General features: G+C 64.5%; 49 protein-coding genes and 3 tRNA genes (1 of these 52 only partly in view). 30 read left to right on the forward strand and 22 right to left on the reverse strand.

Annotated features, from left to right (window positions below):
- A partial coding sequence (locus ACZO3G_RS01985) for a hypothetical protein (protein WP_486846745.1) occupies positions 1–2,082 on the forward strand: 2,082 nt, incomplete at its 5' end.
- A 62-nt stretch (positions 2,083–2,144) separates the two neighbouring features.
- Positions 2,145–3,191 carry an FAD:protein FMN transferase gene (locus tag ACZO3G_RS01990; protein WP_276870770.1) on the forward strand — a complete coding sequence of 349 codons (1,047 nt, stop codon included), beginning with the start codon at positions 2,145–2,147 and terminating at the stop codon, positions 3,189–3,191.
- 129 nt (positions 3,192–3,320) lie between these two features.
- Here the strand turns inward: ACZO3G_RS01990 and kdpC are convergent, their stop codons facing one another.
- Genes kdpC through kdpA form a run of 3 tightly spaced genes read right to left on the reverse strand, consistent with a single transcriptional unit; the run spans position 3,321 to position 7,769 of the window.
- Positions 3,321–3,926 (reverse strand): potassium-transporting ATPase subunit KdpC, encoded by a 606-nt coding sequence (kdpC, locus tag ACZO3G_RS01995; RefSeq protein WP_276870768.1) that lies wholly within the window; start codon positions 3,924–3,926, stop codon positions 3,321–3,323.
- 17 nt (positions 3,927–3,943) lie between these two features.
- Complete coding sequence (gene kdpB, locus ACZO3G_RS02000; RefSeq protein WP_276870766.1) at positions 3,944–6,013, reverse strand: potassium-transporting ATPase subunit KdpB; 2,070 nt, start codon at positions 6,011–6,013, stop codon at positions 3,944–3,946.
- Positions 6,014–6,026: 13 nt separating this feature from the next.
- The gene (kdpA, locus tag ACZO3G_RS02005; RefSeq protein WP_276870764.1) at positions 6,027–7,769 is read right to left on the reverse strand and encodes a potassium-transporting ATPase subunit KdpA; all 1,743 of its coding nucleotides are present in this window, start codon (positions 7,767–7,769) and stop codon (positions 6,027–6,029) included.
- Positions 7,770–8,084: 315 nt separating this feature from the next.
- Between kdpA and ACZO3G_RS02010 the strand changes: the two genes are divergently transcribed.
- From ACZO3G_RS02010 to bioD, 9 genes are all read left to right on the forward strand, one after another.
- Positions 8,085–10,784, forward strand: coding sequence for a sensor histidine kinase (locus tag ACZO3G_RS02010; RefSeq protein WP_276870761.1), 2,700 nt, complete (start codon positions 8,085–8,087; stop codon positions 10,782–10,784).
- On the forward strand, positions 10,777–11,499 hold the full coding sequence (locus tag ACZO3G_RS02015) for a response regulator (protein ID WP_101551978.1): 723 nt from the start codon (positions 10,777–10,779) through the stop codon (positions 11,497–11,499). Before ACZO3G_RS02010 ends, ACZO3G_RS02015 begins: the two co-directional genes overlap by 8 nt.
- Positions 11,500–11,644: 145 nt before the next feature.
- Positions 11,645–11,815, forward strand: a complete 171-nt coding sequence (locus ACZO3G_RS02020) for a hypothetical protein (protein ID WP_276870752.1) — start codon at positions 11,645–11,647, stop codon at positions 11,813–11,815.
- Positions 11,816–12,054: 239 nt separating this feature from the next.
- Positions 12,055–12,600, forward strand: coding sequence for a hypothetical protein (locus ACZO3G_RS02025; RefSeq protein WP_276870750.1), 546 nt, complete (start codon positions 12,055–12,057; stop codon positions 12,598–12,600).
- A gap of 185 nt (positions 12,601–12,785) precedes the next feature.
- Entirely contained in the window at positions 12,786–14,228 is a 1,443-nt protein-coding gene (gene glgA, locus ACZO3G_RS02030; RefSeq protein ID WP_276870749.1) for a glycogen synthase GlgA, read from the forward strand.
- 144 nt (positions 14,229–14,372) lie between these two features.
- Entirely contained in the window at positions 14,373–15,344 is a 972-nt protein-coding gene (locus ACZO3G_RS02035; protein WP_276870748.1) for a biotin--[acetyl-CoA-carboxylase] ligase, read from the forward strand.
- Positions 15,341–15,904 (forward strand): biotin transporter BioY, encoded by a 564-nt coding sequence (locus tag ACZO3G_RS02040; RefSeq protein WP_121586448.1) that lies wholly within the window; start codon positions 15,341–15,343, stop codon positions 15,902–15,904. Before ACZO3G_RS02035 ends, ACZO3G_RS02040 begins: the two co-directional genes overlap by 4 nt.
- Positions 15,901–16,863 (forward strand): biotin synthase BioB, encoded by a 963-nt coding sequence (gene bioB / locus ACZO3G_RS02045; protein ID WP_277138459.1) that lies wholly within the window; start codon positions 15,901–15,903, stop codon positions 16,861–16,863. Before ACZO3G_RS02040 ends, bioB begins: the two co-directional genes overlap by 4 nt.
- Positions 16,860–17,510, forward strand: a complete 651-nt coding sequence (bioD, locus tag ACZO3G_RS02050; RefSeq protein WP_276870744.1) for a dethiobiotin synthase — start codon at positions 16,860–16,862, stop codon at positions 17,508–17,510. Before bioB ends, bioD begins: the two co-directional genes overlap by 4 nt.
- Before the next feature lie 104 nt (positions 17,511–17,614).
- Here the strand turns inward: bioD and ACZO3G_RS02055 are convergent, their stop codons facing one another.
- The 10 genes from ACZO3G_RS02055 to ACZO3G_RS02100 form a co-directional block, all read right to left on the reverse strand.
- On the reverse strand, positions 17,615–19,270 hold the full coding sequence (locus tag ACZO3G_RS02055; RefSeq protein ID WP_276870742.1) for a thiamine pyrophosphate-binding protein: 1,656 nt from the start codon (positions 19,268–19,270) through the stop codon (positions 17,615–17,617).
- A gap of 169 nt (positions 19,271–19,439) precedes the next feature.
- On the reverse strand, positions 19,440–20,879 hold the full coding sequence (locus ACZO3G_RS02060) for a xylulokinase (protein ID WP_276870739.1): 1,440 nt from the start codon (positions 20,877–20,879) through the stop codon (positions 19,440–19,442).
- Between the two features lie 11 nt (positions 20,880–20,890).
- Positions 20,891–21,616 (reverse strand): GntR family transcriptional regulator, encoded by a 726-nt coding sequence (locus ACZO3G_RS02065; protein ID WP_172439262.1) that lies wholly within the window; start codon positions 21,614–21,616, stop codon positions 20,891–20,893.
- 170 nt (positions 21,617–21,786) lie between these two features.
- Positions 21,787–22,605: a hypothetical protein gene (locus ACZO3G_RS02070; RefSeq protein ID WP_276870719.1), complete on the reverse strand. Its 819-nt coding sequence runs from the start codon at positions 22,603–22,605 to the stop codon at positions 21,787–21,789.
- Positions 22,602–23,501: a CoA transferase subunit A gene (locus tag ACZO3G_RS02075; protein ID WP_172439261.1), complete on the reverse strand. Its 900-nt coding sequence runs from the start codon at positions 23,499–23,501 to the stop codon at positions 22,602–22,604. The genes ACZO3G_RS02070 and ACZO3G_RS02075 overlap by 4 nt, the downstream gene beginning before the upstream one ends.
- A 5-nt stretch (positions 23,502–23,506) precedes the next feature.
- Positions 23,507–24,673 carry a CaiB/BaiF CoA transferase family protein gene (locus tag ACZO3G_RS02080; RefSeq protein ID WP_101551935.1) on the reverse strand — a complete coding sequence of 389 codons (1,167 nt, stop codon included), beginning with the start codon at positions 24,671–24,673 and terminating at the stop codon, positions 23,507–23,509.
- A gap of 35 nt (positions 24,674–24,708) precedes the next feature.
- On the reverse strand, positions 24,709–26,001 hold the full coding sequence (locus tag ACZO3G_RS02085; protein ID WP_207654191.1) for a TRAP transporter large permease: 1,293 nt from the start codon (positions 25,999–26,001) through the stop codon (positions 24,709–24,711).
- The gene (locus ACZO3G_RS02090) at positions 26,001–26,501 is read right to left on the reverse strand and encodes a TRAP transporter small permease (protein ID WP_172439260.1); all 501 of its coding nucleotides are present in this window, start codon (positions 26,499–26,501) and stop codon (positions 26,001–26,003) included. Before ACZO3G_RS02090 ends, ACZO3G_RS02085 begins: the two co-directional genes overlap by 1 nt.
- 89 nt (positions 26,502–26,590) lie before the next feature.
- Positions 26,591–27,634, reverse strand: coding sequence for a TRAP transporter substrate-binding protein (locus ACZO3G_RS02095; protein WP_276870710.1), 1,044 nt, complete (start codon positions 27,632–27,634; stop codon positions 26,591–26,593).
- Positions 27,635–27,878: 244 nt separating this feature from the next.
- On the reverse strand, positions 27,879–28,625 hold the full coding sequence (locus ACZO3G_RS02100) for a type II secretion system protein (RefSeq protein WP_276870708.1): 747 nt from the start codon (positions 28,623–28,625) through the stop codon (positions 27,879–27,881).
- A gap of 88 nt (positions 28,626–28,713) precedes the next feature.
- Between ACZO3G_RS02100 and ACZO3G_RS02105 the strand changes: the two genes are divergently transcribed.
- The 3 genes from ACZO3G_RS02105 (at position 28,714) to ACZO3G_RS02115 (ending at position 30,277) form a co-directional block, all read left to right on the forward strand.
- Complete coding sequence (locus tag ACZO3G_RS02105; RefSeq protein ID WP_276870706.1) at positions 28,714–29,145, forward strand: hypothetical protein; 432 nt, start codon at positions 28,714–28,716, stop codon at positions 29,143–29,145.
- Between the two features lie 189 nt (positions 29,146–29,334).
- A complete protein-coding gene (locus tag ACZO3G_RS02110; RefSeq protein WP_101551924.1) occupies positions 29,335–29,628 on the forward strand; it encodes a phage holin in 294 nt (97 codons plus the stop codon).
- Between the two features lie 4 nt (positions 29,629–29,632).
- Positions 29,633–30,277, forward strand: coding sequence for an N-acetylmuramoyl-L-alanine amidase family protein (locus ACZO3G_RS02115; RefSeq protein WP_288283944.1), 645 nt, complete (start codon positions 29,633–29,635; stop codon positions 30,275–30,277).
- Positions 30,278–30,347: 70 nt separating this feature from the next.
- Here the strand turns inward: ACZO3G_RS02115 and ACZO3G_RS02120 are convergent.
- Both ACZO3G_RS02120 and ACZO3G_RS02125 read right to left on the reverse strand, forming a co-directional pair.
- A tRNA-Ala gene (locus ACZO3G_RS02120) sits at positions 30,348–30,423 on the reverse strand.
- 7 nt (positions 30,424–30,430) lie between these two features.
- A tRNA-Lys gene (locus ACZO3G_RS02125) sits at positions 30,431–30,506 on the reverse strand.
- 180 nt (positions 30,507–30,686) lie between these two features.
- On the opposite strand from ACZO3G_RS02125, the gene recG reads away from it, so the two are divergent.
- On the forward strand, positions 30,687–32,726 hold the full coding sequence (gene recG, locus ACZO3G_RS02130) for an ATP-dependent DNA helicase RecG (protein WP_353939272.1): 2,040 nt from the start codon (positions 30,687–30,689) through the stop codon (positions 32,724–32,726).
- Between the two features lie 80 nt (positions 32,727–32,806).
- Here recG and ACZO3G_RS02135 read toward each other — a convergent pair whose 3' ends face one another.
- The 4 genes from ACZO3G_RS02135 to ACZO3G_RS02150 form a co-directional block, all read right to left on the reverse strand.
- Positions 32,807–34,048: an acetate/propionate family kinase gene (locus ACZO3G_RS02135; RefSeq protein ID WP_276872399.1), complete on the reverse strand. Its 1,242-nt coding sequence runs from the start codon at positions 34,046–34,048 to the stop codon at positions 32,807–32,809.
- Between the two features lie 15 nt (positions 34,049–34,063).
- Positions 34,064–34,906 (reverse strand): coenzyme F420-0:L-glutamate ligase, encoded by an 843-nt coding sequence (locus tag ACZO3G_RS02140; protein ID WP_101551921.1) that lies wholly within the window; start codon positions 34,904–34,906, stop codon positions 34,064–34,066.
- Positions 34,907–35,000: 94 nt separating this feature from the next.
- Positions 35,001–35,957, reverse strand: coding sequence for a hypothetical protein (locus ACZO3G_RS02145; RefSeq protein WP_101551919.1), 957 nt, complete (start codon positions 35,955–35,957; stop codon positions 35,001–35,003).
- A 14-nt stretch (positions 35,958–35,971) separates the two neighbouring features.
- Positions 35,972–36,838, reverse strand: coding sequence for a DMT family transporter (locus ACZO3G_RS02150; RefSeq protein ID WP_276872401.1), 867 nt, complete (start codon positions 36,836–36,838; stop codon positions 35,972–35,974).
- A 150-nt stretch (positions 36,839–36,988) separates the two neighbouring features.
- On the opposite strand from ACZO3G_RS02150, the gene ACZO3G_RS02155 reads away from it, so the two are divergent.
- Genes ACZO3G_RS02155 through ACZO3G_RS02165 form a run of 3 tightly spaced genes read left to right on the forward strand, consistent with a single transcriptional unit; the run spans position 36,989 to position 41,133 of the window.
- Positions 36,989–38,398: an MBOAT family O-acyltransferase gene (locus tag ACZO3G_RS02155; protein WP_121586422.1), complete on the forward strand. Its 1,410-nt coding sequence runs from the start codon at positions 36,989–36,991 to the stop codon at positions 38,396–38,398.
- Between the two features lie 29 nt (positions 38,399–38,427).
- On the forward strand, positions 38,428–40,041 hold the full coding sequence (locus ACZO3G_RS02160) for a DHHW family protein (protein ID WP_276872403.1): 1,614 nt from the start codon (positions 38,428–38,430) through the stop codon (positions 40,039–40,041).
- Positions 40,042–40,056: 15 nt separating this feature from the next.
- Positions 40,057–41,133 (forward strand): hypothetical protein, encoded by a 1,077-nt coding sequence (locus ACZO3G_RS02165; protein ID WP_276872404.1) that lies wholly within the window; start codon positions 40,057–40,059, stop codon positions 41,131–41,133.
- Between the two features lie 250 nt (positions 41,134–41,383).
- Here ACZO3G_RS02165 and ACZO3G_RS02170 read toward each other — a convergent pair whose 3' ends face one another.
- On the reverse strand, positions 41,384–43,636 hold the full coding sequence (locus tag ACZO3G_RS02170; RefSeq protein WP_101551910.1) for a transglycosylase domain-containing protein: 2,253 nt from the start codon (positions 43,634–43,636) through the stop codon (positions 41,384–41,386).
- A 232-nt stretch (positions 43,637–43,868) separates the two neighbouring features.
- Between ACZO3G_RS02170 and ACZO3G_RS02175 the strand changes: the two genes are divergently transcribed.
- Positions 43,869–44,207, forward strand: a complete 339-nt coding sequence (locus tag ACZO3G_RS02175; protein ID WP_101551907.1) for a hypothetical protein — start codon at positions 43,869–43,871, stop codon at positions 44,205–44,207.
- Between the two features lie 488 nt (positions 44,208–44,695).
- On the opposite strand, the gene ACZO3G_RS02180 is transcribed toward ACZO3G_RS02175, so the two are convergent.
- The gene (locus tag ACZO3G_RS02180) at positions 44,696–45,466 is read right to left on the reverse strand and encodes a type III pantothenate kinase (protein ID WP_276872406.1); all 771 of its coding nucleotides are present in this window, start codon (positions 45,464–45,466) and stop codon (positions 44,696–44,698) included.
- Positions 45,467–45,650: 184 nt separating this feature from the next.
- Between ACZO3G_RS02180 and ACZO3G_RS02185 the strand changes: the two genes are divergently transcribed.
- The 9 genes from ACZO3G_RS02185 to ACZO3G_RS02225 all read left to right on the forward strand — a co-directional run bounded on the left by ACZO3G_RS02185 (position 45,651) and on the right by ACZO3G_RS02225 (position 54,642).
- Positions 45,651–45,726, forward strand: a tRNA-Thr gene (locus ACZO3G_RS02185).
- A gap of 416 nt (positions 45,727–46,142) precedes the next feature.
- Complete coding sequence (locus ACZO3G_RS02190) at positions 46,143–46,991, forward strand: class II fructose-bisphosphate aldolase (protein ID WP_276872408.1); 849 nt, start codon at positions 46,143–46,145, stop codon at positions 46,989–46,991.
- 42 nt (positions 46,992–47,033) lie between these two features.
- Positions 47,034–47,753 (forward strand): GntR family transcriptional regulator, encoded by a 720-nt coding sequence (locus ACZO3G_RS02195; RefSeq protein ID WP_276872409.1) that lies wholly within the window; start codon positions 47,034–47,036, stop codon positions 47,751–47,753.
- A gap of 21 nt (positions 47,754–47,774) precedes the next feature.
- The gene (locus tag ACZO3G_RS02200; protein WP_276872410.1) at positions 47,775–48,755 is read left to right on the forward strand and encodes an N-acetylglucosamine kinase; all 981 of its coding nucleotides are present in this window, start codon (positions 47,775–47,777) and stop codon (positions 48,753–48,755) included.
- Positions 48,755–49,795, forward strand: coding sequence for an SIS domain-containing protein (locus tag ACZO3G_RS02205; protein WP_158595588.1), 1,041 nt, complete (start codon positions 48,755–48,757; stop codon positions 49,793–49,795). The genes ACZO3G_RS02200 and ACZO3G_RS02205 overlap by 1 nt, the downstream gene beginning before the upstream one ends.
- Positions 49,796–49,837: 42 nt before the next feature.
- The gene (locus ACZO3G_RS02210) at positions 49,838–50,995 is read left to right on the forward strand and encodes a hypothetical protein (protein ID WP_276872413.1); all 1,158 of its coding nucleotides are present in this window, start codon (positions 49,838–49,840) and stop codon (positions 50,993–50,995) included.
- A 2-nt stretch (positions 50,996–50,997) separates the two neighbouring features.
- Positions 50,998–52,500: a sugar ABC transporter ATP-binding protein gene (locus tag ACZO3G_RS02215; protein ID WP_101551895.1), complete on the forward strand. Its 1,503-nt coding sequence runs from the start codon at positions 50,998–51,000 to the stop codon at positions 52,498–52,500.
- Positions 52,497–53,462, forward strand: a complete 966-nt coding sequence (locus tag ACZO3G_RS02220; protein ID WP_207654190.1) for an ABC transporter permease — start codon at positions 52,497–52,499, stop codon at positions 53,460–53,462. Before ACZO3G_RS02215 ends, ACZO3G_RS02220 begins: the two co-directional genes overlap by 4 nt.
- Positions 53,463–53,535: 73 nt before the next feature.
- A complete protein-coding gene (locus ACZO3G_RS02225; RefSeq protein ID WP_276874757.1) occupies positions 53,536–54,642 on the forward strand; it encodes a substrate-binding domain-containing protein in 1,107 nt (368 codons plus the stop codon).
- A 74-nt stretch (positions 54,643–54,716) separates the two neighbouring features.
- Here the strand turns inward: ACZO3G_RS02225 and ACZO3G_RS02230 are convergent, their stop codons facing one another.
- Positions 54,717–55,364 (reverse strand): D-sedoheptulose-7-phosphate isomerase, encoded by a 648-nt coding sequence (locus ACZO3G_RS02230; protein WP_276874760.1) that lies wholly within the window; start codon positions 55,362–55,364, stop codon positions 54,717–54,719.
- Between the two features lie 278 nt (positions 55,365–55,642).
- Between ACZO3G_RS02230 and ACZO3G_RS02235 the strand changes: the two genes are divergently transcribed.
- Positions 55,643–56,716: a sugar ABC transporter substrate-binding protein gene (locus ACZO3G_RS02235; protein WP_276874764.1), complete on the forward strand. Its 1,074-nt coding sequence runs from the start codon at positions 55,643–55,645 to the stop codon at positions 56,714–56,716.
- Between the two features lie 124 nt (positions 56,717–56,840).
- Positions 56,841–57,147, forward strand: partial view of an ABC transporter permease gene (locus ACZO3G_RS02240; RefSeq protein ID WP_172439257.1) — the start only. 698 nt of this gene lie beyond the right edge of the window; only the first 307 of its 1,005 coding nucleotides appear in the window; the start codon lies at positions 56,841–56,843; the stop codon falls past the right edge of the window.

Raw genomic sequence — 57,147 nt, forward strand, 5'->3', positions numbered from 1 at the left:
AAGGCCTCGGGGATCGGGCTTGAGTGGTACCAGCAGGCGGAGAACTACGCGCAGTACGCGCTGGGCAAGACCCCGGCGGAGCTTTCCGGTCTGGCGGTGAACGACCACGGCTCCCCGACGGACGCGGAGCTGGCCGCCTCGGTGACGATCGGCATCGGCGACTTCAACACGATCCTCCAGAAGGCCGCCGAAAACGCGGGCGCCGCCTCCCTGAGCGAGGGCGGCCTTATGACCGGGCTGGCGGTGATCAACTCGGTGGGCAGTTCGAAGGACGCGGGCGATGAGGACGGCCTCGCACAGGCGGACTCGAACGTCGTGGCGGTGCTCGTCGACGCGGACGGCCGTATCGTCGACTGCAAGATTGACGGGGTGCAGGCGAAGATCCCCTTCTCGAAGGAGGGGAAGCTGCTCGTCGGAACGGACACGATGTTCCGGACCAAGCAGGAGCTTAAGGAAGAGTACGGCATGAAGAAGGCCTCCGGCATCGGCAGGGAGTGGAACGAGCAGGCGGACGCGCTGGCCGCCTATGTGACGGGCAAGACGCTGGATGAGATCAGGGGCATCGCGGTGACGGAGGACGGGCACGCGGGCGACGCGGAGCTCGCGTCGTCGGTGACGATGTCGGTCGGCGGCTGGCTCGAGACAGTGGAGAAGGCGGTCGCGAACGCGAAGCCGATGGGCGCGAAGGCGGGCGACAGGCTCGGGCTGGGGATCGAGACGAACATGTCGAAATCCACCGACGCGGGGGACGAGGACGGCCTGGCGCAGGCCTACTCGATGTACACGGCGGCGACGTTTGGGCCGGACGGCCGGATTACGAGCTGCATCCTCGACGGCTCGCAGAGCAACGTGAACTTCGACAAAGCGGGCAAGATCACGACCGACCTGACGGCCGCGCCGCAGACGAAGAACGAGCTCAAGGAGGCCTACGGCATGAAGAAGGCCTCGGGGATCGGGCTTGAGTGGTACCAGCAGGCGGAGAACTACGCGCAGTACGCGCTGGGCAAGACCCCGGCGGAGCTTTCCGGTCTGGCGGTGAACGACCACGGCTCCCCGACGGACGCGGAGCTGGCCGCCTCGGTGACGATCGGCATCGGCGACTTCAACACGATCCTCCAGAAGGCCGCCGAAAACGCGGGCGCCGCCTCCCTGAGCGAGGGCGGCCTTATGACCGGGCTGGCGGTGATCAACTCGGTGGGCAGTTCGAAGGACGCGGGCGATGAGGACGGCCTCGCACAGGCGGACTCGAACGTCGTGGCGGTGCTCGTCGACGCGGACGGCCGTATCGTCGACTGCAAGATTGACGGGGTGCAGGCGAAGATCCCCTTCTCGAAGGAGGGGAAGCTGCTCGTCGGAACGGACACGATGTTCCGGACCAAGCAGGAGCTTAAGGAAGAGTACGGCATGAAGAAGGCCTCCGGAATCGGCAGGGAGTGGAACGAGCAGGCGGACGCGCTGGCCGCCTACGTGACGGGCAAGACGCTGGATGAGATCAGGGGCATCGCGGTGACGGAGGACGGGCACGCGGGCGACGCGGAGCTTGCGTCGTCGGTGACGATGTCGGTCGGCGGCTGGCTCGAGACGGTGGAGAAGGCGGTCGCGAACGCGAAGCCGATGGGCGCGAAGGCGGGCGACAAGCTCGGGCTGGGGATCGAGACGAACATGTCCAAGTCCGCCGACGCGGGGGACGAGGACGGCCTGGCGCAGGCCTACTCGATGTACACGGCGGCGACCTTCGGGCCGGACGGCCGGATCACGAGCTGCATCCTCGACGGCTCGCAGAGCAACGTGAACTTCGACAAAGCGGGCAAGATCACGACCGACCTGACGGTCGCGCCGCAGACGAAGAACGAGCTCAAGGAGGCCTACGGCATGAAAAAGGCCTCGGGGATCGGGCTTGAGTGGTACCAGCAGGCGGAGAACTACGCGCAGTACGCGCTGGGCAAGACCCCGGCGGAGCTTTCCGGTCTGGCGGTGAACGACCACGGCTCCCCGACGGACGCGGAGCTGGCCGCCTCGGTGACGATCGGCATCGGCGACTTTAACACGATCCTCCAGAAGGCCGCGGAAAACGCGGGCTGAACGGAATAAAATGAAAAGGAAGGGACGGGAACCGTCCCTTCCTTTTTCGGGAGTGCAAACGGATGAGGAAATGGACGGCATGCCTGCTCGCGCTGCTGCTGGCGGCGCTGCCCGCCTGCGGGCGGCCGGAGGCGGAGACGCCGCGGTATGAGGCGACCTTTTTGACCCTCTTCGATACGGTGACGACGATCGTCGGCTATACCGACGACAAGGCGGCGTTTACCGAGGAGGCGCAGTTCGTTCACGACGAGCTGGAACGCTACCACCGGCTCTACGACATCTATAACGACTACGAGGGCGTCCACAACATCAAGACGATCAACGACCGCGCGGGCGTCGCGCCGGTCGTGGTGGAGCGCCCGGTGATCGACCTGCTGCTTGAGGCGAAGGAGCTCTACGCCTTCACGGGCGGGAAGGTGAACGTCGCGTTCGGGAGCGTTCTGTCCATCTGGCACGACTACCGGGAACGGGGGATCGACGACCCGCTTTCCGCCAAGCTGCCGCCGATGGAAAAGCTGCGGGAGGCGGCGGCGCACACCGATATCGACAAGGTCGTGATCGACGAGGCGGCCTCGACCGTCTATCTCGCGGACCCGGAGATGCGCCTCGACGTGGGGGCGGTCGCCAAGGGATACGCGGTCGAGCGGGCCTGTCGGGCGGCGGAGGAAAAGGGGATCGAAAGCCTGCTCGTGAGCGTGGGCGGCAACGTGCGCGCGATCGGGAGCATGGACGGGCGCGGATCCCCCTGGAAGGTGGGAGTGCAGAACCCCGGCATGGGGGAGGGCGGCCCGCAGTTCCTCTGCACGGTGGGGCTTCGGGATCGCTCGCTTGTGACGAGCGGCAGCTACCAGCGGTATTACACGGTGGACGGAAAGACCTACCACCACATCATCGACCCGGAGACGCTCATGCCCGCCGCTTATTATACGGCGGTGAGCGTGTTGACGCCCGACTCGGGGGCGGCGGACGCGCTGTCGACGGCGCTCTACAATATGCCCTATGAGGAGGGACTGGCGCTCGTGGAGGGGATGGAGGACACCGAGGCGCTGTGGGTGATGCCCGACGGGTCGCTGCGTGAGAGCGGCGGCTTCGCGGAAGCGGTTCTTTAAATGGGTTGCCGGCTTTTTAATAGCGGCGAAAAGCCCAATCCCTCAGGCGCTTTTCGGGTCCTTTTTACAAGCGAAAAGGAACATGATAAGGCCCGCCGCAGTTGCGGCGGGCCTTATCATTTGAGAATCTTACTTTAAAATCCCGTCGAGGGCGAGGTTCACCTCGAGCACGTTGACGGTAGGCTCCCCGAATACGCCGAGCAGCCGCCCGCCGGTGTATTCCGCGATCACCGCGCGCACCTCATCGGCGGTGACGCCGCGCGCCCGCGCGACCCGCTCCACCTGATATTCGGCCGCGGCGGGGGAGATGTGCGGGTCAAGCCCCGAGCCGGAACCGGTCACGAGGTCCACCGGGATGGGTTCGTCCGCGCGCTCGGGATGGGCGGCGCGGATTTTTTCGACCCGCTCGGCGATCATCCGCCCGTATTCCGCGCTCGCGGGACTTTTGTTGGAGGGGCCCGCGTATAAGAGCGGGCTGCCGTCATCATCGTGGAAGGCGCCGGTGTTGAGGACCATCACGCGGCCCCAGAGATACTCGTCGCCGGTAAATTCCTGCGCGAGCAGGGTGCTGCCGTACTTTTTCCCGTCGATCTCGATGATGCTGCCGTTCGCCTGCTTGGGGAAGGCGAGCTGACAGATCCCGGTGACGGCGAGCGGGTAGACGACGCCGCAGAGAATGGTGAGCGCCACGCAGACCACAAGCGCCTTGACCGTATATTCTTTCAGGGTTTTCATGTGATAACCGCCTTTCTTTAGAGCACGAGCCCGAAGAGGACGAGCAGCATGTCGATCAGTTTGATGGCGATAAACGGGGCGATGATACCGCCGAGGCCGTAGACGACGAGGTTGCGGGAGAGCAGCTTCGCGGCAGGCACCTCCCGGTAGCGGACGCCCCGGAGGGCCAGCGGGATGAGTGCCACGATGATGAGCGCGTTGTAGATGATCGCCGAAAGGATGGCGCTTTCGGCGCTGTGCAGGCCCATGATGTTGAGGGCGGAAAGCCCGGGGTAGAGCCCCATGAAGAGGGCGGGCAGGATGGCGAAGTACTTGGCCACGTCGTTGGCGATCGAGAAGGTGGTCAGGCTGCCGCGGGTCATGAGGAGCTGCTTGCCGATGCGCACGATGTCGATCAGCTTGGTCGGCGACGAGTCGAGGTCGACCATGTTGCCCGCCTCCTTGGCCGCCTGCGTGCCGGTGTTCATCGCGACGGCCACGTCCGCCTGCGCGAGCGCGGGCGCGTCGTTGGTGCCGTCGCCCGTCATTGCGACGAGGTGTCCTTTGGCCTGCAGGTCCCGGATCATCTGCAGCTTGCCCTCCGGGGTGGCCTCGGCAAGAAAGTCGTCCACCCCGGCCTCCGCCGCGATGGCGGAGGCGGTGAGGGGGTTGTCGCCGGTGATCATGACGGTGCGGATGCCCATTTTGCGCAGGTCGGCGAACTTCTCCCTGACCCCCTGCTTGATGATGTCCTTGAGGTGGATGACGCCGAGCACCCGCCCGTTTTTGGCGACGACGAGGGGGGTGCCGCCCTGGCGGGCGATCTGCTCAACGGCCTCCTCGCACTGTTTGGAGTAGGCGCCGCCCTGCCCGGCGACGTAGGCCCTGACCGCCTCGGCCGCGCCCTTGCGGATTTCGTTGCCGGCGTAGTCCACGCCGCTCATCCGGGTCTTGGCGGTGAAGGGGATGAAGCTGGCGTGCAGGCCGCCGAGGTTCCGCCCGCGCAGGCCGAACTGCTCCTTGGCGAGCACAACGACGCTGCGCCCCTCGGGAGTCTCGTCGGCGAGCGAGGAGAGCTGCGCCGCGTCGGCCAGCTCGTGGATGTCGGTGCCGTCGACGGGGATCAACTCGTACGCCTGCCGGTTGCCGAGGGTGATGGTGCCCGTCTTGTCGAGCAGCAGGGTATCCACGTCGCCCGCCGCCTCGATCGAGCGGCCGCTCATCGCGAGGACGTTGGCCTGGTTGAGGCGGCTCATGCCCGCGATGCCGATTGCGGAGAGCAGCGCGCCGATCGTGGTGGGCGCGAGGCAGACGAGCAGGGCGGCCAGCGCGGTCACCGAGGTGGGATTGACCATCCCGGCCTGGCCGGCGGAGAAGGCGGAAAAGGGATAGAGGGAGACGGTGACGAGCAGGAAGATGATCGTCAAAGCGACGAGCAGGATCTGCAGCGCGATCTCGTTGGGGGTCTTCTTGCGGGAGGCGCCCTCGACCATCGCGATCATCTTGTCCAGAAAGCTCTCGCCCGCCTCGCTTGTGACGCGGATGACGAGCTGGTCGGAGGTGACGGTGGTGCCGCCGGTGACCGCGCTGCGGTCGCCGCCCGATTCGCGGATGACCGGCGCGGATTCGCCGGTGATCGCGCTTTCGTCGACCGACGCCGCGCCGTCGATCACCTCGCCGTCGGCGGGGATCTGTTCGCCCACGCCGACGAGGACGAGGTCGCCCTTCCGGAGGCAGGCGCTCTTGACGCGGGTGATCTCGTCCCGGCGGTCGGGGGAGGGGATTTTGTTGGCGGTCACGTCCTGTCTGGCGGCGCGCAGCGCGTCGGCCTGCGCCTTGCCGCGCCCTTCGGCGATCGCCTCGGCGAAGTCGGCGAAGAGGACGGTGAACCAGAGGATGACCGCCACGGCGAGGATAAAGCCGGGGCGCGCGTCCGCAACCCCGAAGAGGGAGCAGACATAGAGGGCGGTGGTCAGGACCGCCGAGACATAGACGAGGAACATGACCGGGTTGCGCAGCTGGGTCTTGGGGGCCAGCTTGACGAAGGAGTCCTTCACCGCCCGGAGCATCAGCTCCTTTGTGACAAAGGCCGTCTTTTTTTGATTCATGAGGTTCACTCCTTTAAGCAATCATCTGGAAGAACTCCGCGATGGGCCCGAGCGCGAGCGCCGGGAAGAAGCTCAGCGCGCCGACGAGCAGGACCACGAAGATCAACAGCCCGATGAAGAGGGCGTTGTGGGTGGGCAGGGTCCCGGCGCTCTCCGCGACCTTCTTTTTGCCCGCGAGGGAGCCCGCGATCGCGAGCGTCGCGATGAGCGGCACGAACCGCACAAAGAGCATCACGAGGCCGATCGAGACGTTCAGGAAGGGGGTGTTCGCATTGAAGCCCGCGAAGGCGGAGCCGTTGTTTCCGCCGGCCGACGAGTAGGCGTAGAGGATTTCGGAGAAGCCGTGCGCGCCGGCGTTGTTGAGGGAAGCGGCGGTGGCGGGCAGCGCGGCGGCGAGCCCGGTGCCGATCAGGATGGCGACGGGGGTGGCCAGACAGACGAGCACCGCCATCTTCATCTCGCGCGGCTCGATCTTTTTGCCGAGGTATTCGGGCGTGCGCCCGACCATCAGCCCGGCGATGAAGACGGTGAGAATGGCAAAGCCGACCATGCCGTAGAGACCGCAGCCGACGCCGCCGAAGACGACCTCGCCGAGCTCCATCTGGAGCATCTCCACCATGCCGCCGAAGGGGGTGTAGCTGTCGTGCATCGAGTTGACCGAGCCGTTGGAGGCCGCGGTCGTGAAGACGCCCCACGTCGTGGAGGCCGCGATGCCAAAGCGGGACTCCTTGCCCTCCATGTTGCCTCCCGCCTGCGCGCCGGACGCGGAGACGTCCACCGCGCCCTCCTGCGCGAGCTGCGGCGTGGCGCCCGCCTCCGAGGCCGCTGCGATGCCGAGGAAGGCCACCAGCAGGATGAGCATCGCCAAAAAGAGCGCGCGTCCCTGGCGTTTGTCCCGGACGCCGTACCCGAAGGTGAAGCAGCAGGCCACCGGGATGAGCAGCAGGGAGATCATCTCGAAGAGGTTGGAAAGCGCGTTCGGGTTTTCAAAGGGGTGCGCCGAGTTGACCCCGAAGAAGCCGCCGCCGTTGGTCCCCAGCTGTTTGATCGCGATCTGGCTGGCGGCTGGGCCGAGCGGGACGACCTGCCGGGTAACGGCGGCGCCGTCCTCCAACACGACCGGCTGGAGCAGATCGACGGTGTCATAGGGCGCGAACGTCTGCACGACGCCCTGGGAGGCGATGACGAGCGCGACCACGATGGACAGCGGGATGAGGATGTAGAGGGTCACCCGCACAAGGTCGGCCCAGAAGCTGCCGAGCCCGGTGGATTTCACCCGCGTGAACCCCCGGATGAGTGCGAACATCACAGCGATTCCCGTCGCGGCCGAGACGAAGTTCTGCACTGTCAGCCCGAGCGTCTGCGTGAGGTAGGAGAGGGTGCTCTCCCCCGAGTAGGACTGCCAGTTGGTATTGGTCACGAAGGAGGCCGCCGTGTTGAAGGAGAGATGCCACGAGCAGCCGGGCAGTCCTTCGGGGTTGAGGGGAAGAACGCCCTGGAAGAGATTGAGAAGGAGCAGGAAGAGAAATCCGAAGGCGCTGAACATTACGGCGGCCAGCGCGTACTGCTTCCAGGTCATCTCCTGGGCCGGGTCGACGCGCATGAGTTTGCAGAGCCCCTTTTCGACCGGCCGCAGCAGGGGGGAGAGGAAGGTCCTTTCGCCGGTCATGACGTGGTACATATATTTGCCCAGCGGGACGGCCAGCAGAACCAGGATCAAAAGATAAAGGACATATTGCAGGATGTGGTTGGTCATTTTTCATCACCTCTGAACAGAATATAAACCAGATAAGCGAGCATCAGGACCGATGCGGCGCCGATGGCGGCGATTACGGCACTCATTGCGTTGGTCACCTCTTTCTTTCGTGTTGGGGTGTTTTGCTCAACGCTCTATTTATAGCACGGACGCCGTAAACGCGGCGTTAGGCTTTGGGGGGCCGGCGTTAAGGTTCCGTAAACGGAAGGGCCCTTAATGGAATCTTAACGGAATCTTTACATCGGGCGCGGATATCGTAATGTTCTTCTAACGATCTTTGTGGTAAACTGGGGAAGGAAACGGAGGTGCGCGGAAATGGACGAACAGCGCCTCGACCCCGACCAGCTCCTCACCCGGATCAAGGGGGAGAAGCCCAAAGAAAGCCGGGGCCGCCTCAAAATCTTTTTCGGGTATGCCGCGGGGGTCGGCAAGACCTACGCGATGCTCGAAGCCGCGCACGCCGCGAAGGACGCGGGCGTGGACGTGGTGGCGGGCTATATCGAGCCGCACACCCGGCCCGCCACGCTCGGGCTGCTCGACGGGCTCGAGCGGCTGCCGCCGCTCACCCTCTCCCACAAGGGGGTCGCGCTGCGGGAGTTCGACCTCGACGGCGCGATCGCGCGGCGCCCACAGCTTATCCTGGTGGATGAGCTGGCCCATACGAACGCCGAGGGCTGCCGCCACCGCAAGCGGTACCAGGACATCGAGGAGCTTCTCAAGGCGGGCGTCGACGTCTACACGACGGTGAACGTCCAGCACATCGAAAGCCTCAACGACATCGTGGCCTCGATCACCGGGGTGATCGTGCGGGAACGGGTGCCCGACAGCGTCTTTGACTCCGCCGACCAGGTCAAGCTCGTGGACATCGAGCCGGACGACCTGATCGAGCGGCTGTCGGAGGGGAAGATCTACGCGTCCGACCAGGCGCACCGGGCGCTCGGGCATTTCTTCACGCGGGAGAACCTCGTGGCCCTGCGGGAGATCGCGCTGCGCCGCACCGCCGACCGGGTGAACCGCATCGCGGAGCGCGGCAAGCCGCTGGGCGCCGACTATTACACCGAGGAACACATCCTCATCTGCCTGTCGAGCTCCCCTTCCAACGCCAAGGTCATCCGCACCGCGGCCCGCATGGCGGGGGCGTTCCACGGCAGCTTCACCGCCCTCTTCGTCGAGACGCCCGGTACCGCCGAGCTGGACGGGGAAAACCGCGGCCGCCTGCGGGAAAACCTGCGGCTGGCCGAGCAGCTCGGCGCGCACATCGCCACCGTCTATGGAGAGGACATCCCGGCGCAGATCGCGGAGTACGCCAAGGTGAGCGGCGTCTCGAAGATCGTCATCGGCCGCTCGAACAACCGGAAGGGCCTCTTCGCCCGCCGCCAGAACCTGGTGGAACGGCTGACCGTGCTCGCGCCCAACATCGACATCCACATCATCCCCGACAACGCCCCGCCCTACACCGCCGCGCGCCGCTGGCGGAAGCTGTCCGCCGGGCTTTCGGGTGCGGACACCCTCAAGACCGCCGGGATCCTCGCGGCCGCCTCCCTGATTTCCATGCTCTTTTCCCGCTGGAACTTCCGCGAGGCGAACATTATTACCGTCTATATCCTCGGCGTGCTCTTCGTCGCGATGTGCACCCGCAGCAGGATTTACGGCGCGGCCGCCTCGCTGCTCAGCGTGCTCGCCTTCAACTACCTGTTTACGGCCCCCTATCTCACCTTCCGCTTCAACGACCCCGGCTACTACGTCACCTTTGGCGTCATGTTCACGGCCTCCTTCCTGACCAGCACGCTGACGATGCGGGTTCGCAGTCAGGCGCGGCAGGCCGCGATGAAGGCCTACCGCACCGAGGTCCTTTTGGAAACGAGCCAGAAGCTCCTGCGCGCCGAGACCGAACGGGAGGCGTTTGAGCAGATGGCCGGCCAGCTCATCCGCCTGCTGAACAAGACGGTGCTCCTCTATCCGCTCGACGCGGCGGGTCCCGGGGAGCCGGGCGTCTGGACCGCGCCCGGCGCACAGGGGGATACCGCCCGGTATACGGCGGCGGACGAGCGCGCGGTGGCCCACTGGGTCTACCGCAACAACAAGCACGCGGGCGCGACGACCGACACGCTGCCCGGTTCCAAATGCCTCTACCTCGCGGTGCGCAACCACGACACCGTCTTCGCGGTGGTGGGCATCGCGATGGACGACGGCGCGCCGCTCGACGTCTTCGACCGCAACATCCTGATCGCGATGCTGGGCGAATTCGCCCTCGCGCTGGAGAAGATGCGGGAGGCCGAGCAGAAGAAGCGGATTTCCATGCAGGTGGAGCAGGAACAGCTGCGCGCCAACCTGCTGCGCGCGATCTCCCACGACCTGCGCACCCCGCTGACGAGCATATCCGGCAACGCCGGCATCCTGATGGGCAGCGCGGAAAAGCTCGGCGAGGAAAAAAAGCACCAGCTCTACACCGACATCTACGACGACGCGATGTGGCTGATCAACCTTGTGGAGAACCTGCTGTCGGTGACGCGGATCGAAAACGGCACGATGAACATCCGCATGGAGCCCGAGCTGCTCGACGAGGTGATCGGGGAGGCGCTCCTGCACCTGAGCCGCCGGAGCTGCGAGCATACGATCGCCACCGTGCAGGAGGACGACCTGCTGATGGCGCGGATGGATTCCCGGCTGATCATCCAGGTGATCATCAACATCGTGGACAACGCCGTCAAATACACCCCGGACGGAAGCCGCATTACGATCTCGGCCCGGCGGGAGGGGGAGATGGTCCGGGTGGAGATCGCGGACGACGGCGGGGGCATCCCCGACGAAGCCAAGGAGAAGCTCTTCCAAATGTTCTACACCGCGCAGCATAAGCGCGGGGGAGACGGCCGCCGCGGGCTGGGGCTGGGGCTTTCGCTCTGCAAATCGATCATAACCGCCCACGGCGGGACGATCACGGTGCGGGACAACCTCCCGCACGGCACTGTATTTTCCTTTACACTGCAAGCTGAAGAGGTGAACTGCCATGAATAAGACTTCCATCCTCGTGGTCGAGGACGATAAGGCGGTCCGGAACCTGATCGCCACCACGCTGGAGACGCAGGGCTACGACTACCTGACCGCTGAGACGGGCGCGTCCGCGCTGATGCAGGCGGTGTCCGGCCATCCGGACATCATGATCCTCGACCTCGGCCTGCCCGATATGGACGGGGTGGAGATCATCAAAAAGGTGCGCGGCTGGAGCAGCCTGCCGATCATCGTGGTGAGCGCGCGCAGCGAGGACCGCGACAAGATCAGCGCCCTCGACGCGGGGGCGGACGACTACCTGACCAAGCCGTTCTCCGCCGACGAGCTGCTTGCCCGCGTGCGGGTGGCGCTACGGCGCATCCGGTACGACAGCGCGCGGCCGGGGGCGGAGAGCAGCGTCTTTGAAAACGGCGGGCTCAAAATTGACTATGCCGCGGGCTGCGCCTATGTGGACGGCGAGGAGGTCCACCTCACGCCGATCGAATATAAGCTGCTCTGCCTGCTGGCGCACAATGTCGGGAAGGTGCTCACCCACAACATGATTCTCAAGGAGATCTGGGGCAACGTCCTGCCGAGCGACACCCCCTCGCTGCGGGTTTTCATGGCCACCCTGCGCAAAAAGATCGAACAGGTCCCCTCCCAGCCGAAATACATCCAGACCCATGTGGGCGTGGGCTACCGGATGCTCCGCATCGTGAACAGCCCGGAGGCCGACGCCTGACCGCCCGCGACCGGAAGGCCCGCCGCTGCAAACGCAGCGGCGGGCCTTCCGTCTTTATACAATATTAACGCCCCGGCCCGAAAGCTTTACCCCGCCCTAACGGCCCGGGGGGTATAATGGAACCAGAAGACAGGGGAGGGGGCGCATGGAAGTGCTGATTGTCGCGGGACTGCTGTTCATCGGGGTGGTCGGGTTCCTCTGCGCGCGCGGGATGGAACGGTTCCTGGGCGAAAGCTACCGCCCGCGCTGGAGCGCCCGCAGGGAGCGCCCATCGGGCGCCGTGATCTTCCTGACGCACGGCCCGGTGCAGAAGTAGGAGCTGAAAAAGGCCCGGAGCGAAGGCTCCGGACCTTTTTTGCGCCCGCGCGCCGAATGGGCAATTCCCTTCTCCTGCTTTTCTTCGGGCGGCCCGCATGCTATAATAAACGCGGGCAATCGGCGCCGGCAAATTGCGCCTGCCTGTGGCGGCGGGCGATTAGGAACGCGCCCGGATGCCCATGCTTTTGACAGGGCGCCCGCGCGGCGCGGACATTCTATCACGATGGGAGAATCACAATGTTTCATATCGGCGGAAGTTTCCTCACCAGCCTGCTCTCGCTGGGCGTCTATCTGTTGCAGTCCTACGCGATCTACCGGCTCGCGGTCGTGCGCGGCCTTCCGAATCCCTTCTTTGCGTTCATCCCCTTCTTCCAGCTCTTCATGCTCGGACAGATCGGCGACTCGATGAAGCACCTCAACCGCCGCGTCTACGACGTGTTCGCCAGCGTTCCGCTCGCCTACGCGCTGCCGATCGTCTCGGTCGCCGCGGTGCTGCTGCGCTATCCGTTCAGCACGCTGGCCGACCTGCTCGTGAGCGTGGGCACGCTGGTGGTCTACTATCTCGTTTTTTATTTTTACGCGCGCAAGCAGTGCGTGCTTTTTACGGTCATCGCCGGCCTGCCCACGATCGTGAGCATCCTGGCCATCCTCTCGCTCATGCCGCTCATCGGCGGGGCGTTCATCTACGCGGCCGGCATCCTCGCCGTCGCGGCGGTGGTCACGCCGGTCGTCGGCCCGCTGCTGATTCTCTACAGCATCCGGGGCTACCGGATGTACCGCTGAATTTCCAGCCCAAAAGCCCCCGGCGGAGCCGGGGGCTTTTCTTTGGCTCTATTCCACAAAATGGAGGGGGAAAATCTGGAATATATCGTATAATCGCTTCCGTGCGACTTTATCTCTCCCGCCAATTGTAGTATACTGGAAAAAAAGAACCGGCGGGCCCCTTTGACATGGGAGGAGGAAATGACATGAAGAACATCCTGTTTGTCGCATCGGAATGCGTGCCGTTCATCAAGACGGGTGGATTGGCCGACGTGGCCGGCGCGCTGCCCAAGGCGCTCGACAAAAGCCGTTACGACGTGCGCGTCGTCCTGCCCGACTATACCTGCATCCCCGAAAAATACCGCGGCCAGTTCCAGTACGTGGACAGCTTTCAGATGGAGCTGGGCGGTCTGGGCCGCGTCTATGTGGGCGTCATGACCTGCCGGGTGGAGGGCATCACCTACTACTTCATCGACAACGAGCACTACTTCGGCGGCGACAAGCCCTACGGCGACCTGCTGTGGGACATCGAAAAGTTCTGCTTCTTCTCCAAGGCGGCCCTTTCGATCCTGCCGACCGTGGGCTTCCGTCCCGACGTCATCCACTGCCACGACTGGCAGGCGGGGCTGGTTCCCGTCTTTCTGCACGAGATGTTCAGGGACAATCCCTTCTACCGCGGCATCCGCACCGTCGTGACGATCCACAACCTGCGTTTCCAGGGGGTATGGGACATCCCGGCGATGAAGCGGTTCACCGGCCTGCCCGACCGGGCGTTCACCCCCGACCGGCTCGAGTTCCACCGGGACGCCAACATGCTCAAGGGCGGGCTCGTCTACGCCGACCGGATCACGACGGTCAGCGGCACCTACGCGTGGGAGATCCAGCAGCCCTCCTTCGGCGAGGGGCTGGACGGCCTGCTGCGCGCCAAGAGCGGAACCCTCAGCGGCATCCTCAACGGCATCGACTACGACATCTATGACCCGGTGACCGACCGCAAGCTCTACGCGAACTATGACAAAAACGGTGTGCGCCAGGGAAAGGCGGCCAACAAGGCCGCGCTCCAGCGGGAGCTGGCGCTGCCCGAGGACCCTGAGGTGATGATGGTCGGCATGATCACCCGCCTCACCGACCAGAAGGGGCTTGACCTCGTGGAACGGGTGATGGACTGGCTGCTCACCTCGCGGATCCAGCTGGTCATCATCGGCACGGGCGACAAGAAATACGAGGACCTCTTCCGCCGCTACGAGTGGGAGCGCAAGGAGAAGGTCTCCGCCAACATCTACTTCAACGACGACCGCGCCCACAAGCTCTACGCGGCCGCCGACGCAATGCTGATGCCCTCCCTGTTCGAGCCCTGCGGCCTCACCCAGCTGATCTCCCTGCGTTACGGCACGGTGCCCATCGTGCGGGAGACGGGCGGCCTCAAGGACACGGTCGAGCCCTACAACGAGTACGTCCAGACGGGCACCGGCTTCTCCTTTGCGAATTATAACGCGGAGGAGATGCTTGACACGATCTTCTACGCGGAGCGGGTCTTCTACGACACCCGTTCCTGCTGGGACGAGATGGTGCGGCGTGGCATGGAACAGGATTTCTCCTGGCGCAGCAGCGCGCAGGCCTACCAGTCCCTCTACGACCAGCTCGGTTAGATTTCAGAAGAAAGGCCCCCAGAGCCGCCGGCTCCGGGGGCCTTTCTTGCGTGGAGAATGAGATTCAAATTGTAAACCAAAGCAAATATAATGGTTTACAATCATGGGAATCCATGCTATACTGACCGGGACAGGGGGGATATGATGTCGCTCAAGGAGGAACTGCTCCGCTATCTGGAGGAGCACAGGGAGGCGCCCGTCTCGGGACAGCTGCTCGCGGAAAGGCTTTCGGTGTCCCGCGCGGCGGTCTGGAAGGCGGTGAAGAGCCTCGAGGAGGAAGGCCACCGCATCACGGCGGCCACCAACCGGGGCTACCAGCTCGAGGCGGCCAGTGACGTGCTGACCGCGCAGGGGGTGCGGTGCCATCTGAGCCCCGCGTACCGGGACTGCGCCGTTCTGGTGGAGCGGCGGGTCGGCTCGACCAACACGCAGGCCAAAAAGCTGGCGGCGGACGGGGCGGGCGGGCGGACCATTCTGCTGGCCGACGAACAGACGGCGGGCAGGGGACGGATGGGACGCGGGTTCTATTCCCCGGCGCGGACGGGCGTCTACATGAGCCTTCTGCTGCGGCCCGAAACGGACAGCGCGCAGCTCCCGATCATCACCGTCGCGGCGGCCGCGGCCGTCTGCGAGGCGATCGAGGCGCTGACCGGGCTGGAAACGCAGGTCAAATGGGTAAACGACGTGCTGGTCGGCGGCAGGAAGGTCTGCGGCATCCTCACCGAGGCGGTCAGCGACTTTGAGAGCGGCCGGACCGAAAGCGTGATCGTCGGCATTGGCGTCAACGTCAAGACGCCGCCCGCCCTTTTCCCGGCGGAGCTGCGGGAGATCGCGGGCTCGCTGCTGCCCGCGAGCGTCTCACGCAACCGGCTGGCCGCCGAGATCGCCAACCGGCTGTTCGACTACGTCGCCGACCTGCCGGGACGGGCCTATCTCGAGCCCTACCGGCGGCGTCTGATGGTATTGGGAAAGCGCGTCCGTTTTTACCGGGAGGGCGCGTGGCAAAGCGGAAGGGCGGTCGGGCTCGACGGCGACGGCTGCCTCGAGGTCGAAACCCCGTCGGGCGCGGTCCTGCTGCGCGCCGGGGAGATCAGGATGGAGGGGGAACCCATATGACAACGACCGTGAAGACCCGCGGGATCGTGCTGTGCGGGCTCTTTTCCGCCCTCATCGCGATCGGGGCGTTTTTGCAGGTGCCGGTCCCGTTCATGGATTACTTCACCTTGCAGTTCCTGTTCGTCACGCTGGCGGGGATGCTGCTCGGCTCCCGGCGGGGGAGCCTTGCCGTGGCGGTCTATGTGGCCGTCGGGCTGGCCGGTATCCCGGTGTTCGCGGCTGGCGGCGGCATCCAGTACGTCTTCCGCCCGAGCTTCGGCTACCTGCTTGGGTTCATCGCCGCCGCGTGGCTCACCGGACGGATCTGCGAGCGGACCGGCGCGCGCCGGTTCGGGCAGTTTTTGCCCGCCGCTTTCGCGGGGATGGCGGTCACCTATGCGGTCGGCTTCCTCTATAAATTTCTGATTCTCAATTACTATCTCGGCCAGACGACCCCGTTCGCGGTCGTCCTCCTCTCCGCGTTTCCGCTCGATCTGCCGGGCGACGCGGTACTGTGCGTCGTTGCCTCGGGGCTTGCCGGACGATTGCGGGCCGCGCTGGGAAAGGAGCATCTGCTGTGATTACAAAGCTGAAGGAACGGATTTTAGCGGGCGGGGCCGTCTCCCGCGAGGAGGCGCTGCGCCTCGCCCATGAAGCGGAGTTGGAGCCCCTCTGCAGGGCGGCGGACGACATCCGCCGCCAAATATGCGGCAACCGGTTCGACCTCTGCGCGATCGTCAACGGAAAGTGCGGGCGCTGCTCGGAGGACTGCAAATACTGCGCGCAGTCGGCCCGCTACCCGGCGGAGGTGGAGAGCTACCCGCTGCTCGGCGCGGAACCGATCGCCCGGCGGGCCCGGTCCGACTGCGAACGGGGCGTGCTGCGCTTTTCGGTCGTGACCTCGGGGCGGACGCTCTCGGAGGGGGAGACGGACGCGGCCTGCGAAGCGTACCGGGAGATCGGCGCACGGTGCGGGATTGCCCGCTGCGCCTCCCACGGGCTGCTGGATTACGGTCAGCTCGTGCGGCTGCGCGAGGCGGGCGTGACCCGCTACCACTGCAATCTGGAGACCTCCCGCAGGAACTTCCCGAACATCTGCACCACCCACACCTACGACGAAAAATGCGCGGTCATCCGGAACGCGCGGCGCGCCGGGCTGGAGGTGTGCAGCGGCGGGATCATCGGCATGGGCGAGACGATGGAGGACCGCGTCGACCTGGCGATCGAGCTGCGGGAGCTGGGGGTGCGCTCGGTGCCCGTCAACCTGCTCAACCCCATCAGGGGCACGCCCTTTGAGGACCGGCCGGTGCTGCCGCCGGAGGAGCTGCTGCGGACGGTGGCGGTCTTCCGCTTCCTGCTGCCCGGCGCCGCGCTGCGGCTGGCCGGGGGGCGGGGCCTGCTGCCCGACAGGGGCAGGGCGGCGTTCTGCTCCGGCGCGAACGCCGCCATCACCGGCGACATGCTGACTACCGCGGGCATCACCGTCGAAACCGACCTCGCGCTGGTGCGAGGCCTTGGATATGAGGTGGCGCGGCTATGAAGGAGGGCGTTTTTGTCACCGGCACCGGCACCGACGTGGGCAAGACCTACGTCTCGGCGCTTCTGGTCAAGACCCTGCGGGAGCAGGGCCGCAGCGCCGGATATTTTAAGCCGGCGCTCAGCGGCGCCCGCCGGCGGGACGGCGCGCTCATCCCCGGCGACGCGGAGGAGGTCTGCCGCATGTCGGGGCTGCCCGGCCCGCCGGAGCAGTATGTGGCGTACCTCTACGAGCAGGCGGTGTCGCCCCATCTCGCGGCGCGGCTGGAGGGCCCGCCGATCACGCGGGAGCGGATCATGGAGCGGTTTTCGCAGGTCGCCGCGCGGTTTGACTATCTCGTCGCGGAGGGGTGCGGGGGCCTTTTCTGCCCGCTCTGCACCGAGGGGGAGCAGCTGCTGCTCGGCGACGTGGCCGCGATGCTCGGACTGCCGCTCGTGATTGTCTCGCCGTCGGGGCTCGGAGCGATCAACGCAGCGGTGCTCACGGCGGAATACGCCGCGAAGCTGGGGCTCCCCGTCCTGGCGGTCGTGATGAACGGCTTTGAGGCGGGGAACCCGCTGCACGAGGACAACCGGGTCCAGATCGGGCGGTTCACCGGGCTTCGGACGATCTGCGCCGCGCGGGACGCCGGGACGATCGGGTTGCCCTGAGGGCGGACGGTAAAACAATATAAAAGGGCGGGAGCCGGGGCCATTTGGCCCCGGCTCCCGCCGCAAGGAGAATATTTGTCAGTGGTCGGCAAATGGAACGCGGCTCAGAGAGCCTCCGGCCAGACGGTGAAGCTGCCGTCGAGCTTGACCTCGATCATATATGGGCCGCCGCTTTTGCGGGCGGCCTCCATGGCGGCGGGGATCTGGCTGGCTTTGGTGACGATGCAGCCGTCGAAGCCGAAGGCTTTGGCGACGCTGAGGTAGTCGTAGTCGGGGAACTCCACGCCGATGTAGCGGCCCTCGCCCATCTTGAAGAGCTCCTCCTGTTTGATGTTGCCGAAAGCGGAGTCGTTCACGAGCAGCACGGTGACCGCGAGCTTTTCCCGCGCGATGCTCTCGAGCTCGCCCAGCGTCATGCCCAGCGAGCCGTCGCCGATGAGCGCGACGACCTCCCGGTCGGGCGAGGCCTCCTTGCAGCCGAGCGCCGCGCCCAGCGCGAATCCCATGTTGCCGTAGTTGACCGGCTTCATGTAGGCGGTGCCCTTCGGGAAGGTGGTGTAGTGGGTCCACGCGCCGGGGTTGCCCGCGTCCACGCAGAAGACGGTGTTTTCCCGCAGGGACTTTTCCAGCTCCCTCTGGAGCGCGATGGGCGGCACTGGGGTACGCTCGGTATCGGCGATGGGGCCGGAAAGCAGCGCTTCCTTCCACGCGGCCTTGCGGGAGAACATCTCGTCCCGGAATTCCGGCGTGCCCGCGAAACCTTCGAGCGCGGCGAGCAGCTTTTGCAGCGACGCCTTGGCGTCGCCCACGACACCCGCCGCCACCGGGTACTGGCGGCCGATCTGCTCGGGCAGGATGTCGAACTGGACGACGTTTTTTGGGGCGATTGACCAGCGGTTGGTGCTGATGGCGGTGAGGGAGGAGCCGACCAGGATAACGCAGTCGGCCTCCTCAATGCACGCCTGTGTGACCTGTGTGCCGTGGCGGGAACGGGCCCCCAGGAAATTCTCAAACGATTCGTCCACCGCGCACATGGCGTTGTAGGTGCAGACGATGGGCGCGCAGAGCTGTTTGGAGAGACGCGTCACCTCGTCGGCGGCGTGGGACAGCTTAACGCCGTTGCCGATCCAGAGCATCGGCTTTTTGCTTGCGCGGATGACCCGCGCGGCCGCCTCAATGGCTTCGTCGCTCGCGACGCTGTCGGGGCGCACGCAGTAGCCGGCCGGGTCTGCCGGGACGTAGGGGGCCTTTTGGTTCTCGATGACGTCGCGGTAGAGGTCCACCACCACCGGGCCCGGGTGGCCGGTCTTGGCGGTGCGGTAGGCTTCGCGCATCGCCCAGGGCAGTACGGAGATGTCGCGGACGGGGATGTATTTTTTGCAGATGCTGCCGAAGAGCAGCTCGTGGTCGCTCTCCTGCGCGTCGCCCCGGCCCGCGTCGGCAAGCCGGTTCTGGAAGACCAGCGCGATGACCGGGCTGGAATCCCGCAGGGCCCCGCCCAGGCCGGTGATCAGGTTGGTGGCGCCGGGGCCGGTTGTGGCGAGGCAGATGCCCGGCTCGCCGGTCAGCCGGCCCCAGCCGTCCGCCGCGGTGGCAGCGCCGTTCTCATGGCGGGTATGGACAAAGCGCATGCCCGGAACGTCCTGAATGGGATCGGTGACATAGAGGGTCTGCCCGCCGGGGACCCCGAATACCACTTTTGCGCCAAACTCTTCCATCACTTTGACGACCAGCTGGCCGCCTGTAAATTGTTCGCTCATGCCAGTTCCTCCTCCATGCAGGATTGCAGTTATTTAATACAATAATAATACTATTTTAGCGAATGAATGTCAATTGTATTTGTTTTATTTTTGTAATCTTTGGTAAAAGGGCAAAAAATAATATTCCGGTTAACGAAAATAATATAATAAAAATACAATTTAAATAATTCTATAGAGCTCCGCTGTCATAAAGGGCTGCCATCGCCTCGTGGTCCGCGAGAAAACGGAGATAGAGCGCGTCGTACCGGGCCGCGGGCTGGGGGCGCGGCGCGAATTCGGCCTCGACGCCAGGTCGGGGCAGCTCGGAGAGACCGGCCCCCGCCGCCTGCATGGCCAGCATGCACGCCCCGGCGAGGGAGGCCTCCTTGACTGCCGTCCGAAAGACGGGCAGGCCCAGTACGTCCGCCTTCATCTGGAGCCATACGTCGCTGGCCGCGCCGCCGCCGATGGCGAGCACCCGCCGGACGGACAGGCCGTTTTCCCGCACGAGGTCGAGGATGCGCCGGTTGGCATAGCAGTTGGCTTCCATCATCGCCCGGTGGAGATGCTCCGCCCGGTGGCAGGGGCGCAACCCCCGCACCGTCCCTTCCACCGCAGGACGCCAGAAGGGGGTGCGTTCCCCCGCGAGCGTGGGCAGGAAGGTGACCCCCTCGCTGCCCGGCGGGACTGCCTCGGCCAGTGCGTCCAATTCCGAAAGCGGACGGCTTCCGCCCAGCAGATCGCGGGAAAACCAGTCGAGCGCGCCACCGTACATGCCCATCGGCCCGCCGATGAGCCAGCGCCCCGCCGCGACATGGGGATTTACGAGCAGACGCCGGGTTCGGTCCTCGCAGGGGTGCGCCTGCACAGCGAAAAAGACGTCGGTGGTTCCCATCACGCTCACGACGTCCCCCTCCTCCAGGCCGCCCGCGCCGAGAATCCCGGTGGAGCCGTCGACGCTCCCCACCGCGACCGGCGGGGCCTGTGAGAGCCCCAGCTCGCGGCAGAGGGCGGGGGAGAGGGGCGCGAGCGCCGCGCCGGGGACGGAGAGGGGCGGCAGCTTATCCCGTTCGAGCCCGAGGGCTTCAAGGGCACGGACGCTCCAACGGCCAGCCCCCACATCGTACAGCAGGGTATAGGCCGCCGTGGTGGCGTCCGTGGCGAACGCGCCCGTCAGCTTGCCGTTGATAAAATCCTTCAGGGAGAGGAAGGCCGTCGTCCGCCCGTAGGCTTCCGGGTCGCGGGCTTTCACCCGCGCGAGCTGGAAGCACCCCGACTCAGGGGCGGGGGCGCGGCGGCAGACCCGGTAGGCCTCCTCCGCGTCCCAAGGGGAGGCCGCGTACTCCTCCGGGCATGCATGCATGTAGGTGAAGCAGGGGGTGACGGCGTTTCCGCGCGCGTCCGTCCCCACCCAGCCGAGCAGGGCGGAGACCGCCACGCCCGCCAGGTCCCCTGCGCCGGAGGCCGCGGTCTTCATGAGTGCGTGTAGCAACGTCCACTCCGCCTCCGCGTCGAAGAGGGCGGGCGCGGTGCGCCTGGCTGTCTCAAGCCGGAGGATGCGGAGGGTTTCATCGATGAGCGCCGCCCGGACCGAGCTGGTGCCCACGTCGAGGATCAGGTATTGTCTCATGGATGGTTTCCCTAACGGCGCAAGGTCATGGACAGTTTGTAGCGGTTGGCCACATAGAGGCTATCCGAATACTCGATGCACGCGCCGCTGTCGAGGAAGGTGGTGCGGCTGACTTGCAGCATGCAGGAGAGCTCCGCCAGTTCGAGCAGCGCGGCGACACGGTAGTCCGCCATGCGGGCCTGGATCTCCTGCACCGCGTCCAGGATCTTGAGGCCGTATTCCTTTTCAATGATCTCGTAGAGGGAGGTGTTCACCAGCTTCTGCACGTCCAGGTCGGGGCAGAGCCGCACCGGCAGGTAGAGCAGCTGGTAGCAGAGGGGCTTGCCGTTCGCGTAACGGAGCCGTTCGATCTTGTAAAGGCTCTCCTCGGGGGGGAGCTTCATCGCTTCGCCCACCTTCCCCTCGGCCCGTACGATTTCGCTGTCGAGGATAAAGGAGGAGCATTTGATGCCCGACGCCGAAAGCTGCTCCTTGAGCCCGCCCAGCCGGTTGAGGCTGCGGGGCACCGATTCGCACACGACGCGCGCGGTCTTACCGTGGCCGCGCTCGAGCACGCCCTCGTCGATCAGCTCCTTGATCGAGCGGCGGATCGTGACGCGGCTCGCCCCATACTCCTCGCAGAGGCTGTTTTCGGTCGGGAGCACGTCCCCCGGGTGATAGACGCCGGTATGCACCTTGTTCTTGATGTCTTCTTTGATCGTGAAATACAACGGACGCTTGGTTGCCTGCGCTTCCATCCTCATCGCTCCTGTCTCTTGCGGATTCGCCTGTCCCCGGTAATACAAAAGGGGAAGATCGTATTGTATTGTCCGTGGGGATATTATATTTCAATTATACCATATTTTCGGGGATTTCCCATACAAAACCGGGGCGGGAAGGAAACTTCCGGCAGCCTGGCGCGGGAGGGTCAGGACTTCCCGAGGAAGATGCCGTTGGGATCTGCCTGCTCGCGCAGGATGAGCAGCTCCTCGTCGGTCGGTTCGGGCGTCGTGGGGATGTCGTCCGCGATGTTGGGGATGGAAAAGCCGGTGCTGTCGATGACGTCCTGTTTGGAGACGCCCGGATGGATCGATTTGAGGTGGATGATCCCCTCCTCGTCGAAGGAGAAGATGCATTTCGGCGTGTAGATGTATTTCGGCCCCCCGCCGGTGAAGCCGAGCTTCCTGCGGCCCTCAGCCCCGCCCGGCCAGCCCACGCCGGAGATGTAGTCCACCTTCTCGACGAAGCTGCGGCGCTCGTGGTTCGGCATCATGATGTATTCCCGGCCGAAGCAGGAGAAGTGCTCGGGCAGGAAGATCGGCCCCACCAGCTCCACCTTGGGATGGCGCACATTGCCGATGCAGGTGCTGTTGAGGTTGCCCTCCCGGTCCACCTGCACGCCGCTGCCAAAGCCGAAGCTGATATCCCCCGCCCGGTGGTGCCACTGTTCCGGCCAGCCGGGCATCTGCGCCTCGCTGGGCAGATCGACGAGCACCTGCTCGTACTCCGATTCGGGCAGGGTGTGCAGTTTAACGATGTCGGGGTTGAAGTAGACCCCCGACAACAGGATGGTCAGGTTGGGGGCGTGGGTGCGCTGGGCCAGCTCCATGGCGGCCATCGGGATGCAGGTGATGTAGGTGGTGGCGGCCTTGCCGGTGGCAAGGCCGGTGAAGCCGACCTCGCCGTCCTCGATTGTGTGGGCCAGGTCGACCGCCAAAAGCTCTTCCAACGTATAGCGTCCGCTCATCGATACCCACTCCTTTCCAGCGCCTTCACCTGCTCGGTCCCCACGAGCTCCAGATACTGTGCGAAGCTGCTGACGCCGTAGACGTATTTGTCGAGATATTCCCGGAAGCCCTCCTCGGTCTGGCAGGCGTCCGCGTAGAGCTGCAGATGCAGTTCGTCGGTCGCGACCACGTCGAGGTCCATCGTTGGGTGGCTCCCGTGGGGCACGTGGGTGACCGACAGAGTGCGGAAGGAGGGCACGGTGGTGCTCTGTGGGCTGCGCATGATCTCCTCGGTGTCCACGAGGTGCTCCACCGTGGCGATCACCCGCTTGCAAGCCCGCGAAACGGTGATGTCCACCGACTGCGGGTTCATGCGGCGGGGCTGGGTCTGGAGATTGCCCCATTTGTCCCCCTTCCACATGTGGATGAGCGCCACGTCGGGGTCCGCCGCGGGCACTGCCCACATCTGCCGCCCGGTGATCGGGTCGGGGAAGGGGATGATTTTATCGTTGTACTTCACGATGTCGCTGCCTCCCAGCAGGTAGGTGGGCCAGAAGGAGAGGCCCTCCTGACTGGCGCGGAAGCGGTCCCAGCTGATGAGCTCGGGATAGTGGGTGATTTTGAGGACGCCCGCCTGCGCGGCGCGGCGGAAATTCTTCGCGAGGCCGAACTTTTCAAGCCCCATGTAGCTGGTCTCCACCGCGTCGACGCAGCCCGCGCCGACCAACATGTCCACCTCGATCGAGTTGGCCACGCCGACGATGGTGAGGTGCCGCAGCCCCGCCCGGATGATCTCGTGGGTCAGTGCCATGGCCTTGTTGTAAACGGCAAAGCCGCCGAACGCGACCCGGTCGCCGTCGTGAATCTGCTTCACGGCGTCCGGCAGGCCGCAAAGTTTTACAGTGCGTTCCGCCAAAATGTTCACTCCTTCCTGTCGGGTTCTCCGCCCAGCCAGTCCCGCAGGACCTCTTCGGTGTGCTGGCCCAGCGTGGGCGCGGGACGACTCAGGTCGAGCTCGCTCTCCGAAAAATCGAAGGGCGCGCCCATCATCGTCATCTCCCCCATGACCGGGTGGCAAAGCTTCACGAGCTTACCCCGGTGGCGAAGCTGGGGATTTTCCGCCACGTCCCGGAGGTTCTCCACCTTGGCGGAGACGATGCCTGCCGCGTCGAGGATCTTCCGCAGCTCGTCCAGCTCGTGGGAGGCCACCCACCCGGCGACGATCTCCTCGATCTCGGCTGCGTGCTCGAAGCGGACCTCCTGCTTGGCGAACCGTTCGTCCTCCAGCAGCCATTCCATTTCCATGGCCTTCACGAGCCGTAAAAAGTGGGACTGGTTGCCGGCGATGATCATCAGCACTTCGCCGTCCTTCGTCTTAAAACAGTTGCCCGGCGCGGTGTAGCGGTCCCGGTTGCCGACGCGGCCGGTGACATGGCCGGTGGCGCAGTAGTCGGGTATGCCGGTCAGCAGCAGGGAGGCGGCGCATTCGAGCAGAGAGAGCCTGATATGCTGGCCTCGGCCGGTCGAATGGCGCACATGCAGCGCGGAGAGCGCCGCGACCGCCGCGTAGAGGGCGGTCGCGTAGTCGACCGCGTAGGTGCCGTACATCATCGGCATGCCGTCCGGCTCGCCGGTGATCGACATCAGCCCGCTCATCGCCTGCACAGCCGCGTCGAAGCCGGGCTTGTCCCGGTAGGGCCCGTCCGCTCCGAAGCCGGTGATGCTCACCATGATGAGGCCGGGGTTGTGTTTTTTCAGTTCCTCGTAGTCGAGCCCCATCTTTTCGATGGTGCCCGCCTTGAAGTTCTCGATCAGCACGTCGGCCGTACAGGCCAGCCGGAAGAGTTTTTCCCGGCCCTCGCCGCTGCGGAAGTCGAGCTCGATGCCGCGCTTGTTCCGGTTGACGGCGAAGGTGTAGAGGCTCTCCCCCTTCACAAAGGGGGGCAGCACACGGGTGTCGTCTCCGCTGCCCGCCTTTTCCGCCTTCACGACGTCGGCGCCGAGGTCGCCCAGCACCATGCCGCAGTAGGGCCCGGAGATGAAGCGGGAGAGGTCGAGGACCCGGATCCCTTCGAGAGGTGCGTTCATAGGTTTATCCCTTCTTTGTATCGTTTTGGCGCTCGCTACATCATGTTGGGCGCAAAGGTCTGCGGAATCCACAGCACGATCTGCGGCACGAAGATGATCAGCAGGATGATCGCGACCACCGCCGCGGTAAAGACGAGCGTGGGCTTCATGACCTTTTGGAGCGGGGTGTGGCCGATCTTGCAGGCCAGCAGCAGGCAGAGGCCGAAGGGCGGCGTGATGAGCCCCAGCGAGAGGGTGACCACGACGACGACGCCCATGTGGATCATGTTGACGCCCAGCGCCATGCCGATCGGCGCGAGGATGGGGGCGAGCATGATGATAGCGGGGGTCGCGTCCATGAAGCAGCCGACGATCATGAAGATGACAAAGGTGATGAGCAGGAAGGGCAGCTCGCTGTCCGCGACGGAAAGCACCATCCCCTTGACCGCGTCGGGCACATGGTAGACCGACATCATATAGCTGAACACCATCGCGATGCCGATGCACATGGTTGTCGCGGAGGTGAGGGCGGCGGTCTTCTTCACGGCGCCCCACAGCGCCTTCAGCGTGAGGGAGCGGTAGCAGGCCGCGAGGATCAGCGAATAGACGCAGGCGACGACCGCCGCCTCGGTGGGGGTGAAGAACCCGGCGGTGATGCCGCCGATCAGGATGATGGGGGTGCCCAGCGGGGGCAGCGCCACCCAGATGGTGTGCAGGGCCTTTTTGATTCCCATCTTCGCCTCACGCGGATAGCCGTATTTGAGCGCGTAGACGTAGGAGATGAGCATCATCACGAGCCCGATGATCACGCCGGCGGAGAGCCCCGCCAGAAAGAGCGCGCCCACCGAGATGCCGACAGTGGCGGCGTAAATGACCGCGATGATGCTCGGCGGGATGATCTCGCCCAGCGTGGAGGAGGCGGCCGTGACCGCGATCGTAAAGTCGGGGGCGTAGCCCTTCTTGATCATGGCGGGGATGAGGATGCCGCCGATACCCGCCGTATCGGCGGAGGAGGAGCCGGAGATGCCGGCAAAGATCATGCTGACGAGCACATTCACGTGGGCGATGCCGCCCCGGATCCGCCCGACGATCGCATAACAGCATTGGACAAGCTTGTCCGTGATGCCTGAGATGTTCATGATCTCAGCGGTCAGGATGAACAGCGGGATCGCCAGCGTTGTAAACCCGCTGAGTCCCGAAAAGGTCCGCTGGACCAGAACGAGCGGGGTTTGGCGGAAGGTGTTGAGCAGCACGACGATCGAGGAAAATCCGATCGCGTAGGGCACGGGGACCGACAGGAAGATCAGTCCCAGCATGAGCAGCAGGAGCAGCAGAGCCATGGGTTCCATTAGTCCAGACCTCCTTCCGTGTCGCGGGCGACCTCAGCGGGAGGAATGACGCCCAGGTGTTCAAGCAGCATTTCAAAGGCAAAAAAGACGGTCAGCGCCCCGCCGATGGGGTACGCGATGTAGACGAAGATAAAGGGCAGATGGGCGGCCACGGAGGTTTTCCCCAGACCGGACTGCACGAAGCGTACGCCGTATAGCAGGAAGACCGCCCCGACCGCCAGCACCATCAGGTCGATCATGCAGAGGAAAACCCTCTTGTATTTGACCTTGTCTATGAAGAGCGGGATCACGAAATGCTCGCCGCGGCGCACCATCAGGGGCGCGCCCACCATGGTGAGCCACATGAAACAGTAGACGGCGATCTCCTGGGTCCAGGTGCTGGTGACCTTGAGGATATCGCGGCAGACGACCTGCACGAGCACGCAGAAGATGATCCCAATCAGGAAGACCGCCGCGGTAACCTCCGCGCAGCTTTGCAGCTTGTGTGAAACTTTATGCAAGGTAACCCCTCCTTTGCAGTGGGAAGAATTCGGGCAGGGCCCGGGACGTCCGTCCGGAGCCCTGCCCAAGAGATTCCAGTTTCAGGCGGTCAGTACTGCTGGACCTTTTCGAGCAGCTCCGTCAGGCCGTACTGCTCGCAGAACTCCTTGCGGACCGATTCCGTCGCGTCGATCCACGCCTGCTTGTCCGTCAGCTCGCAGACCTGGGCGCCGTCGCCGAGCATCTCTTCGAGGTCGCTGGCGGAGTTGGCGCGCTCGCTGGTGACGAATTCATCCGCGGCCGCCTGTCCGCACTCCTTCAGGATCGCCTGCTGCTCCCCGGTGAGCTTGGCCCACTGGTCCGCGCCGATGTAGAGCGGATGGCAGTTGATCTGGTGCTCGGTCTCGATGATGTAGGGGCAGCACTCGTACCACTTCTGGGTGATGAGGGTGGACATTTCGTTCTCCGCCGCTTCGGCGACGCCGGTCTGCAGGGCGGAATAGGTCTCGGAATAGGCGATCACGGTGGGCAGCAGGCCGAGCGCCTTCCAGGTGGCGACGACGATGTCCGACTGCTGCACGCGCATGGTGATGCCGGCCGCGTCGCCCAGCGTCTTGATCTCCTTGTCCGCGATGAGGTTGCGTGTCGCGCCCGAACCGTTGCCGAGCACCACGATGTTGCCCTTCTCCTCAAGGATCTGGTTGAGCTGCGCGATGTCGCCGCCGTGGACGAACTGGTCGCGGGCCTCGGGGCTCGAGAAGACGTAGGGAAGCGCCACGAAGCCCCACTCGGGCACGTTGGCGCTCACCGCGCCGTCGCCCGACCAGACGATGTCGACGCTGCCGGTCTGCACGGCCTCCCACAGCTCGTTTTCATTGCCGAGGGTTCCGTCGGTAAAGACGTCGACCTCAATGGAGCCGCCGGATTTTTCCTTGACCATTTCGGCAAAGGATTTGCTGGCCTGGGCGCAGGCGGTGTTGGAGGAGACTTCGATGGCCATGATCAGCTTGACGGGTTCCGCCGCGTCGCCGGCCTGCGGCGCGGACGGGTCCGCGGCGGGCGCGGAGGGGGTGTCGGACGGGCTGGAACCGCATCCTGCCAACGAGGCAAAACACAAAGACAAAGTTAATACAATCGCGAGTACCTTTTTCATAACAGAGACTCCTTTTCCTTATTTTTGCGAGATTATATTCAATTTTTCGATATTGTTATAATATCATTTAATACAATAAGATGTCAATTATAGATTGCTATTAAAATTCTTGTATTATTTTGTTCATAATGAACATGCGTGAAGAAATCCCATCCCGCGGGCGCGGGATGGGATAAGGGGGACAATGAGATCCGCCGCAAAAATAGAAAAGGCCCCGCCCATCAGGGCGGGGCCTTTTCACGGTTCAGTCCCATTGGTATTCGGCGGCGGAAATGATCTTGATGGGGACCCCGTCGACCGATTCCGTTCCCACCGAGATCAGCTGGCTCGTTCCGGTCCCGGCGACCCAGCCGTTTTTGATCTGGTAGCCCGTGACCGTCACCTGGTCCGACACATTCACATCCTTCAGCGGGTCGGAGATGTAAACCTTGTATTCGTTGTTGTTGACCTTATAGATCCGAAAATCGAAATCCGTGGAGATCTTCAGGGATGCGGCGAGACGCTCCTTGATATCATCGCCGAAATTCGGCCCGGTGGAATTGAGGGTGTTTCCCGGACGTTTTTCGAAGTAGCTCTCTATGGCCAGCTGGAGCAGGTCGAGGATATTCTTGTTATCGGAGTTGATCGTCTCCACCGCCGTCATCCCGTGCTTGGAGCAGCGGACCTTGATATCGCCGCTGGCGCCGACGGTAACGTTGTAAACGCCTCCTGAGGGGCAGATTCCACGATAACCGGAAGAAGTGGGGTCGGCGCCCATGGAATCCTTCATGATCGTGTCGATCACATCCGGAGTGAGCGTCCGATTCTCGACGACCTCATAGAATTCGAGCGTTCGGGTGGCTGTGGTGAGGTTTGCCATGCAGGCGGTTTTCCGGGCGGACTCCAAAAAGGAGGAGAACAAGGGGGCGGTGAGGGCCAGGAGCACGCCGATGATGGCGATGACGACCACCATCTCGATCAGGGTAAAGCCTCGCCGATGTTTTGTTTGCACAGGTCTCACCGCCTCAAATTTTCCGTAAAACAATCATTTATTGTTATTATATGACTTCCGGTCCGATTTGTAAAGCGGCGGTCAGCTGATGACAGTTCTGGCCAAAGGCTGCCGAAAAAATTTCTTTATGTTCGGGAAAGTTGCATTTTTTTGCACATTTGCTCCATTTATGTGGTACGGGTGGAAAGGACTTTTGGAGAGTCCTTCGATCAATGCGGAAAGGCGGGATGCGATGCGGGGACTTGAAGTATCGGGAGCGGCGGCATGGGACCGGACGTTGACCGGGCTGCTCGAGGACCTTCCGGAGATGCGCCGGAAGCTGCGTGGGGAGCTTATGGAACTTGCCGGAAAGAAAATGGAGAACAAAGGGACCGATCCGCGCAGTTCTTTCGAGGCGGAAGCGATCCGGCTGGCGGGACGGTTCGTGGAAAAGTTCGCGAAAAACTGGAGGGTGAGGAATGACGACGTAGCTTACAGTCATGGACGGGATCCAGGCTCTGGCGGCCAAAGCCCTGCCTGAGCTCAAGAGAACCGATACCGACCTTGTTCCCGCCGACTTCCTGCGGCCCTGCCTGCTGGTGCAGCCGGTCACGACCACGCGGGAGGACGCGGCGCAGAATCTAGAGCGTGTCATGGACTTCTGCACGAGGTCGCGGAATAACGCAAAAATGCCGCCCTTTGGCGGCACAGGTGAAAGGAGCTGCTACATATGAAAATCAACTGGACAGTCCGAATCAAGAACCCGCTCTGGTGGGCGCAGATGGCCTGCGCCGTCGTCCTGCCCATCCTCGCGTACTTCGGCCTCGCGTGGGAGGACATGACGACATGGGCGTCGATCGGTGACGTGCTCCTGCGCGCGGTACAGAATCCCGTTGTCGTGGTGGCGGTGATCGTGAGCGTCTTCAACTGCATCACCGACCCGACCACTTCGGGCGTGGGTGACAGCAACCGGGCCATGGGCTACGAGACGCCACACAAGGACATCCCGAACACGGGGAGGTAGGCGGATGGTAAAGATTTGCCTGGACCCCGGCCACGGAGGGACGGATCCCGGAGCGCTGCTCGGGAAACGGTACGAAAAGGACGATGTGCTGCGGCTCGCGCTGGCCGTGAAGCCCCTGCTCGAAGCGCAGGGCCTCGGCGTGGTCATGACCCGGACGGACGACAATGCCGTCCCCTCAATCTCGGAACGGTGCCAGATGGCCAACACGGCGGGATGCGCCTATTACCTCTCCCTCCACCGGGACGCGGCGGGCCCCGCCGCCCACGGCATCAGCCTGTGGGTGCACAGCAGGGCGAACGACCCCACGGTGCGCAAGGCGCAGTACATTTTGGACGAGCTGCTCGCCGTCGTGCCGACGCAGGACCGGGGCGTGCAGAAGGGCACCCCGCAGAACTATGAGAACTTCGGGGTGAACGTCTACACGACAATGGCCTCGGCCCTGCTGGAGCTGGGATTCATCACGAACGCGGACGACAACGACCGCTTTGACCGGTACTTTGACCAGTATGCCGAGGCGGTCGCATGGGGATTGTGCAAGGCCGTGGGGGTGACGTACACGGCGAAGGACAAGCCCGCAGAGGCCCCGGAGTCTTTAGCTTTCAACCTCAATAAGAGGTGTAATAGCGGGTGTAATAGGAGAAAAGAATAAAAAAATCCGCAACAATTTCAGACATAACAAAATCCCTGCAAACCGGTTAACGGCTTGCAGGGATTTTACGTGGTGGAGACGAAGGGGATCGAACCCTCTACCTCTTGAATGCCATTCAAGCGCTCTCCCAGGTGAGCTACGCCCCCACGGTCATGGTGACCCATCGGAGATTCGAACTCCGGACACCTTGATTAAAAGTCAAGTGCTCTGCCAACTGAGCTAATGGGTCGATGCTGCGGTCGCAGGCACTGTGTCTGTACGACGCTTGATTATTATAGCAAAACAGGGACAGCTTGTCAACTATTCGGGACGAAATTTTTACAGGGAAAGGGATTCGACAGGAAAAGCCCCGTGACAAACCGGGGCCGATTTGGTAAAATGGGACCAATGGCTGAAAGGGGGTGCGCGCGTGAACGCGGGACAGATGGATATCCGGATGCTCCGGGGGGTGGGGGAGACCCGCGCGCGCACGCTCGCAAAGATGGGCATCGCGACGCTGGAGGACCTGCTGCTGCACTATCCGCGCGGTTACATCGACCTGTCGGAGCCCTGCGGCATTGCGGAGGCGCCGCTCGACCGGCCGTGCGCGGTGCTCGCCACCGTGGTGAAGAAGTCGGGAGAAATCCGCACGCGGGGCGGGCTCAAAATGTACAAGGCCACCGCCGCGGACGACAGCGGCGAAATGGAGCTGACCTTCTTCAACACAAAGTATGCGGTGGATTCGCTCGACTACGACGCGGCCTATCTCTTCTACGGGCGGGTGGAGGGCAACCTCCTGCGCCGGGAGATGCGCGCGCCGCAAATTTTTCCGCCGCGCGCCGACCAGCCCTTCTTCGCGGTCTATCCGCTGACGGCAGGCATGTCCGCCCGGACCTTCTCGGGGCTGGTGGAGCAGGCCTTGAAGCTCTCTCCCATCCTGCCCGAACGGATTCCGGCGGATATCCGCGAGGAATTCCGCCTGGAGGGGATCGCCGGGGCGGTGCGCGCCATCCACCGCCCGCAAAATTCCGACGAGCTCGAAACAGCCAAGCGGAGGCTCATCTTTGAGGAGCTCTTCACGCTGGCCGCCGGGGTCGGCCTGCTGCGCACCCGCACCCGCGCGGCCGCCGCGCAGCCGATGGAACCCCATTCGCTGCAGCCCTTCTACGACGCGCTGCCCTTTACGCTGACGGGCGCGCAGCGCCGCGCGATCGAGGAATTGACCGCCGACATGCGCAGGTCCGCCCCGGCTAACCGGCTCGTGCAGGGGGACGTCGGCTCGGGCAAGACGATGGTCGCGGCGGCGGGGGCGTATTTCGCGTTTCTGTCAGGCGCGCAGTCGGCGATGATGGCTCCCACCGAGCTGCTCGCGCGGCAGCACTATGAGGGCCTTTCCCCCCTCTGCGGGCGGCTGGGGATGAAGGTGGGCCTGCTTGTCGGCTCGATGACGCCCGCCAAAAAGCGCGCGATGCACGAGGCGCTCGCGGCGGGGGAATTCGACCTCTGCATCGGCACCCACGCGCTGCTCTCGCAGGGGGTGTCCTTCCAAAACCTCGCGCTCGTCATCACCGACGAGCAGCACCGGTTCGGGGTGGCGCAGCGCGCCGCGCTCGGCCAGAAGGGCCGGCACGCCCACACGCTCGTCATGTCCGCGACCCCCATCCCGCGCACCCTCGCCCTGATGATCTACGGGGAGCTCGACGTCTCGGTGATCGACGAGCTGCCGCCCGGGCGCAGCCCGGTGCTCACCTACAAGATCTCGTCGGGCAAGCGGGAGCGGGCCTTCGGGTTCATCCGGGAGCACCTCGACCGGGGGCTGCAGGCGTACATCGTCTGCCCGCGCGTCGAGGCGGGGGAGGAGGACGCCGGCCTGCGCGCCGCGACCGACTACATGCTCGAGCTTTCGGGCGGGGCCTTCAAGGGCTACACGGTCGGCCTCCTGCACGGCAGGATGAAGGCCGCGGACAAGGAGCGCACGATGGCGGGCTTCCAGGACGGGACGGTGCAACTGCTCGTCTCGACCACGGTGGTCGAGGTGGGGGTGGACGTGCCCAACGCGGTCATCATGATGGTGGAGAATGCCGAGCGGTTCGGCCTGAGCCAGCTGCACCAGCTGCGGGGCCGGGTCGGGCGGGGGAAGGAGCAGTCCTACTGCATTCTGCTCTCCGACAGCACGAGCCCCGAGACGCTCGACCGCTTAAAGACGATGTGCAGGACGAACGACGGGTTCGCCATCGCGGAATACGACCTGCGCACCCGGGGACCGGGCAATTTCCTCGGACAGCAGCAGCACGGTCTGCCGCAGCTGCGCATCGCGGACCTCGCGGCCGACGTGGAGGTCGTGGCCGAGGCGCAGCGGGCGGCGAACCGCGTGCTTGCGGATGACCCGGCGCTGCAAAAGCCGGAGCACGCCGCGCTGCGCGCGGCCGTCGAACGGCTGATGGACTCGGTGGGGGAGCGCCCCAACTGAAGCGGCCCGCGGGCCGCGCCTTCCGGACAAAATCAAAAAGAGCGGCGGGGCTTTGGCCCCGCCGCTCTTTTGATATCGGCTTATTTCTGCTTGGACTGGTAGATTGCGTAGGCGTCGCGGGCGATCATGAGTTCCTCGTTGGTGGGGATGACCCAGACCTTCACGCGGCTGTCGGGGGTGGAGATCTCCTCCTCGTCGCCGTGGTTGGCGGCGTTTTTCTCCTCGTTGAGCCGGATGCCGAGGAAATCCATGTTGCGGCAGACCTCGCGCCGCAGGTCGGGGGAGTGCTCGCCGATGCCGGCGGTGAAGATGACCGCGTCGAGCCCGTTCATCGCGGCGGCATAGGAGCCGATATACTTCTGGATCTGGTAGTTGAGCATGTCGATCGCGATCTGTGCGCGCTCGTCGCCCTCGGCGCAGGCGTTCTCAACGTCGCGGTGGTCGCTCGAGACGCCCGAGACGCCCAGCAGGCCGGATTTCTTGTTGATGACGTTATGTATGCCCTCCAGGTCGAGGCCCGCCTTCTGGGCCATCGGAAGCAGAAGCGAGGGGTCGATGTCGCCGCTTCGGGTGCCCATCATGAGGCCGGCGAGCGCGGTGTAGCCCATCGTGGTGTCGACCGATTTGCCGCCGTCGACCGCGCAGAGGGAGGAGCCGTTGCCGAGATGGCAGGAGACGATCTTGAGCTCCTCCACCGGCTTGCCGAGCAGCTTTGCGAGCCGCAGGGAGACATAGCGGTGGCTGGTGCCGTGGTAGCCGTAGCGGCGGAAGCCGTAGTCCTTGTAATAGTCGTAGGGGATCGCGTACATATACGCCTTGGGCGGCATGGTCAGGTGGAAGGAGTTGTCGTAGACGGCGACCTGGACCTTGCCGGAGAAGGTGTCCTGGCAGGCGCGGATGCCGGTGAGCATGCCGGGCAGGTGCAGGGGGAACATCTCGGTGGTGGCCTCGATGTCCTTCAAAACCTCGGGGGTGATCTCGTTGGAACAGGGGGAAACCCGGCTGAATGCCAGCCGGTGGCCGACGGCGACGATGTCGTCGATGCTGTCGATGACCTTGGTCTCGCCCGAAAGCAGCAGGTCGACGACCCGGTCGAGCGCGGCCTTGTGGTTGGGCAGGTCGGTCTCGACGACCTTCTTGGCGCCGAAGTACTTGTAGGTGATCTTGCCGCCGTCGATGCCGATGCGCTCGCAGTTGCCCGAGACGAGCACCTGCTCGCTCTCCATGTCGATGAGCTGGTACTTGAGGGACGAACTGCCCGCGTTGACCACAAAGACGTTGTTCATCCGTTTGCCCGCGTTGACCACATGCACGTTGTTCATGATGATTGCTCCTCCTTATTCTGCCCGCCGGATGATCCCCATGGGGGTCTGCTCACTGCACTGGCCGAGCGGGTTGTCCTTCAAAATTTTGCAGAGCAGATCGCGGTCCATCTTCCTGTCGGAGGTGCCGAGAATCTGCCCTTCGAGGTCGTTGATGTCGGTGATGGCCACCGGCGTGCCGCCGATGCGCCGGGAGATCTCCGCCGCGACCTCGTCGGGACGGTCGGGGCCGAGCACGACGTAGTGGTTGTAGGGCGGCAGCGTGAAGTCGCACGGCCCGTCGATGCTGCGCGCCTTGTAGCCCGCGATGTTGTAGAACCATCCGCGGATGTGGAAGAGCTTGCCCACGGCGGAGACGGCGGCGGCGAAGAGGATGCGGATGGTGCCGCACTCCTGGAGCGCCATCTCCATCGTCTCGGGCATCGCGAGCCCGATGCCGTAGGGGGTGCGCAGCACGAACCGGCTGAGGAAGCGCGCGAGCGGACGGGGATGGATGTCCTCGAGCGGAATGGCGCGGCGCTGGGTGCAGGCGACCGCCTTCTCGGTGATGAAGACGATATCCCCCGGCTCCGTGAGCGGGGAAACGTATTTTTCCACCACGTCGCAGATGTTGTCCTGGTCGGTGATGACGTGCGTTTTGATGCACAGCCGCCGGTAGCCGACGCCGTCCACCTCGATGACCTCGTTCTTTTCCGGGTTCACCACATAGCCCGCCGGGGTCTCCTCCCGCGCGGGTTGGGCCGCGGGCGTTTCCTGCGCGGATGCGTCCCCGGCGGGGGCGTCCGCGGTCTCCGGCGCGGCGTCCAGAACGGCGTCCTCCGGCTGCGCGCCGATGGGCGCGGTTTGTTCGTTCGACATGTTGACCATCCCTTATCTTAAATTACCTGTTTATTGTGAGGTTTAATCACCAAGATTATACAACGTTTCCGCCCGTCCGTCAAAGGGCGCGGCCTTATTCGGCTGGAACAAACTGGATTTCATCCGGAAAGAGGAGTTCGTCCTCCCCGAGCGCCGCGCCGTCGCGCAGCCGGAGGTCCGCGCCGCAGTCCCACAGGCTGAAGCCTTCGCTTCCGGTAAAGGCGCGGGACCCGTCGGGCATCGTGAGCCAGACGGCGGCTTCCTCCAGCCGGTCGGCCTCCGATTTGAAATAGGCCGCGATGCAGCAGTTTTCCGGGAGCCCGTAATTGAGGCAGACCGGGACGCGCAGGGCGCTGCCGTCGGCCTCCGGCTTGGAGGAGAGCAGATTGTAGCTGCGGGATTCCGGGGAACCATCGGAAAATTCGTAGGCGCTCGCGCCGTCATAGGAGAGCGTCCGCCCGGAGGAAAAGAAGAGCAGGTCGGGCAGGCCGTTTTCGCCGGTGTCGAGGAAGCGGTAAACGGGCTGCGCGAGGGAAAAATACGCCATGCGGTAGCCTCCGCCCGGCTGGGAGTGGAAGAAATAGGCGGGCGCAGGCGAATTCCCGAAGTACATGGCCTGCGGCAGGGCGGAGACGATATAGTCCCGCGCGCCGTCGCCGTTCACGTCGCCCGCCGCGATGTCGTACCGCATGAGCGGGAGCACCTCGGGTCCAAACTCCTCGGCGTACCCGGTGAGGAAGAAGTCCTCCGCCTCCGCCGGGAGGGAAAAGCCCACGGGCAGGTTGTCCTCCCCGGCTTCGTACTCCCCGGATTCGAGCGCGAGCAGGACATGGTCGCTCTTCCATTCGAGCGAGTCCAGCGCCACGGGCGGCGGAGGAACTTCCGTTCCCGCAGGGGCGGGCGCCGGAGAAGCCTCCGGAGCCGCCGCGCTTTCGGTGGCGGCGCTTTGGGACGCGGCGCTTTCCGGGGCGGGCGCCGCCGCCGGCGCACCGCAGGCGGAGAGCGCGAGGGCGAGCGAAAGCGGCAGGGCGAACAGGGCGGACGTTTTCATCATAGCTCTCCCCGTCAGACGGTTTTCTGCGCGGCGAGCGAGCGGTCGCGCCAGACGCACCAGGCGGTGATCGTGACGATGACGATCACGCCGCCCGCGAGGGCGAAGACGCCGGGACGCTCGCCGGTGAAGAGGAAGACCCACACGGGGTTCAGAAGCGGTTCGATCGCGCCGAGCAGCGAGCACATGAGCGCGGGGCAGTCCTTGACGGCGATGCCGTAGAGGACGTAGGGGATGCCGAGCTGGACGACGCCGAGCGCGAGGATGCTCAGGACGGCGGGCGCGGTGACGGGGGTGTCGAAGACGAACATGAAGGGGATGCCCACTGCGGCCGTGAAGAGATGGCCGAGCAGGATGCCGCTCATGCGGCTCTCCTCGTCGGTGTTGCCGGTGATGATATACATGCAGGCCATCGAGAGGCCGGCGAAGATTGCGACGAAGTTGCCCAGCAGGTTGCCGGGCGCGAGCTGGTCGAGGAAGAAGAGCGCGATGCCGCACATCGTGACCGACACGGTGATCACGTCCGCGCGGGAAAATTTCTGGCGCAGGAAGATCGCCGACAAAATCAGGATGAAGACGGGCGCGGTGAACTGGAGCACGATGGCGTTCGCCGCGGTGGTGAGCTTGTTGGCGGAGACGAAGGCGAGGAAGGTCAGCGCCAGAAAGACGCCGCTCACGAGGGAGGCGCGGTTGAGGCGCAGCCGCTGTTTCGTGGCGCGCAGGTAGATGACGACGCAGCCCGCGGAGATGAGGCTTCGCCATCCCGCGATGACCAGTCCGTTCCAGGGGATCATCTTGATGAAGATGCCGGCGACGCTCCAGAGGGTGGCGCAGATCATCATCAGGAAGATCGCGCGCTGCTGCGCCTTTTGGGAGTTCATGGGGAAGACCTCCGTTTCAGTGATTTACAACAGTTCCTATCCTATCGTAAAAAAGCCTCAAATACAAGGTCCTTATTCAACAAATTGCTTTATTTTACGGGAAAAACTGTGTATAATAATACCTATCATCACCCGTTGAAGGAGCGCCGCATGGTTTTTGCAAATCTGCTGTTCATCTACCTGTTCCTGCCGCTCAATATCCTCTTTTACTTTCTTTCGAAAAAGCTCGTCTACCGCAACCTGGTGCTGGTGGCGTTTTCCTTCCTGTTCTACGCCTGGGGCGAGCCGGTGTGGTTCCTGCTGCTGCTGACCTCCGCCGCGTTCGACTACATGCACGGACGGCTGATCGAGCGCTACCGGGGGACCTGGGCGGCCAAGGCGGCGCTCGCCTCCTCGCTGGCGCTCAACCTCGGGCTGCTCGGCACCTTCAAGTACAGCGGCTTTCTCGTTCAGAACCTGAACGCCCTGCTGGGCACCGCCTTTCCGGTGCCCGCTTTCGCGCTGCCCATCGGCATCTCCTTCTACACCTTCCAGACGATCTCCTATGTCGTCGACGTCTACCGCGGGGACGCCAGGGCGCAGCCCAACCCCGTCTATTACCTGCTCTACCTGTCGATGTACCACCAGCTGGTGGCGGGCCCCGTCGTGCGCTACGCCGACGTGGCAAGGGAGATCACCGCGCGGAAAACCGACGCCGTCTCCTTTTCGGAGGGGCTGACGCGGGTCTGCTTCGGGCTGGCGAAAAAGGTGCTCGTCGCCAACACCGCGGGCTCCCTCGCGGACAAGTTCCTGCTGGCCCCCGCCTCGGGCCTCTCGGTCGGCGGGGCGTGGTTCGGCGCGGCGATGTTCACTTTGCAGATCTATTACGACTTCTCTGGCTACTCCGACATGGCCATCGGGCTGGGGCGGATGTTCGGCTTCCACTATAAGGAGAACTTCAACTACCCCTATGTCGCCCGCTCCGCCACCGAGTTCTGGCGGCGGTGGCACATCTCCCTCTCGAGCTTCTTCCGGGACTACGTCTACATCCCGCTCGGCGGCAACCGGAAGCACCAGTATCTGAATCTGCTGGCCGTGTGGCTGCTGACCGGGCTCTGGCACGGCGCGAGCTGGAACTTCATCCTCTGGGGGCTCTACTACGGCGCGTTCATCGCGCTCGAGCGGCTCTTCCTCGGGGACCTGCTCGACCGGCTGCCGGCGGTGTTTGGGCACCTCTACCTGCTGTTGCTCGCCACGACCGGCTGGGTGATCTTCTACTTCACCGACCTTGGCAAGCTCGGCGGATACCTCTCGGTCATGTTCGGCCTTTCGGGTGCGCGCGGCTGGGACAGCAACGTGCAGATCACCCTGCTCAACAACATCTTCTGGGTGGCGCTGGCGGCGTTTTTCTGCATGCCGGCCGTCAAATGGCTCAAGCGCGCGGTCTCCGAGCGGCTCGACCCGGGGAAATCCGCCGTCCTGCTGGCGCTTTCGCCCGCGCTCTGCTTCCTCCTGCTCATCGTCTGCACCGCGCAGCTGGTCGGGCAGAGCTACAACCCCTTCCTCTATTACCGTTTCTGACCGGGGTATCCCCGGTTTTCGGAGGCTTTATGGACCAGTACCGCAAACAGAACTATGTCTACCGTCCCGCTCCCAAGCGGGCCGCGCGCCCGCGCGGCCCCGAGGAGGAGCGGGAACGGTATTACGCGCTCATCCGCCACCGCATCGATCCGGAGCGGCTACACAGGCTGAGCTGGATCAACATTGCCGTGCTCTGCGGGGCGCTGCTGGCCTTCTTCCTCGGCTCGCTGCTGGGCCCCAAGCCCGAGCGCTCCGCGGTGGAGAAGCGCGACCTCGCGCGGTTTCCCGCCTTTTCGGCCGAGGCGCTGAGGAGCGGGACGTTCACGCGGGACATCGAAACGTGGTACGCCGACACCTTCCCCTTCCGGGACGCGTTCGTGGGCCTTTCCGCCGTCGTGGACGAGGCGCACGGCGTGCGCGTCGACGACGTGCGCATCGTCGCGCCCTCGGGCGGCGAGGCGCAGGACCTTCCCGACGCCTCCAACCAGCCGCCCGCCGCGCCGCAGGAGCCCCAGCCGGCGCCCGCCGGGCCGGGGGATTCCTCCTCCGCGCCCGAAACCCAATCCGACGCGTCCTCCGCGCCCGAAACGCCGCCGGCGGTGGACGACGGGGCCGCGCCCGGCGCGATCACGGGCGGCACCTTCGTCTACAGGGGGATGGCGATGTCCCTTTACGGGGGCGACCCGGCGAGCGGGAAGTGGTACGCGCAGGTGCTCAACTCCTACCATGAGGAGCTGCCCGACGTTCAGATCTACAACATGATCATCCCCACGGCGATCGAGTTCTACGTCCCGGACAAATACCGCGATCTCACCCAGTCCCAGAAGGCGATGATCGACCTCGTATACGGGACGCTCGACCCGTCGATCAAGAGGGTGGACGCCTATTCGGAGCTCGCGGCGCACACGGACGAGTATATCTACTTCCGCACCGACCACCACTGGACGGGCCTGGGCGCCTATTACGCCTACCGGGCGTTCTGCGGGGAGGCGGGGCTGACGCCCAAGGAGCTGAGCGATTTTGAGACGCGCCGGCTCGACGATTTCATTGGGACGATGTATTCCCAGACGCAGGACACCACCCTGCTCAAGAACCCCGACTATGTCGACTATTATCTCTTCAAGCAGTCCTACGAGGCGCAGCGGTTCCTGGTGGACGCCCCCTACAACGGGGTGGACAGCACCCTCTGGGGGGAGTACGCGCAGAGCCCCAACAGCTATTCCGTCTTCCTGCACGGGGATTTCCCCCTCGTCCAGGTCAAGACGGGCATCGGCAACGGGCGCAGGATTCTGGTCGTCAAGGAGTCGTTCGGCAACGCCTTCGCGCCCTTTTTGATCAACCACTACGACGAGGTGTATATCGTCGACCAGCGGTATTTCCAGCTCCCGCTCGTCGACTTCATCAGGGAGCACGGCATCAACGAGCTGGTCTTCGCGAACAATTCCTTCGCGGTCTGCACCCCCTACCACATCCGGTGCATCGACAACATGCGCCACCAGGTATTCGTTCCGCGCGCCCTCCAGGCGGACGTCCCCAAGGCCGGGGAACCGGAGGAGTCCGACGAGGACGCGCGGGAGCAGGAGGAACAGGAGCCGCCGGACGAGGGGGACCGTCCCCGCAGGCTGCGGCCGCGCGGCGGATAAAGGAGGGGAACCGGCATGAAAATCGGAAGACGCGCGTTGGCGCTGGCGCTCAGCCTGGCGCTGCTCTGTTCCTGCGCGCCGATGGAACCGGGGACGCAGGAATCCGAGCCGATGCGGGTCGTGCGGGTGCTGACCCTCCTGGTGCCCAACACGCTGGACCAGGTCGTGCTCGAGCAGGCGGACGCGTTCGCGGCGGACGCCGCGCGCCTGAGTGGCGGGCAGCTCGTCATAGACGTGCGCACCGGGCAGGCGCCCGCCGACGCGCTCACGGGCGGGGAGGCGGACCTCGCCTTTTTGCGCAACGCGCAGATGGCCCAGCTTGACGAACGCTTTTCGACCTTCGCGCTGCCCTTCCTCTACGACGACCACCAGCATTTGAGCCTCGCGCTCAATTCGGAGGAGCTGCTCGGGCGGCTCAACACCGGCCTCCAGCCGCGCGGGATCCGCCTGCTGAACGCCTTCTACTCCGGCAGCGCCTTTCTCGTCTCGACGAAGGGGGAGCTGCGCACCCCCTCCGACTACAAGGGGATCGCCGCGGCGCTGCGCACCGACAACGCGGACAAGCTCGCGGTCTTTTCCTCGCTCGGCGCGCGGGTGCTGCCCTATTCGGCCTCCGCCATCCCCAACATGCTCGGCGCGCAGGCGGAGCTGCTCCCCGAGGGGGCGGACGGCCCCGCTGAGGAGGTGACGGTCGACACGATCGAGGTGGATACCGAGCAGGCGCTCGCCCTTGAGGCCGACCCCAACACCCTCTTCTTCATCAAGAGCTACCACGCGGCCGCGCCGCTCTGGCTGGGGGCGAACGAGCAGTCGCTCGCGTCTCTCACCGCCTATGAACGCGCGGTGCTCAGCGAGGCCTGCGCCGGGCTGCTCGCCGGGCTCGAGCGGGTCTATACCGACAGGGAGGCGGCGGCCTTCGACGAGCTGCGCGCCCGCGGCGTGGAGGTCGTCGAGATCGAGCGCCAGCAGGTTTCGGCGGTGCTCTACGACAGCTCCCGCAACCTCCCGCTCGACCCCGGGCGGTACCTGCCGCCCGCCTACTTCGACCGCAGGCTCTATGAGATCATCCAGAGCTATTCGCCGCTCTCCTGAGGGAACGGAAGACGCAGAGAGCTTGCCGGGCGGGGGCACACGGCGGAGGACGGCTTGCCCTCCGCCCGTGAGGCGCACGCGTGTCCCGCTTGCGCCATGGAAATGAAAAAAAGGAGCGGCCGCCCATTTCGGGCGGCCGCTCCTTTATTGCAGTCTGTCAGGGATGGGCACACGGGAGGGGGCGGCCCGCCCCCTGCCCGTGAAATGCGTCTGTACATTGCCGCACAGGAACCGCAAATGACGCGCATTTTTAGTCGTCGTTATCGATGATGCGCAGGCCGCTCGGGGAGCGGCGGATGAGGCCGCCGCTCTTGCTGGAGGAGCTGCGCCCGCGGTCGTCGTCATCGTCGTCGCTGGAACGGCGGTCGTCGAGGTCCTCCGCGCCGATCGCGTCGCAGTAGGTGCAGACGGGCGGCATGTTGGTGGTCTTGTACCAGCCGGTGGCGGTGGTGGCGCAGCTGTCGCCCGCCAGGTCGCCCGATTCGGTGCAGTATTCCGCCTGCTGCACATCGCCCCAGATGGGGAACTGCTTGGGCTCGAGGCCCTCGTGGACCTGCTGCATCAGCGTGCGGTAGACCTCCGGCGGCGGATACCAGACGCCGGTGTAACGGATGCGCTCCGGCTCGTCGTAGCCCATCCAGATCGCGCAGACATAGTAGGGGGTGTCGCCGATGAACCACTGGTCCTTGTCGTCGTCGGTGGTTCCGGTCTTGCCCGCCACGGGGAAGCTCGCCGAGTTCCAGGGGGCGCGCCCGCCCGTTCCATGCGGTCCAGTCGTGACCCGCTGCATCAGGCGGTTGATGATCGTGGCCGTCTCAGGGGTGATGACGCGGCGGGGGGTGGTGTCCCGCTCGAGGATGGGGTTGCCGTCCGCGTCAAGCACGCGGGTGTAGGCGTAGGGACGGGTGAAATAGCCGCCGTTGGCGAAAATCTGGTAGGCGCCCGCCATTTCCAGCGGAGAAACGCCGTCGGTCAGGCCGCCGAGCGCCATCGGGAAGACGTCGATATCCGATTTGATGCCGCTGTCGGTGACCTTGCGGTCGACGAGGGAATACATGTCGAGCTTCTCGGTGAGGAAGTCAAAGGAGGTTTTGGGGCCGATCTGCTGAATCAGCTTATAGGGGACGGTGTTGGTGGAGCGCTGAAGCGCCTCGTCGACCGTGATGGGGCCGAGGTAGCCGGAATAGTGGTTGACGAGGGTATGGGTGCCGAGGTCGACCGGGCCGTCGTCGATTTTGGTGGACCAGGTGACCACGTCCCGTTCGACCGCCTGCAAATAGGCGGAGATCGGCTTGATCGACGAACCGCACTGGCGGTAGGCGTCGGTCGCGCGGTTAAATTCACGCATGCCGCGTTTTTCGCCGATGCCGCCCGCGAGGGCGATGATCTTGCCGTTCGGGTCGAGGATGGCGGCGGCCGACTGGGGATATTCGCCCTCGTTGGTGACGGTCGGGAAGTTCTTGACGTCGCTGTAGAAGTTGGTGACGATGTCCTGCACCCGCTCGTCGACGGTCGTATAGATCCGCAGACCGCCGCTTGTGACCATCTGCTGGGCGACCTGGTTGGTGTAGCCGTACTGCTCCATCAGATCGTCGATGACCTGATCGATCACATAGTCGGTAAAATAGCTGTAGACAGGGTTGACGCGGGAGGCGGCGAACTCGGTCTTGAATTCAAGCTTTTCGTTGAGCGCCTCCTCGTACTCCTTGTCGGTGAGGTAGCCCTGCTCGTGCATCGCGAAGAGGATGTTCTCCTGGCGGCGTTTGTTCGCCTCGGGATGGGCCAGCGGGTTATAGGCGCCGGGCGCGTTGGTGATGCCGATGATCGACGCGGCCTCGGCGACCGACAGCTCGCTGACGTCCTTGCCGAAATAGGTGTTCGCGGCGGCCTGCACGCCGTAGGCGCCGTTGTTGAAGTAGATGGTGTTCAGATAGGCCTCCAGGATCTGGTCCTTGGAGTAGCGTTTTTCCAGGTTGAGGGCGCGGAAGATCTCCTGCACCTTGCGTTCGATACGCACCTCGTTGTCGCCGGTGATGTTTTTGATGAGCTGCTGGTCGATGGTCGAGCCGCCGGCCTGGGTGGGATAGATCGGGATGAACATGTTGACGAACGCGCCGAAGGTGCGCTTCCAGTCGACGCCCTGATGCGTCCAGAAGCGTTGGTCCTCGATGGCGACAACCGCCTCCTGCATGTGCTTGGGGATTTTATCCAGTGAAACCCAAATGCGGTTTTCCGTGGTCTGGAGCTGCTGGAGCACCTTGGGCTCGCCCGTCTCCGGATCGGTTTCCTCGGTGTAGAGGATGGTGGAGTAGCGCAGGTTCAGGTCGCTTAAGCTGATCTCCTCGTCCGAGTTGATATAGCGCAGGATGTAGACGGTCAGCACCGACGCGATGATGCATCCGGTGATGATCCCCACCATAATCAGCGCGGCGATGACCCGCCCGATATTCGCAAGGGTGCCTCGGATGACACCCCCGCCCTTTTTATCTTTGCGAGATCCCAAAACAGAATCCTCCCATCTATCAGGAAAAAGTCACACTCCGGCAGTTTAGCATATCCTATAGTATACCACAATCGAAAGGCAAAGTGTTACGGTTTTTTAAACGAATTTCCGCGAAAAGGCGCGGGAAAGCAACAATTCCATCAATCTGTATATTCTGCCTATACTGTGTCCAAAATATTGTAAACGAATCCGTCTTCCCGGAATCTTGAACGAATCAAAGAGGTGCGTTCTTATGCGCAATGCGATTTTGCTGACTTTGGTGGGGATTGTCGCCGTTTCCCTGCTCACCGTGGGGGTGGTCTACGCCCTGCCCCAGGAATCCCCCGCGGAATTTTCCTCCGGGGCCTCCGCGGAAGCCCTTCCCTCGGAGGACACCTCCGGCTATCCTTACCTGCTGCGCAGCTACGACGGCAAGCTGGCGGTGTTTACCGACGACCTCGTGGAGCCGGACCTCGTGTTCGACGTCTACGTGCGCACCCTGCCCGAGTACGATCAGCAGCAGCTGGAACGCGGGGTGCGCGTCAAGGATTACGACAAGCTGACCGCGCTCATCGAGGACTATATCAGCTGAAGAATCGATGCGGGGCTTCCCCCTTTTTCCGCCGCTCCTTTATAAGAGTGGCGGAAAAAGGGGATTTTTATGCGAAAGTGCACGGCCATCTTTGCGCCGCCGTCTCCGCGCCGGTGGGCGGAGGATTTTCGTAGGGACGGAAGGATCACGGTCAAGGCCAAGGATTTGGAGGAAAAAGGAAGCGGTTGAGAGGGAAAGGGCGTTGTTACGGTTCTGTCATTTTTCCCGGGAGGCTGTAACCGAATTGTAACCGCTTTGTAATCAAAAAAGGCGGAATCGGAACCCCTCCGGGGATATAATAAATACAGGGTAAGGGCTCTGGTAAAGCCTCCTCCTGAAAAATCAGTTTTAAAATGGCGTCGGGTCTGATCAGCCCGGAAATCTCTCTCTAATCTGCCTGAAGCGGCTGCGCATGCAGCCGCTTTTTATTTTGTTTTCGCGCCGGCGCACGGGAAAAAGAGCCAGCCGGGCGACTGGCTCTTTTTCGCTTATTTGCGGAAATTTTCATAGATCAGCCGCAGCCCGTCGAGGGTGAGGGTGCGGTCGATCGCGTGGAAGACGCCCGTTTCATCCCCGATCAGCCGCGCGAGACCGCCGGTCGCGACGACCTTTACGTCGTCGCCCAGCTCCGCCTTCATCCGCGACACGATGCTGCTCACCGCGCCCACATAGCCGTATACCGCGCCAGCCTGGAGGCTTGCCACGGTGTTGCGCCCGATGACACGCCCCGGCGCAACCAACTCGACGCGGGGGAGCTTGGCGGTCTTGGTGAACAGCGCCTCCATCGAGATGCGGATGCCGGGGAAGATCGCGCCGCCGAGGTAGGCGCCCCGCGCGTCGACCGCGTCGAAGGTGGTCGCGGTGCCGAAATCGACCACGATCAACGGGCCGCCGTACTTGTGGAAGCCGCCGACCGCCGCGACCAGCCGGTCCGCGCCGACCTCCTTCGGCTGCTCGTAGCGGTTCTCGATTTGAAAGGGGAGGTTGTCCCCCGCCACGAGCGGGACTTTGCCGTAGAAGTATTTTTTAACCGCGTTGCTGATTGAATACATCACCTGCGGCACGACCGAGGTAATGACCACGTCCTCGATTTCCCTGCGGTCAAAGTCGTTTTCACGGAAAAACTGGGAGGTGAAGAGCCCCACCTCGTCGGAGGTGATGTCCCGGTTGGTCCCCAGCCGGAATGAGCCCGCGAGCCGCTCCCCGTCGAATATGCCGAATTCCATGTTGGTGTTTCCGATATCAATTGCAAGCAGCATCCTGTTTCCTCCGTCCTCCGGGCGCGCCCGGCGTAAAGACGGCGGCCGAGCCGTCTTTTCTCAAACCAGTATAAGGCAGGGGAGAGCGTTCGTCAACGAAAACTTTTTGCCCCGCGCGGGAAGAATTTATGCAAAGGTTCTTGACGTTTTTCGTGCGGGATGCTATACTATTTAGGCATCAGCTGCTAGTATGGCTCAGTTGGTAGAGCAGCGCATTCGTAATGCGCAGGCCGTCGGTTCGAGTCCGACTACTAGCTCCAGGAAAACCCGCAAGGCAAGACGCCTTGCGGGTTTTCTGCTTTTTCGTTCCCTCTCCGCGGGGCTGGATTTGTCGTTCATCTCCTCCGAAGCTCACGCCGCGCAGCCCTGCGCGATAAATCGGGACAGGAACCCATTGCCAAACACTGTTATCGGCCCCGGACGGCAACCCGCCGCCCGGGGCCTTTTTCGGCGGATTTGCCCGGGGGGACCCCGGCCCGGGCGCGCCCGACCGGCGGCAGGGATGATTTCCCAGTACCGGAAAATGTCGAAAAAGGGGTTGACAAACGCCGAAAGTGGTATTATTATAACAATACCACATGAGCTTAATATACATATAAATTTTTATTAATTTAAGATTTAAACACATTATGCACAATATGGATATATCAAAATATGACCATATGGAGGCGGAGAGATGTCCTTTGTATCGACCGGTGAGATGACGCGAAAAGCCCAACGGGAGGGCTATGCGGTCCCCGCGTTCAACGCGGAGAATCTGGAGATGGCGCAGGCGATTATCCAGGCGGCCAGCCGGGAGGGCTCCCCGGTCATCCTGCAGACCACTCTGCCGACTGCGCGCTACTGGGGGATGGAAGAGGCGGTCGCCGTGACCGCCTCGCTGGCCCAGGAGGCGCCGGTGCCGGTGGCGCTCCATCTCGACCACAGCAATTCCTTTGACGAGGTGATGCGCGCCGCGCGGGCGGGCTACACCTCGCTGATGTTCGACGGGTCGGCGATGTCCTATGAGGAAAACCTCCGCCTGACCGGACGGGTGGTGGAGGCCGTGCGTCCGATGGGCCTCACGGTGGAGGCGGAGCTCGGGCGGGTCGGCGGCAAGGAGGATTCCGCCGCGGCTCCAGAGGCCGCCCTCACCGACCCGGAAGAGGCGCGGGCGTTCGCGGAAGAGACGGGCGTCGGGCTCTTCGCCCCCGCGATCGGCACGGCGCACGGGTTCTACAAGGGGGAGCCGAGGCTGGATTTCGCGCTGCTGGGTGAGATCCGCGGACTGGTTTCCGTCCCGCTCGTCCTGCACGGGGGCTCGGGGCTCCCGGACGGGATGATCCGCCGGGCGATCGGGCTGGGCATCGCGAAAGTCAACTTCGCCACCGAGCTGCGCGCCGCCATGACCGCGGCCGTGTGGGAAACGATGGAGGGGGACCGGGAGGTCATCGACCCCAAAAAATACCTCGGCCGGGGCCGGGAGGCCGTGGAACGGCTGTGCGTCGAAAAAATCCGCCTGTGCGGTTCAAACGGGCGGGCGTAGCGGATCGGGGCAGAGACAGAAGAGAAGGGAGCTGGAATCGGCGTGAATCACAAGGAAACGGGAACCCAGTACAAATATGAGGAGCTCTACGACGCCCTCGTGGAAAAGATGAATTCCGGCTGCTGGAAGCCGCACGACAAGATTTTGCCCGAACGGGAGCTGTGCGCGCAGTACGGGGTCAGCCGCATCACCGTGCGGGACACCCTCAAGCGGCTGGAGGAGGACGGGTACATCTACCGCAAGCAGGGCCGCGGCACCTTTGTGGCGGTGCGGCAGATCGAGCAGAAGCTCACCAAGCTCTACAGCCTGCGGGAGGAGTTCGCCGCCAAGGGGATTCCCCACACCAACCGGATCCTCTCCTTCGAGACCGTCACAGCGGACGAGGCGCTGGCACGCAGCCTGCTGATCTCGCCCGGGGACCGGGTGTACAAGCTGGTGCGCTGCCTCTATGCGCGCAGCCAGCCCTACACGGTGGAGACCTCCTTCATCCCGGCGGCGGTCTATCCCGGCATGACGCGGGAGCTGATCCGGGAGCACGGGCTGTACGGGTCGATGCAGACCTACAACATCATCCCCCAGCGCGCGGTCGAAAAGCTGCGGCTCGTCCAGGTTTCCGCCGAGGACGCGGAGCTGCTCCTCATCAAGCCGAAGGAGAGCGCCATCCAGATTGAGCGGACGACCTTCAGCGGGGAGCGGTGCATCGAGTATACGATCAACATCATCAAGGGGGATTTTTTCGTCTACACGGTGGAACTGAAGTAACGTTGATCCGGGAGGAACAAAATGAACTATTACCTGAGCGTGGACGGCGGCGGGACCAAGACAGATTTCCTGCTGACCGACCGGGCGGGGCGCCCGGTGGCCCGCCGCAGGCTGGGCGGCTGCACCTACTCCTACATCGGGCAGGAGGGCGTGTGCGAGCTGCTCGAGGAGGGCGCGCGGCTCCTGCTGCGGGACGCGGCGGCCGGGGAGGACGAGGTGGCGTGCGCGGTCTGGGGAATCCCCTGCTACGGGGAGGACCGGGCGTTCGACGGCTATGTGTCCCGGCGGCTCCCCCGCGTCCTGCCCTGCGCGCACAGGCTCTGCAACGACGTCGAGCTGGGGCTCGCCGGTTCGCTGCTGCTGGGGCCGGGGGTGCATGTCGTGGCGGGCACGGGCGCGATCGCGATGGGACGGGATCCCGGCGGGAAAACCGCGCGCGCGAACGGCTGGCACGAATTCTTTTCGGACGAAGGCTCCGCCTACTGGCTCGGACGGCAGGCGCTGGCGCTCTTCGCGCAGCAGGCGGACCGCCGCAGGGAACGCGGGCCGCTCTACGAGCTGCTCCGGGCCGAGTGGGGGCTGGAATCGGATTACGAGGTGATCCGCTATTACCGCGAAAACCTGGAGAACCGGCGGGAACGGATCGCGGCGGTGCAGAAGCTGCTCTGCCGCGCCGCCGAGGCCGGGGACCGGGACGCCGCGCGGCTCTACGAACAGGCGGCGCGGGCCCTCGCGCGGACGGCCGGCGGCGTGCTGCGGCAGCTGGATTTCCCGGAGGGGGAGCCGGTGCGCGTCTCCTACTACGGCGGCGTCTACCGGGCGGGAGCGCGGATCCTCGCGCCGTTCGGGCGGCTGCTCGGAGAAATGGGCGCGGTCCTCACGCCGCCGGCGCTGCCGCCGCTGTGCGGGGGCGTGCTGCTGGCCGCGCAGGCGGACGGGCGCGATGATCCCGCGGAGATCGCGGAGACCCTCAAGAGCTTTGAAGAAATGGAGCGGAAATGATGTTTACAATCGAACAGGAAATCTTTTCGCAGGACCGCGCCCTCGGGCGGACGGCGCGGTATTTGCAGGAATATGCCGGCGGCATCCGCGCGGCGCTCCGGGAGGACCGGCCGGAAAAGCTCGTCTTTCTGGGCTGCGGCTCGAGCTACATGCTCGCCGCCGGGGCGGCGCACCTCTTCTCCGTGCGGGGCGGGACGCAGGCGGTCGCGCTCGCGGGCGGCGAGGTGATGCTCGCCCCCGGCCGTTACGCCGGGCTCTTTGAGGGGGCGCTTGTGCTCCCGCTCTCCCGCTCGGGGGAGACGAGCGAGGTGCTGCTCGCGCTGGAGCGGATGAAGCAGCGGGCGCGCTTCCGGACGCTGGGGATCACCATGAAGGCGGACAGCAGCCTGCGCGGGCGGACCGACCTGCTGCTCGAGCTGCCCTGGGCGTTCGACGAGAGCGTCTGCCAGACGCGCACCGTCACCAACCTCTACGCGGCCCTGCTGGAGCTCTTCACGGTGTACAGCGGCGACGAAAGCCTCCGGGAGAGCCTTGGGCGGGCGGTCGAGGGCCAGGGGGCGTGGATTTCCGGCCACAGCGGCGACTGCCGGCGGATCGCCTCCGTCGGCTGGGACAACGTCACGGTCCTGGCGGACGGCGAACTCTGCGGGATCGCCAAGGAGGGCGCGCTCGCCTTCACCGAGGTCTGCATGCTGCGGGGGGAATACTTCCGCCTGCTTGACTACCGGCACGGCCCGATCGTCGTGGCGGACGGCAAAAAGCTCGTCATCGCCGCGATGGGACCGTGGGAGGAGAGCTACCAGAAGCAGATGGTGGCGGATATCCGCAAACGCGGCGCCGCCGTGGCCGCGCTGGGCGCGCAGGAGGAGAACATCTGGGGCGCGGATTTCTATTTCCCCGTGCGGGGGATCGCGGACTACGCCGCGTGGGGCCTGCCGTTCATCGCGCTCTGCCAGATGATCGCCTTCTATAAGGCGGTGGAACGGGGCCACAACCCCGACATGCCCGACGGGCTGGATCCCTACATTTCGCTGGACTAGGCCGTGTGAAACGGCGCGGCGCTTGTGGAAGAGAGGAAGCCGATGAAAAAGTATGTACAGCTCTATCTGGGCGGGCCCGGGGGACGGGCGGTTTCGGAGGAGGCCATGCGCGCGGCGCTGGACCCGATGGAACGCGCGGAGTCGTTTGCCGGCGTGATCGCCGGCTGGACCGTCCGGCCGGAGCCCTATCGGTGGCTGCGCCGTTTCACACGGGAGCGGGGGCTGAAGCTCTATCTCTGGCTCCCGGTCCTCTCGGAGTTCGGGGAGCTGCGCCCCTTCCGGGGCGTCGAGGGGTTCGGCGGAAAGCCGCTCGGCGGCGCGCGCTTCGACGGCGACGAGACGTTCGATTTCTGCTGTCCCACCCGGCGGGACACCGGGCGGTTCCTGCTGGAAATCTATGAGGAACGGTTCGCTTGGGCGGAGTTCGACGGGGTGTTCCTCGACCGCATCCGCTTTCCTGCCCCCTCGGCGGGGCCGCAGGCGCTCTTTTCCTGCCTCTGCCCCGCCTGCCGGGAGGCTTACGGGGCGGCGGGGCTGACGGAGGAGATGCTGCGTGCGTGCCGCGACCGCCTGCGGGCGGAGGAAAAGCCGCTCGGGATCGAAAGCCGCCGGGAGGGGCGCTACCGCTTTGCCGACCCGGCGTTCGCGGCCTATCTCGACTGTCGCGCCGGACTGGTCACCGCCCTCGCGGGGCGGCTGGCCGACTGGTTCCACGAGCGTGGGCTCGCGGTCGGGCTCGATCTCTTTTCGCCGCTGCTCGCGCCCTTTGTGGGGCAGGACTACGGGGCACTCTCCAAGAAGGCGGACTTTGTAAAGCCGATGCTCTACCGCTATACCGACACGCCCGCCGGGATCTTCTACGAGCTGCGGGGGATCGCCCGCGCGTTCGCGCCCGCAGGACGGGAGGAGGCCTACTTCCGCGCGCTCTGCGAAGCGGCGGGGGCGCGGCCCGAAGAGGGCGGCGGGGCGTGCTATTCCGCCGAGCTCGCTGCGGCGCGGGCGCTCTGCGCCTGCGAGGTGCTCGCGGGGATGGAGCTGCACACGGTCCCCGGGAGGCCGCCCGTCACGGCCGGCCAGGTCGGGGACAGCGTGAGGCGCGCGGCGCGCGGCGGCGCGGCGGGCGCGGTGGCCTCGTGGAACCTGCTGGCCGCGCCGGAGGAGACGGTCCGCGCCTTCGCGGAGATGCCAAAGGAGAAATGACCATGAAGCATACACTGGAATTCCGGGAAATCTGCAAATCCTTCGCGGGCGTCCGGGTGCTCGACCGGGTGAGTTTTTCCGTGGAGGGGGGCGAGGTGCTCGCGCTCGTGGGGGAGAACGGCGCCGGAAAGTCCACCCTGCTGAAAATCCTCAACGGCGACTACCAGCAGACGTCCGGAAGCTACCTGCTCGACGGGCAGGAGCGGCATTTTTCCAGCCCGCAGGAGGCGATCGCCGCCGGCATCGGGCTGATCTACCAGGAACGCCAGATGTTCCCCGACCTGAGCGTGGCGGAGAACATCTTTGTCGGCAACCTGCCCATCAGGGGCGGGCGGGTCGACTTTCCCGCCCTCAACCGGATGGCGCGGGAGCTGATCGCGGAATTCGGGCTGCCGCTGCGCCCGGGGGACAAGGTCCGGGACCTTTCGGTGGCGATGCAGCAGATGGTGGAGATCATGAAGGCCTACTCCCGGCGGCCCAAGGTGCTCGCCTTTGACGAGCCGACCGCCTGCCTTTCGGACAAGGAGGCGCAGGTGCTCTTCACGCTGATCGACCGGCTGCGGGAAAAGGGGCTCATCGTCATCTACGTCTCCCACCGCATGAACGAGATCTTCCGGCTCGCAAGCAAGATCGTCGTGCTCAAGGACGGGGAGTTCATCGCGGAGCACCGGGCCGCCGACACCGACGAAAACCGCCTGGTGAGCGAAATGGTCGGCCGTCCGGTGGGCGGCATGTTCAGCGGGCTCGTGCGCGCCGAACCGTCGGGGGAGGAGATCCTCCGGGTGCGGGGGCTCACCGGCAGAGGCTTTGCCGACGTCGGCTTCTCGCTGCGGCGGGGGGAGATCCTCGGGTTCTTCGGGCTTGTGGGCGCGGGGCGCACCGAGGTGATGCTCGCGCTCTTCGGGGCGGTCCCGGCCGAGGCGGGCGAGATCGAGCTGCGGGGGAAGCCCTGCCGCATCCGCCGCACGCGCGACGCGATCGACCAGAAGATCGCCTACTGCCCCGAGGACCGCAAGCAGCAGGGGATCCTCCCGCTGCGGCCGGTGAGGGACAACATCAGCGTCGTGGTGCTCCGCGGGCTGTGCAGGGGGCCGTTCATCAGCAGCCGGCGGGAAAACGCCTTTGCGAGGGACTATGTGGAGGAGTTCCGGATCAAGACCTCCTCGATTGAAAAGCCGATCTACCAGCTCAGCGGCGGCAACCAGCAGAAGGCGCTGCTCGCCCGCTGGCTCTCCGCCAAGCCGGAGATTCTCATCCTCGACGAGCCGACCAAGGGCATCGACGTGGGGGCGAAGGCGGAGATTTACCGGATGATCTGCGACGTCGCGGCGCAGGGGGTGGCGGTGATCCTCGTCTCCTCCGAGCTGCCCGAGATCATCGGCCTGAGCGACCGCATCGTCGTGATGCGCAACCAGCGGGTGGCCGGGGAGCTCGACGGGCGCACCGCCACCGAGGAGCAGGTGCTGCGGTACGCAATGCTGGATAACAGGGAGGGAACCACTTGAAAGAGTCGAAACTGCGGGAGATGAGCAGGCGGGCGCTGTCCTCCAATCTGCTGGGGCTGTTCGTCGTCCTCATCCTGATGTGCGTCGTCTTTACCATTCTGAAGCCCGGCTTTCTCACCGGGAAAAATCTGCTGAACATCCTGACCGCCGCGTCGCTGAGCGGACTGATCGCCATCGGCGAATCCTACCTCATCATAGCGGGCCAGATTGACCTTTCCCCCGGCGCGATCGCGGCGTTCGCGGGCGTCTTTTCCGCGCTGCTCGCCCAGCGGGGGATGCCGATCCTGCTGATCATCCTGATCACGGTGGCGGTGGGCGCGCTCTTCGGCGCGGTCAGCGCCTTCCAGGTGAACGCGCTGAAGATCCAGCCGTTCATCGCGACCCTCGCGGTCATGTCGATCGCGCGCGGGCTGGCCTACATCATCTGCGCGGGCAAGCCCGTCTTCATCAGCCACAACACCTATATCAAAATCGGCATCACCCGCATATTGGGGATCCCGCTGCCGGTGATCATCCTCGTGGTGATGTTCCTCGTCTGGGGCGTCGCGCTTTCCAAGACCCGCTTCGGCCGCAACGTCTACGCGGTGGGTGGGAACCCGGCCGCCGCCCGGCTGGCGGGCATCAACGCCGATGCGGTCAAGCGCGGACTGTTCATCCTCTCCTCCTGCCTCGCGTCGCTGGGGGGGATCATCCTGGCCTCCCGCATGAACACCGGGCAGCCGGGCGCGGCGAGCGACGTCGACTTCGACGCGATCACCGCCTCGGTGCTGGGCGGCATCGCGATGACCGGCGGGACCGGCTCGCTCAGCGGGACCTTTTTGGGGGTGCTGATCCTCCAGGGCTTCAACAACGGCCTGCTGCTGCTCAACGTCTCCACCTTCTGGCAGGACGTTGCGCGCGGCCTGCTGATGATGTTTGCACTGACCTTCGACTTCTATAGAAAGCAGCGAAGGGAGGGGTAGCCCCATCCGATGTTCCCGCGAGGGATGACGATCAGATTCGTATTTTAAAACCCGATGTGGAAAGGAGAACGTAATGAAAAGAAAGCTCACCGCACTGCTCTTGACCCTCCTGATGGTGCTCGCCCTACCGGCATGCTCGTCCGCGCAGCCCGAACCGGCCGCTCCCGAGGCCCCGCCCGCCAGCGCGGCTGACCCGGCCGGGGAAACCCCCGCGCCCGCCGAGACGCCCGCTTCCGGGGAGAAGATCAAGATCGCCGCGATCTACCGCGACATGACCCAGTCCTGGTTCATCCAGGAGGCGGCCGCCGCGACCGCCACGGCCGAGGAGCTCGGCATGGAGCCGCTCATCGTGGGCGATTCGAAGGAGGACCCCTCCGTCTACGTCAACGTGCTGGACAACGTCCTCTCGCAGGACATCCAGGGGCTTATCGTCAACATCTGCGACCAGCAGCTGAGCAAGATGACCGTGGACAAGTGCGCCGAGGCGGGCATCCCCGTCGTGGCGGTCGACGTCCCGCTCATCGACGACGCGGGCAACTACCTCGCGCCCGCCATCGAGCTCGACTCCTACCTCTCGGGCAAGACGATGGGTGAATGGCTGGCCGACTACATCGGCAAAAACGAGCTGATGACCGAGCCGGAGACCACCGGCATGATGATCCTCGCGATGGAGAAGGTCACAAGCTGCGTGCCGCGCTCCGACGGGCAGTACGACGCCTTCAAGGCGGCGTTCCCCGAGTTCCCCGAGGGGAACATCATCCGCATCGACTATGGCGGCGGCTCGTCCGACGAGGGCTACAACGCGGCCGCGGCCACCATCACCGCCAACCCCCAGATCAAGCGCTGGTTTGTGACCGCGGCCAACGACGAGGGCGCGCAGGGCGCGACCCGCGCGCTCGAGCAGGCGGGCCTCGACAAGGACGCCGTCGTGATCGGCCTGGGCGGCTACCACGCGAAGGACGAGTTCCGCAAGGACTACTCCTGCTTCATCGCCTCCGCCTACATCCAGGCGTCGGTGCCCGGACAGGAGTCGGTGAAGGCGCTCTATGAGAAGATCGCCAACGGCACGCCCATCTTTGAGGAGTACAAGACGGATAAGGCCTACGGCGTCTATCCGTTCAGCGCGGTCATGGTGACGGCGGAAAACTTTGAAGAGATCATGGGCGAGGATGCAAAATAACGCGACGCCCCCAAAAAAAGGAGGGCCCGCGGGGACAGACCGTCCCCGCGGGCCCTCCTTTTTGCCCGGTCCGCTCAGGAGCCGCCGAAGAGCTCCTCCTCGACGGCGGCGCAGAGCGCGTGGTAGATGGGAAGGTGCAGCTCCTGCACCTTGAAGGTCTCGGATTCGTCCACGCAGACGGCGACGTCGGCCAGCGCGGCGTTCTGCCGGTTGCGGCCGCCCATCAGCAGGATGGAGGGGATGCCGACGGCCTTCGCCGTGCGCAGGGCGTGGAGCACGTTGACCGACGCCCCCGAGGTCGTGATGCCAAGCAGCAGGTCGCCGGGGCGCGCGTAGGAGAAGACCTGCTGGGCGAAGGCCATGTCGGGCGCGACGTCGTTGCCGTAGGCGGTGACCAGCCCGCTCTGGCTGACCAGGGAGATCGCGGGCAGGCCCTGCTGGAGGTGCCCCACGAGGTAGGCGCTTTCGCTCCCGAGCGCCTCCTCGAACCGCCGGCTCTGCGCCGCGGTCAGGGGGCGGGGAAGGAGGAACCCCTTCATAAGCTCGCCGACGATATGCTCGCTGTCGGCCGCGCTGCCGCCGTTGCCGCAGACGAGCAGCTTGCCGCCCGACGTGAAGCAGCCGTGCAGCAGCGTGAAGGCGCCGAGGACCTCCCGTTCGCAGCAGGAGAGGGGGTAGCGGGCGAAGAGGGTGTCGAGGATCTGCCTGGTGCTGTCTTTCAAGATGGCTCCGCTCCTTTATGTTAAACTACTTTTACATATATAGTATACAGAAGTTTGTGGATTGTCAACGGGAAACGGCAAAAAGAATTGTAATTCTATCCATAAATCCTGAAAATATGTTGACTGTCCGTTGGGAGTATGCTAAAACTAGAAACATAAGTAAAGTATATTTACAAAAATGGTTACGAATCCGACGGTCCGGTCTTATGATGGTTCAGGATGCCCGCCGCGAACCGCGGCGGGCATATGAAATAAGTATGTAAAAGGAGCGTAAAAGGATGAAAAAGATGAAAAAGCTGTTGGCAGTCATGTTGGCGCTGGCCCTGATGGCGGGCCTCGCGGCCTGCGGAGGGAGCCCGGCCCCCGCCCCCGCCGCCCCCGCCGGAGACGCGGCGGCCCCTGCCGAGAGCGCGGCACCCGCCGAGGAGCCCGCGAAGGCCCTGAAGATCGGCGTATCCCTCGACACGATCGACTCGGACTTCTGGGTCTCCACAATCGACAACATGAACGAGGCCGCCGCGGCGGCGGGCGCCGAAGTGATTCAGCGCCTCTGCGAGGGCGACGCGAACAAGCAGAACCAGCAAATCGAGGACCTGATCGCGCAGGGCTGCGACGCGATCCTCTGCGGCGCGCGCGACGGCGGCGCCATCGTGGCGGCCGTCAAGAAGTGCAACGAGGCGGGCGTGCCGATCATCATGGTCAGCCGCGCGGTGATGGGCGACGAGGCGCTGCCGAGCCTGCAGGTCCTCGTGGACAACATCTCCCTGGCCTCCGGGTCGGTCGAGTGGGTTGCCCAGAAGGCCCAGGAGGAGGGCAAGAAGTACAAGGCGGTTCTGCTCGTCGGCAGCCTCGGCGACCAGAATGCGCTCGAGCGCCAGCAGGGCCACAAGGAGGCCCTGGAGAAATATCCCGACTGCTTCGAGATCGTCGCGGAGATCCCCACCGACTGGAAGGTCGACCAGGCGTACGCGGGACTCCAGAACGCCTTTGAGAAGGACCCGGACATCAACCTGATCATCACCCCGTCCGACGCGATGCTCACCACCATCCAGAGCGTGCTTGAGCCCCTCGGCAAATGGGTGCCGGCTTCCGATCCCAACCATGTGCGCATCGTCACCTTCGACGGCGACTCCACCTTCGCGAAGATGATGGAAGAGGGCTATGTCGACTGCGGCGCGGTCAACGACACGCGGTTCATGGGCGCGGAGAGCATGAACTGGGCGATCAAGCTCGCGAACGGCGAGAAGCCGGCCGAGCTCAACGCCCTCGACCCCGGCATCGTGGCCACGCTGGACAACTGGGCCGACGTGAAGGGCGACATCTGGGGCTACGTGGCCTACTCCTCCAAGTAAGCGCCTCCCGGCCGGGGGAGTCCCCGGCGCAGACCGGTAAATGTTTTTGCAATCCGTCCGGCGCCGCTCCCGCGCGGCGCGGCGCCGGACGGACGAATATCCGCCAGAGGTTAGGAGAATGGTTATGAGCTTAAAAGAGACGTTTGACAAAAAGCGCGTGGCAGGCCGGCTGCTGGGGTCCCCCATCCTGCTGGTCATCATCGCCATGGCTGTGCTGTCGGCGGCCTTTGTCCCCAACTTCGCAACCCTGTACAACCTCAAGAACCTGCTGCTGCAGACCTGCGATCTCCTGATCATCTCGCTGGGCGTGACTTTCACGGTGCTCAACGGCGGCCTCGACTTCTCCTCCACGTCGGTGCTCGCGCTCTCGAGCGTGGTGGGGGCGTACATCATGGCGCTCTCCCCCCTCAAGGGGACGGGGCTTTCCATCC

Source organism: Anaerotruncus sp. (assembly GCF_057433415.1).

Bases quoted from the DNA above. Each gene is read 5' to 3' on its own strand.
- ACZO3G_RS02035 (WP_276870748.1), top strand. From the start codon at position 14,373: ATGTCGCTCAAGGAGGAACTGCTCCGCTATCTGGAGGAGCACAGGGAG.
- ACZO3G_RS02055 (WP_276870742.1), bottom strand. From the start codon at position 19,270: ATGAGCGAACAATTTACAGGCGGCCAGCTGGTCGTCAAAGTGATGGAA.
- ACZO3G_RS02080 (WP_101551935.1), bottom strand. From the start codon at position 24,673: ATGAACGCACCTCTCGAAGGGATCCGGGTCCTCGACCTCTCCCGCTTC.
- ACZO3G_RS02160 (WP_276872403.1), top strand. From the start codon at position 38,428: ATGGACCAGTACCGCAAACAGAACTATGTCTACCGTCCCGCTCCCAAG.
- ACZO3G_RS02085 (WP_207654191.1), bottom strand. From the start codon at position 26,001: ATGGAACCCATGGCTCTGCTGCTCCTGCTGCTCATGCTGGGACTGATC.
- ACZO3G_RS02215 (WP_101551895.1), top strand. From the start codon at position 50,998: ATGAAGCATACACTGGAATTCCGGGAAATCTGCAAATCCTTCGCGGGC.
- ACZO3G_RS02150 (WP_276872401.1), bottom strand. From the start codon at position 36,838: ATGAACTCCCAAAAGGCGCAGCAGCGCGCGATCTTCCTGATGATGATC.
- ACZO3G_RS02065 (WP_172439262.1), bottom strand. From the start codon at position 21,616: ATGGAAGCGCAGGCAACCAAGCGTCCGTTGTATTTCACGATCAAAGAA.
- ACZO3G_RS02210 (WP_276872413.1), top strand. From the start codon at position 49,838: ATGAAAAAGTATGTACAGCTCTATCTGGGCGGGCCCGGGGGACGGGCG.
- ACZO3G_RS02145 (WP_101551919.1), bottom strand. From the start codon at position 35,957: ATGAAAACGTCCGCCCTGTTCGCCCTGCCGCTTTCGCTCGCCCTCGCG.
- ACZO3G_RS02235 (WP_276874764.1), top strand. From the start codon at position 55,643: ATGAAAAAGATGAAAAAGCTGTTGGCAGTCATGTTGGCGCTGGCCCTG.
- kdpC (WP_276870768.1), bottom strand. From the start codon at position 3,926: ATGAAAACCCTGAAAGAATATACGGTCAAGGCGCTTGTGGTCTGCGTG.
- kdpA (WP_276870764.1), bottom strand. From the start codon at position 7,769: ATGACCAACCACATCCTGCAATATGTCCTTTATCTTTTGATCCTGGTT.
- ACZO3G_RS02025 (WP_276870750.1), top strand. From the start codon at position 12,055: ATGTTTCATATCGGCGGAAGTTTCCTCACCAGCCTGCTCTCGCTGGGC.
- kdpB (WP_276870766.1), bottom strand. From the start codon at position 6,013: ATGAATCAAAAAAAGACGGCCTTTGTCACAAAGGAGCTGATGCTCCGG.
- ACZO3G_RS02135 (WP_276872399.1), bottom strand. From the start codon at position 34,048: ATGAACAACGTGCATGTGGTCAACGCGGGCAAACGGATGAACAACGTC.
- ACZO3G_RS02110 (WP_101551924.1), top strand. From the start codon at position 29,335: ATGAAAATCAACTGGACAGTCCGAATCAAGAACCCGCTCTGGTGGGCG.
- ACZO3G_RS02020 (WP_276870752.1), top strand. From the start codon at position 11,645: ATGGAAGTGCTGATTGTCGCGGGACTGCTGTTCATCGGGGTGGTCGGG.
- ACZO3G_RS02105 (WP_276870706.1), top strand. From the start codon at position 28,714: ATGACAGTTCTGGCCAAAGGCTGCCGAAAAAATTTCTTTATGTTCGGG.
- ACZO3G_RS02140 (WP_101551921.1), bottom strand. From the start codon at position 34,906: ATGTCGAACGAACAAACCGCGCCCATCGGCGCGCAGCCGGAGGACGCC.
- ACZO3G_RS02060 (WP_276870739.1), bottom strand. From the start codon at position 20,879: ATGAGACAATACCTGATCCTCGACGTGGGCACCAGCTCGGTCCGGGCG.
- ACZO3G_RS02095 (WP_276870710.1), bottom strand. From the start codon at position 27,634: ATGAAAAAGGTACTCGCGATTGTATTAACTTTGTCTTTGTGTTTTGCC.
- ACZO3G_RS02155 (WP_121586422.1), top strand. From the start codon at position 36,989: ATGGTTTTTGCAAATCTGCTGTTCATCTACCTGTTCCTGCCGCTCAAT.
- ACZO3G_RS02165 (WP_276872404.1), top strand. From the start codon at position 40,057: ATGAAAATCGGAAGACGCGCGTTGGCGCTGGCGCTCAGCCTGGCGCTG.
- bioD (WP_276870744.1), top strand. From the start codon at position 16,860: ATGAAGGAGGGCGTTTTTGTCACCGGCACCGGCACCGACGTGGGCAAG.
- ACZO3G_RS02115 (WP_288283944.1), top strand. From the start codon at position 29,633: ATGGTAAAGATTTGCCTGGACCCCGGCCACGGAGGGACGGATCCCGGA.
- ACZO3G_RS01990 (WP_276870770.1), top strand. From the start codon at position 2,145: ATGAGGAAATGGACGGCATGCCTGCTCGCGCTGCTGCTGGCGGCGCTG.
- ACZO3G_RS02205 (WP_158595588.1), top strand. From the start codon at position 48,755: ATGTTTACAATCGAACAGGAAATCTTTTCGCAGGACCGCGCCCTCGGG.
- ACZO3G_RS02190 (WP_276872408.1), top strand. From the start codon at position 46,143: ATGTCCTTTGTATCGACCGGTGAGATGACGCGAAAAGCCCAACGGGAG.
- glgA (WP_276870749.1), top strand. From the start codon at position 12,786: ATGAAGAACATCCTGTTTGTCGCATCGGAATGCGTGCCGTTCATCAAG.
- ACZO3G_RS02070 (WP_276870719.1), bottom strand. From the start codon at position 22,605: ATGAGCGGACGCTATACGTTGGAAGAGCTTTTGGCGGTCGACCTGGCC.
- ACZO3G_RS02015 (WP_101551978.1), top strand. From the start codon at position 10,777: ATGAATAAGACTTCCATCCTCGTGGTCGAGGACGATAAGGCGGTCCGG.
- ACZO3G_RS02200 (WP_276872410.1), top strand. From the start codon at position 47,775: ATGAACTATTACCTGAGCGTGGACGGCGGCGGGACCAAGACAGATTTC.
- ACZO3G_RS02010 (WP_276870761.1), top strand. From the start codon at position 8,085: ATGGACGAACAGCGCCTCGACCCCGACCAGCTCCTCACCCGGATCAAG.
- ACZO3G_RS02040 (WP_121586448.1), top strand. From the start codon at position 15,341: ATGACAACGACCGTGAAGACCCGCGGGATCGTGCTGTGCGGGCTCTTT.
- ACZO3G_RS02175 (WP_101551907.1), top strand. From the start codon at position 43,869: ATGCGCAATGCGATTTTGCTGACTTTGGTGGGGATTGTCGCCGTTTCC.
- ACZO3G_RS02180 (WP_276872406.1), bottom strand. From the start codon at position 45,466: ATGCTGCTTGCAATTGATATCGGAAACACCAACATGGAATTCGGCATA.
- ACZO3G_RS02225 (WP_276874757.1), top strand. From the start codon at position 53,536: ATGAAAAGAAAGCTCACCGCACTGCTCTTGACCCTCCTGATGGTGCTC.